Source organism: Mesorhizobium sp. STM 4661, from assembly GCF_000359125.1.
GTDB lineage: Bacteria > Pseudomonadota > Alphaproteobacteria > Rhizobiales > Rhizobiaceae > Mesorhizobium.
In genome coordinates, this window is record NZ_CAAF010000082.1 from 1 (window position 1) to 55389 (window position 55389).

Annotated in this window: 61 protein-coding genes and 1 pseudogene (1 of these 62 only partly in view); 44 read left to right on the forward strand and 18 right to left on the reverse strand. The window is 62.7% G+C overall.

Annotated elements, in window-relative coordinates:
• Nucleotides 1–167: 167 nt before the first annotated feature.
• The gene (locus MESS4_RS27340) at nucleotides 168–1130 is read right to left on the reverse strand and encodes an AraC family transcriptional regulator (RefSeq protein WP_006338424.1); all 963 of its coding nucleotides are present in this window, start codon (nucleotides 1128–1130) and stop codon (nucleotides 168–170) included.
• Between the two features lie 214 nt (nucleotides 1131–1344).
• On the opposite strand from MESS4_RS27340, the gene MESS4_RS27345 reads away from it, so the two are divergent.
• The 6 genes and pseudogenes from MESS4_RS27345 (at nucleotide 1345) to MESS4_RS27370 (ending at nucleotide 8024) form a co-directional block, all read left to right on the forward strand.
• On the forward strand, nucleotides 1345–2115 hold the full coding sequence (locus MESS4_RS27345; RefSeq protein ID WP_006338426.1) for an alpha/beta hydrolase: 771 nt from the start codon (nucleotides 1345–1347) through the stop codon (nucleotides 2113–2115).
• Between the two features lie 150 nt (nucleotides 2116–2265).
• Nucleotides 2266–3125 (forward strand): annotated as a pseudogene (locus tag MESS4_RS27350) (alpha/beta hydrolase).
• A 68-nt stretch (nucleotides 3126–3193) separates the two neighbouring features.
• On the forward strand, nucleotides 3194–3688 hold the full coding sequence (locus tag MESS4_RS27355) for a DUF302 domain-containing protein (protein ID WP_006338429.1): 495 nt from the start codon (nucleotides 3194–3196) through the stop codon (nucleotides 3686–3688).
• A gap of 597 nt (nucleotides 3689–4285) precedes the next feature.
• On the forward strand, nucleotides 4286–5902 hold the full coding sequence (locus MESS4_RS27360) for a GMC family oxidoreductase N-terminal domain-containing protein (protein WP_006338436.1): 1617 nt from the start codon (nucleotides 4286–4288) through the stop codon (nucleotides 5900–5902).
• Nucleotides 5899–7110: a mandelate racemase/muconate lactonizing enzyme family protein gene (locus MESS4_RS27365; RefSeq protein ID WP_006338437.1), complete on the forward strand. Its 1212-nt coding sequence runs from the start codon at nucleotides 5899–5901 to the stop codon at nucleotides 7108–7110. The genes MESS4_RS27360 and MESS4_RS27365 overlap by 4 nt, the downstream gene beginning before the upstream one ends.
• Nucleotides 7107–8024, forward strand: a complete 918-nt coding sequence (locus MESS4_RS27370; RefSeq protein WP_006338438.1) for an NAD(P)-dependent oxidoreductase — start codon at nucleotides 7107–7109, stop codon at nucleotides 8022–8024. Before MESS4_RS27365 ends, MESS4_RS27370 begins: the two co-directional genes overlap by 4 nt.
• Nucleotides 8025–8094: 70 nt before the next feature.
• Here MESS4_RS27370 and MESS4_RS27375 read toward each other — a convergent pair whose 3' ends face one another.
• Entirely contained in the window at nucleotides 8095–9033 is a 939-nt protein-coding gene (locus MESS4_RS27375) for a diacylglycerol kinase family protein (protein ID WP_006338440.1), read from the reverse strand.
• A gap of 720 nt (nucleotides 9034–9753) precedes the next feature.
• Between MESS4_RS27375 and MESS4_RS27380 the strand changes: the two genes are divergently transcribed.
• From MESS4_RS27380 to MESS4_RS27390, 3 genes are all read left to right on the forward strand, one after another.
• Nucleotides 9754–10188 (forward strand): hypothetical protein, encoded by a 435-nt coding sequence (locus MESS4_RS27380; protein WP_006338441.1) that lies wholly within the window; start codon nucleotides 9754–9756, stop codon nucleotides 10186–10188.
• Nucleotides 10189–10194: 6 nt separating this feature from the next.
• Complete coding sequence (locus MESS4_RS27385) at nucleotides 10195–11325, forward strand: hypothetical protein (protein WP_006338442.1); 1131 nt, start codon at nucleotides 10195–10197, stop codon at nucleotides 11323–11325.
• Between the two features lie 129 nt (nucleotides 11326–11454).
• On the forward strand, nucleotides 11455–11976 hold the full coding sequence (locus tag MESS4_RS27390) for a hypothetical protein (protein ID WP_006338444.1): 522 nt from the start codon (nucleotides 11455–11457) through the stop codon (nucleotides 11974–11976).
• Nucleotides 11977–12049: 73 nt separating this feature from the next.
• Here the strand turns inward: MESS4_RS27390 and MESS4_RS27395 are convergent, their stop codons facing one another.
• On the reverse strand, nucleotides 12050–13087 hold the full coding sequence (locus tag MESS4_RS27395) for a CapA family protein (RefSeq protein ID WP_006338446.1): 1038 nt from the start codon (nucleotides 13085–13087) through the stop codon (nucleotides 12050–12052).
• A gap of 120 nt (nucleotides 13088–13207) precedes the next feature.
• On the opposite strand from MESS4_RS27395, the gene MESS4_RS27400 reads away from it, so the two are divergent.
• From MESS4_RS27400 to MESS4_RS27425, 7 genes are all read left to right on the forward strand, one after another.
• Nucleotides 13208–14464, forward strand: coding sequence for a hypothetical protein (locus MESS4_RS27400; protein WP_006338447.1), 1257 nt, complete (start codon nucleotides 13208–13210; stop codon nucleotides 14462–14464).
• Between the two features lie 114 nt (nucleotides 14465–14578).
• Nucleotides 14579–17755 carry an excinuclease ABC subunit UvrB gene (uvrB, locus tag MESS4_RS27405; RefSeq protein WP_006338448.1) on the forward strand — a complete coding sequence of 1059 codons (3177 nt, stop codon included), beginning with the start codon at nucleotides 14579–14581 and terminating at the stop codon, nucleotides 17753–17755.
• Nucleotides 17756–18303: 548 nt separating this feature from the next.
• Complete coding sequence (locus tag MESS4_RS27410) at nucleotides 18304–19830, forward strand: ABC-F family ATP-binding cassette domain-containing protein (protein WP_006338451.1); 1527 nt, start codon at nucleotides 18304–18306, stop codon at nucleotides 19828–19830.
• A gap of 135 nt (nucleotides 19831–19965) precedes the next feature.
• The gene (locus MESS4_RS27415; protein ID WP_006338454.1) at nucleotides 19966–20355 is read left to right on the forward strand and encodes a nuclear transport factor 2 family protein; all 390 of its coding nucleotides are present in this window, start codon (nucleotides 19966–19968) and stop codon (nucleotides 20353–20355) included.
• 134 nt (nucleotides 20356–20489) lie between these two features.
• A complete protein-coding gene (locus tag MESS4_RS34140; RefSeq protein ID WP_006338456.1) occupies nucleotides 20490–20663 on the forward strand; it encodes a hypothetical protein in 174 nt (57 codons plus the stop codon).
• A gap of 126 nt (nucleotides 20664–20789) precedes the next feature.
• Nucleotides 20790–21218, forward strand: coding sequence for a glyoxalase/bleomycin resistance/extradiol dioxygenase family protein (locus MESS4_RS27420; RefSeq protein ID WP_006338458.1), 429 nt, complete (start codon nucleotides 20790–20792; stop codon nucleotides 21216–21218).
• An 82-nt stretch (nucleotides 21219–21300) separates the two neighbouring features.
• Nucleotides 21301–21654: a DUF1428 family protein gene (locus tag MESS4_RS27425; RefSeq protein WP_006338459.1), complete on the forward strand. Its 354-nt coding sequence runs from the start codon at nucleotides 21301–21303 to the stop codon at nucleotides 21652–21654.
• Between the two features lie 251 nt (nucleotides 21655–21905).
• On the opposite strand, the gene MESS4_RS27430 is transcribed toward MESS4_RS27425, so the two are convergent.
• The 4 genes from MESS4_RS27430 to MESS4_RS27445 form a co-directional block, all read right to left on the reverse strand.
• A complete protein-coding gene (locus MESS4_RS27430; protein WP_006338460.1) occupies nucleotides 21906–23540 on the reverse strand; it encodes a sulfotransferase in 1635 nt (544 codons plus the stop codon).
• A gap of 160 nt (nucleotides 23541–23700) precedes the next feature.
• Entirely contained in the window at nucleotides 23701–23967 is a 267-nt protein-coding gene (locus tag MESS4_RS27435; protein WP_006338461.1) for a DUF1488 domain-containing protein, read from the reverse strand.
• 88 nt (nucleotides 23968–24055) lie between these two features.
• Complete coding sequence (locus tag MESS4_RS27440) at nucleotides 24056–24364, reverse strand: hypothetical protein (protein WP_036242319.1); 309 nt, start codon at nucleotides 24362–24364, stop codon at nucleotides 24056–24058.
• A 79-nt stretch (nucleotides 24365–24443) separates the two neighbouring features.
• Complete coding sequence (locus MESS4_RS27445; protein WP_036242321.1) at nucleotides 24444–24626, reverse strand: hypothetical protein; 183 nt, start codon at nucleotides 24624–24626, stop codon at nucleotides 24444–24446.
• A gap of 369 nt (nucleotides 24627–24995) precedes the next feature.
• On the opposite strand from MESS4_RS27445, the gene MESS4_RS27450 reads away from it, so the two are divergent.
• From MESS4_RS27450 to MESS4_RS27465, 5 genes are all read left to right on the forward strand, one after another.
• Nucleotides 24996–25262 carry a hypothetical protein gene (locus MESS4_RS27450; RefSeq protein WP_006338465.1) on the forward strand — a complete coding sequence of 89 codons (267 nt, stop codon included), beginning with the start codon at nucleotides 24996–24998 and terminating at the stop codon, nucleotides 25260–25262.
• Nucleotides 25259–25507: a hypothetical protein gene (locus MESS4_RS27455; protein WP_006338467.1), complete on the forward strand. Its 249-nt coding sequence runs from the start codon at nucleotides 25259–25261 to the stop codon at nucleotides 25505–25507. The genes MESS4_RS27450 and MESS4_RS27455 overlap by 4 nt, the downstream gene beginning before the upstream one ends.
• Before the next feature lie 36 nt (nucleotides 25508–25543).
• Nucleotides 25544–25681 carry a hypothetical protein gene (locus MESS4_RS34145; protein ID WP_006338469.1) on the forward strand — a complete coding sequence of 46 codons (138 nt, stop codon included), beginning with the start codon at nucleotides 25544–25546 and terminating at the stop codon, nucleotides 25679–25681.
• A 107-nt stretch (nucleotides 25682–25788) separates the two neighbouring features.
• The gene (locus MESS4_RS27460; RefSeq protein WP_006338470.1) at nucleotides 25789–26013 is read left to right on the forward strand and encodes a hypothetical protein; all 225 of its coding nucleotides are present in this window, start codon (nucleotides 25789–25791) and stop codon (nucleotides 26011–26013) included.
• 156 nt (nucleotides 26014–26169) lie between these two features.
• On the forward strand, nucleotides 26170–27717 hold the full coding sequence (locus tag MESS4_RS27465; RefSeq protein ID WP_006338472.1) for an EAL domain-containing protein: 1548 nt from the start codon (nucleotides 26170–26172) through the stop codon (nucleotides 27715–27717).
• Nucleotides 27718–27868: 151 nt separating this feature from the next.
• On the opposite strand, the gene MESS4_RS27470 is transcribed toward MESS4_RS27465, so the two are convergent.
• A complete protein-coding gene (locus MESS4_RS27470; protein WP_006338474.1) occupies nucleotides 27869–28276 on the reverse strand; it encodes a Kazal-type serine protease inhibitor in 408 nt (135 codons plus the stop codon).
• Nucleotides 28277–28799: 523 nt separating this feature from the next.
• Between MESS4_RS27470 and MESS4_RS27475 the strand changes: the two genes are divergently transcribed.
• The 3 genes from MESS4_RS27475 to MESS4_RS27485 all read left to right on the forward strand — a co-directional run bounded on the left by MESS4_RS27475 (nucleotide 28800) and on the right by MESS4_RS27485 (nucleotide 30170).
• Nucleotides 28800–29012 carry a cold-shock protein gene (locus MESS4_RS27475; RefSeq protein WP_006202520.1) on the forward strand — a complete coding sequence of 71 codons (213 nt, stop codon included), beginning with the start codon at nucleotides 28800–28802 and terminating at the stop codon, nucleotides 29010–29012.
• 314 nt (nucleotides 29013–29326) lie between these two features.
• Entirely contained in the window at nucleotides 29327–29539 is a 213-nt protein-coding gene (locus tag MESS4_RS27480) for a cold-shock protein (protein WP_006202521.1), read from the forward strand.
• 202 nt (nucleotides 29540–29741) lie between these two features.
• Nucleotides 29742–30170 carry a BA14K family protein gene (locus MESS4_RS27485; RefSeq protein WP_006338480.1) on the forward strand — a complete coding sequence of 143 codons (429 nt, stop codon included), beginning with the start codon at nucleotides 29742–29744 and terminating at the stop codon, nucleotides 30168–30170.
• A gap of 248 nt (nucleotides 30171–30418) precedes the next feature.
• Here the strand turns inward: MESS4_RS27485 and MESS4_RS27490 are convergent, their stop codons facing one another.
• The 3 genes from MESS4_RS27490 to MESS4_RS27500 form a co-directional block, all read right to left on the reverse strand.
• Entirely contained in the window at nucleotides 30419–31060 is a 642-nt protein-coding gene (locus MESS4_RS27490; protein ID WP_006338482.1) for an MBL fold metallo-hydrolase, read from the reverse strand.
• A gap of 231 nt (nucleotides 31061–31291) precedes the next feature.
• Entirely contained in the window at nucleotides 31292–31612 is a 321-nt protein-coding gene (locus tag MESS4_RS27495; protein WP_006338484.1) for a hypothetical protein, read from the reverse strand.
• Between the two features lie 146 nt (nucleotides 31613–31758).
• A complete protein-coding gene (locus tag MESS4_RS27500) occupies nucleotides 31759–32652 on the reverse strand; it encodes a branched-chain amino acid aminotransferase (protein ID WP_006338488.1) in 894 nt (297 codons plus the stop codon).
• Between the two features lie 282 nt (nucleotides 32653–32934).
• Here MESS4_RS27500 and MESS4_RS27505 point away from each other — a divergent pair, with 282 nt between their 5' ends.
• The 4 genes from MESS4_RS27505 (at nucleotide 32935) to MESS4_RS27520 (ending at nucleotide 36973) form a co-directional block, all read left to right on the forward strand.
• Nucleotides 32935–33468 carry a MarR family transcriptional regulator gene (locus tag MESS4_RS27505; RefSeq protein ID WP_006338489.1) on the forward strand — a complete coding sequence of 178 codons (534 nt, stop codon included), beginning with the start codon at nucleotides 32935–32937 and terminating at the stop codon, nucleotides 33466–33468.
• Nucleotides 33455–34174, forward strand: coding sequence for a response regulator transcription factor (locus MESS4_RS27510; protein WP_006338490.1), 720 nt, complete (start codon nucleotides 33455–33457; stop codon nucleotides 34172–34174). Before MESS4_RS27505 ends, MESS4_RS27510 begins: the two co-directional genes overlap by 14 nt.
• Nucleotides 34175–34306: 132 nt before the next feature.
• On the forward strand, nucleotides 34307–35719 hold the full coding sequence (locus MESS4_RS27515; RefSeq protein WP_006338491.1) for an ATP-binding protein: 1413 nt from the start codon (nucleotides 34307–34309) through the stop codon (nucleotides 35717–35719).
• 231 nt (nucleotides 35720–35950) lie between these two features.
• Nucleotides 35951–36973 (forward strand): glycosyltransferase family 1 protein, encoded by a 1023-nt coding sequence (locus MESS4_RS27520; protein ID WP_036242418.1) that lies wholly within the window; start codon nucleotides 35951–35953, stop codon nucleotides 36971–36973.
• 9 nt (nucleotides 36974–36982) lie between these two features.
• On the opposite strand, the gene MESS4_RS27525 is transcribed toward MESS4_RS27520, so the two are convergent.
• From MESS4_RS27525 to MESS4_RS27535, 3 genes are all read right to left on the reverse strand, one after another.
• Complete coding sequence (locus MESS4_RS27525) at nucleotides 36983–37342, reverse strand: tRNA-binding protein (protein WP_006338494.1); 360 nt, start codon at nucleotides 37340–37342, stop codon at nucleotides 36983–36985.
• A 6-nt stretch (nucleotides 37343–37348) separates the two neighbouring features.
• Nucleotides 37349–37849: a YbjN domain-containing protein gene (locus MESS4_RS27530; protein WP_006338495.1), complete on the reverse strand. Its 501-nt coding sequence runs from the start codon at nucleotides 37847–37849 to the stop codon at nucleotides 37349–37351.
• A 327-nt stretch (nucleotides 37850–38176) separates the two neighbouring features.
• The gene (locus tag MESS4_RS27535; protein WP_006338497.1) at nucleotides 38177–38479 is read right to left on the reverse strand and encodes an accessory factor UbiK family protein; all 303 of its coding nucleotides are present in this window, start codon (nucleotides 38477–38479) and stop codon (nucleotides 38177–38179) included.
• A 165-nt stretch (nucleotides 38480–38644) separates the two neighbouring features.
• Between MESS4_RS27535 and MESS4_RS27540 the strand changes: the two genes are divergently transcribed.
• From MESS4_RS27540 to MESS4_RS27575, 8 genes are all read left to right on the forward strand, one after another.
• Nucleotides 38645–38905, forward strand: coding sequence for a type II toxin-antitoxin system ParD family antitoxin (locus MESS4_RS27540; RefSeq protein ID WP_006338499.1), 261 nt, complete (start codon nucleotides 38645–38647; stop codon nucleotides 38903–38905).
• A gap of 90 nt (nucleotides 38906–38995) precedes the next feature.
• A complete protein-coding gene (locus tag MESS4_RS27545; RefSeq protein WP_006338500.1) occupies nucleotides 38996–39235 on the forward strand; it encodes a BrnA antitoxin family protein in 240 nt (79 codons plus the stop codon).
• 105 nt (nucleotides 39236–39340) lie between these two features.
• Nucleotides 39341–40195 carry a prolipoprotein diacylglyceryl transferase gene (gene lgt, locus MESS4_RS27550; protein ID WP_081609879.1) on the forward strand — a complete coding sequence of 285 codons (855 nt, stop codon included), beginning with the start codon at nucleotides 39341–39343 and terminating at the stop codon, nucleotides 40193–40195.
• Entirely contained in the window at nucleotides 40192–41280 is a 1089-nt protein-coding gene (locus MESS4_RS27555; RefSeq protein ID WP_006338504.1) for a class I SAM-dependent methyltransferase, read from the forward strand. Before lgt ends, MESS4_RS27555 begins: the two co-directional genes overlap by 4 nt.
• Before the next feature lie 88 nt (nucleotides 41281–41368).
• The gene (gene pgeF / locus MESS4_RS27560; protein ID WP_006338505.1) at nucleotides 41369–42163 is read left to right on the forward strand and encodes a peptidoglycan editing factor PgeF; all 795 of its coding nucleotides are present in this window, start codon (nucleotides 41369–41371) and stop codon (nucleotides 42161–42163) included.
• Nucleotides 42163–43314 carry a Xaa-Pro peptidase family protein gene (locus tag MESS4_RS27565; protein WP_006338506.1) on the forward strand — a complete coding sequence of 384 codons (1152 nt, stop codon included), beginning with the start codon at nucleotides 42163–42165 and terminating at the stop codon, nucleotides 43312–43314. The genes pgeF and MESS4_RS27565 overlap by 1 nt, the downstream gene beginning before the upstream one ends.
• A 46-nt stretch (nucleotides 43315–43360) precedes the next feature.
• The gene (locus tag MESS4_RS27570; RefSeq protein ID WP_006338509.1) at nucleotides 43361–43984 is read left to right on the forward strand and encodes a hypothetical protein; all 624 of its coding nucleotides are present in this window, start codon (nucleotides 43361–43363) and stop codon (nucleotides 43982–43984) included.
• Nucleotides 43985–44139: 155 nt separating this feature from the next.
• A complete protein-coding gene (locus tag MESS4_RS27575) occupies nucleotides 44140–45075 on the forward strand; it encodes a ribose-phosphate pyrophosphokinase (RefSeq protein WP_006338510.1) in 936 nt (311 codons plus the stop codon).
• Here MESS4_RS27575 and MESS4_RS27580 read toward each other — a convergent pair.
• Nucleotides 45072–45956: a helix-turn-helix transcriptional regulator gene (locus tag MESS4_RS27580; RefSeq protein WP_006338517.1), complete on the reverse strand. Its 885-nt coding sequence runs from the start codon at nucleotides 45954–45956 to the stop codon at nucleotides 45072–45074. The genes MESS4_RS27575 and MESS4_RS27580 overlap by 4 nt on opposite strands.
• A 112-nt stretch (nucleotides 45957–46068) precedes the next feature.
• Between MESS4_RS27580 and MESS4_RS27585 the strand changes: the two genes are divergently transcribed.
• On the forward strand, nucleotides 46069–47319 hold the full coding sequence (locus MESS4_RS27585) for an MFS transporter (protein WP_006338519.1): 1251 nt from the start codon (nucleotides 46069–46071) through the stop codon (nucleotides 47317–47319).
• A gap of 74 nt (nucleotides 47320–47393) precedes the next feature.
• Here the strand turns inward: MESS4_RS27585 and MESS4_RS27590 are convergent, their stop codons facing one another.
• Nucleotides 47394–48257, reverse strand: a complete 864-nt coding sequence (locus tag MESS4_RS27590) for an alpha/beta hydrolase (protein ID WP_006338520.1) — start codon at nucleotides 48255–48257, stop codon at nucleotides 47394–47396.
• Between the two features lie 151 nt (nucleotides 48258–48408).
• Between MESS4_RS27590 and MESS4_RS27595 the strand changes: the two genes are divergently transcribed.
• The 7 genes from MESS4_RS27595 (at nucleotide 48409) to MESS4_RS27625 (ending at nucleotide 53993) form a co-directional block, all read left to right on the forward strand.
• Nucleotides 48409–48837 carry a MarR family transcriptional regulator gene (locus tag MESS4_RS27595; protein WP_006338521.1) on the forward strand — a complete coding sequence of 143 codons (429 nt, stop codon included), beginning with the start codon at nucleotides 48409–48411 and terminating at the stop codon, nucleotides 48835–48837.
• Between the two features lie 343 nt (nucleotides 48838–49180).
• Nucleotides 49181–49825, forward strand: a complete 645-nt coding sequence (locus MESS4_RS27600; protein WP_006338523.1) for a 50S ribosomal protein L25/general stress protein Ctc — start codon at nucleotides 49181–49183, stop codon at nucleotides 49823–49825.
• 23 nt (nucleotides 49826–49848) lie between these two features.
• The gene (pth, locus tag MESS4_RS27605) at nucleotides 49849–50568 is read left to right on the forward strand and encodes an aminoacyl-tRNA hydrolase (protein WP_006338524.1); all 720 of its coding nucleotides are present in this window, start codon (nucleotides 49849–49851) and stop codon (nucleotides 50566–50568) included.
• Nucleotides 50569–50663: 95 nt separating this feature from the next.
• The gene (ychF, locus tag MESS4_RS27610) at nucleotides 50664–51767 is read left to right on the forward strand and encodes a redox-regulated ATPase YchF (protein ID WP_006338525.1); all 1104 of its coding nucleotides are present in this window, start codon (nucleotides 50664–50666) and stop codon (nucleotides 51765–51767) included.
• Between the two features lie 223 nt (nucleotides 51768–51990).
• Nucleotides 51991–52965, forward strand: a complete 975-nt coding sequence (corA, locus tag MESS4_RS27615; protein ID WP_006338526.1) for a magnesium/cobalt transporter CorA — start codon at nucleotides 51991–51993, stop codon at nucleotides 52963–52965.
• Between the two features lie 102 nt (nucleotides 52966–53067).
• Nucleotides 53068–53529 carry a MaoC family dehydratase gene (locus tag MESS4_RS27620; protein WP_006338527.1) on the forward strand — a complete coding sequence of 154 codons (462 nt, stop codon included), beginning with the start codon at nucleotides 53068–53070 and terminating at the stop codon, nucleotides 53527–53529.
• The gene (locus MESS4_RS27625) at nucleotides 53526–53993 is read left to right on the forward strand and encodes a MaoC family dehydratase (protein WP_006338528.1); all 468 of its coding nucleotides are present in this window, start codon (nucleotides 53526–53528) and stop codon (nucleotides 53991–53993) included. Before MESS4_RS27620 ends, MESS4_RS27625 begins: the two co-directional genes overlap by 4 nt.
• A gap of 175 nt (nucleotides 53994–54168) precedes the next feature.
• On the opposite strand, the gene MESS4_RS27630 is transcribed toward MESS4_RS27625, so the two are convergent.
• Together MESS4_RS27630 and MESS4_RS27635 are read right to left on the reverse strand one after the other, a co-directional pair.
• On the reverse strand, nucleotides 54169–54714 hold the full coding sequence (locus MESS4_RS27630; protein WP_006338532.1) for an adenine phosphoribosyltransferase: 546 nt from the start codon (nucleotides 54712–54714) through the stop codon (nucleotides 54169–54171).
• A 97-nt stretch (nucleotides 54715–54811) separates the two neighbouring features.
• Nucleotides 54812–55389 carry the 3' portion of a cytochrome c1 gene (locus tag MESS4_RS27635; protein WP_036242322.1) on the reverse strand. The gene runs 277 nt beyond the window's last position, so only the last 578 of its 855 coding nucleotides appear in the window; the start codon falls outside the window, past its right edge; the stop codon is at nucleotides 54812–54814.

The following is a 55389-nucleotide window of genomic DNA, read 5'->3' on the forward strand; positions in this document are numbered from 1 at the left end:
AGATGGCAACCTCGCGAAAGCAGTCGTCGCGCTTGTGATCAAGCCAAAACTCGACGACAGTTCAAGTCTCTCCGGCGCGCCATTTGTGAACAAAACTGGGCACTCCTGCCGGAGCCGCCCCGCCGCCCGCCCATCGCCAGGCCTTCCAGAAGCCAGCTTGGTCGAGGTCAATCGGCGACTACTGCTTCCAGAACGCCCCCTTGCCTACGGCCACCGTCAGACCGGCGAACTGCTCGATAACGGCCAGGCGATAGGCCATGATGTCGATGGAACAGCTTCGAAAACGCGGCCGCGGTCTCGTAGCCGACACGGGTCGCAATCCGTGCAATCCCCTCGTCGCTTGTTTCGAGCAGAAACGCGGCCTCCGACATCCGGCGTGCGATCAGATAGCGGTACATGGACTCGCCGACGAGCTTGGTGAAGCGAGCCGAAAACGCCGAACGACCAAGTCCCACGCTTTGCCCGAGGCCGCCAAGCGTCCAGGGCCGATCCGGTCGTTCGTGGATCAACTGAAGTGCCGGTCCTATGTGCGGGTCCGCCATCGCCCCCAGCCACCCGCCTTCTCCGGGGCCGAGCGACTTGATCCAGCTTCGCAACACCTCCACGAAGAGCACTTCAGTCAGACGTGAGAGCGCGACGCCTTGTCCGGGACGCTCGAACGCCGCCTCGCTCACCATGCGTTGCAGAATCGCCTCGAGCCATCCTCCGTCTTCCGTCGGCTTCAGGAGAAGCACGGGCGGAAGCAATTCCAAAACGCTACCGCGCGAGGGCCGTGCTACAGTGAAATTACCACAGATCATCGTCGCGAGCGGCTGCTCGCCGCCTCCGTGACGAACGAGGCCAAGACGCCCGGCTAGTCGATCGATATCGAGAATCGGTAACGGCTCCGTCCGGCTATCCGAGTAGATCACATGGGGCTCGCCACGCGTGACGACAACAAAGTCGCCCTCGGTCAAGTGGAGCTCTCGTCCCTGTTCGAGCGCGAGGGTAGCCGAGCCACGGCTGAGATAGTGGAACAGGGCGTAGGGGCGCTTTGGCAACGCGAGGTTCCAGGGATGGCCGAGCTCGAAGTGGAACAGCAAGGTTCCGCCAAGGCGAACGCGATCGAGCACTTCAGCGAGGATGTCCATGCCACTGACGTTAATCCTCCGGACGGTCAGACACAACATTCGGACGATTGTGCCCTAGCGTCCGCAGCCTTCGCGGACGATCTCATGTCACAGCGGCCCGATGCGTCGTGCGGTCATCCATTTCGCAAAACGGCAGATGGAAGAACCGCGGCTTCGCACAGACGGCTGCCCATCCCCGGACGCGCGTCGTCCGTCATCCCAACAGGAGCAATCAATGCGAAATCTTCTACTTTCAGTCGCCACAGTCCTCATGGCCGGAGCAACAATTGCCGCACCAGCCCAATCGGCTCAACTGCCCAAGGGGGCGGCTCGCAATATCGTGCTCGTCCATGGCGCTTTCGTCGACCAGACAAGCTGGAAGCCTGTTGCCGATATCCTCACGAAGAAGGGCTACAACGTAACGCTCGTTGAAAATCCGCTCACCTCCCTCGAAGCGGACGTTGATGCCACCAAACAGGCGCTCGCGAAACAAAACGGCAAGACCGTTCTCGTTGGCCACTCCTGGGGCGGCGTTGTCATCACGCAAGCAGGTGACGATCCGAAGGTCTCGGCGCTCGTCTATGTCTCCGCATTCGCGCCCGACATAGGACAATCCCTGGCCACCCTGGCAAAGAGCGGTCCGGCAACCGAAGGCGGCGCGGCGATTCATCCCGACGAAAAGGGCGACCTCTACATCGATCCCAAAGTGTTTCCTTCGGCAGTCGCGGCTGACCTTCCTCCGGAGATCGCCGAATCCTTGGCAAGCCATCAGCTCCCGTTGAACCACACGGCGTTCGAGGCTCCCGTCGATAAGGCAGCTTGGTACGACAAGCCGACGTTCTATGTGATCAGCACGAAGGACAAGGTCATCGCACCCGAGGTCCAGAAGATGTTCGCCAACAGGATGAAGGCCCAGACGACGGAGGTCGCCGGCAGCCACGCTTCCCTCGTCGTCCACGCGAAGGAAGTCGCCGCGGTGATTGAAAAGGCCGCACTCGTGAAGTGACGATACCGCTCCCGGCACTTTCGTGCCGGGAGCACCACGCGTGCTCGGCGGGACTACGGAATGCCTTGGACCGCGAGCGGCTCAGACCTAGCCAAAACCGCAACAGCTACTCCCATTCGATTATTTTATGCCAAGCATCCGGAGGATGACATGACTGAACTCGACACCGCGAGCCAGGACGCCGCCACGCTAGAAACGGCGCCCACCCGTTACATCGAAGGCAGCGGAATCCGTTTCGCCTATCGCCGCCTCGGCCCATCGACCGGAACGGCTCTGGTTCTCCTACAGCATTTCTCGGGCAACATCGACGCGTGGGACCCCGCCGTCGTGAATGTTCTGGCCGCCGATCGACCGGTGATCGCTTTCGATAACGCTGGGGTCGGCCGCTCGACAGGCCAAACGCCCGACAATATCGCGGCGATGGCCCGAGACGCGGTCGCTTTTATCAAACTGCTCGGACTCTCCGAAGTCGACCTTCTGGGCTTTTCCCTCGGCGGCTGCGTCGCCCAGCAGATCGCTGCCGAGCACCGACGGCTGGTCCGCAAGCTAATCCTCGTCGGCACCGCTCCGAAAGGCGGAGAGGAACACCTGTTGACGGTTCTCCAGGACGCGTTTTCCCAAACCGAGGCGCCGGACCTCCGCCTGCCGCTATTCTTTACGAAGTCTTCCACCAGCCAGTCGGCCGGCCTGCGTTCCTGAAGCGGGCGAAGGTGCGTAAGGAAGATCGGGACACCGACAACGGCGGCGCGGTGACGGATCCGCAGGCCAAGGCGCTTATTACTTGGTGCGCCACACCTGATCCCGAGCACGCCATTCTGCGCGCCATCCGCCAGCCCGCCCTTGTGGTCAGCGGCAGCCACGACACCATGCTGCCGGCGGACAACGCCTACGCAATGTTCAAGGCTCTAAGCAACGCCCAGCTGGTCCTCTATCCCGATTCCGGCCACGGCGCCCTATTTCAGTACCACGAATTGTTCGTCAGCCACGTCCGGACCTTCCTGGAAGCGTAGTCGGCGGTTGCATAATCCCGGCGCGATCGGTCGCACCTTTATTCTTGAGAGCTGTTGCGGAGAAAGAAATGACAATCGCAAAGGTCGAGGTTGAGCGTTTCAGCCTGACGTGTTCCAAACCATTCGACGCCGTTGTGGCCGCGCTCAAGTCAGCGGTCGGGCAACCTGACATGGTCGAATTTTTCCAGGCGACGAGCGCTGCAAATTCCTTCTCGGATTTGGAGCGAGTTGTGCAAAACGGCCTAGGCCGCACAGGTCTCATGCTTTTCGCGGAATTCGACTTGGGCGCCATTCTGCGCCGCGAAACTGGACGAGACACTCCTAAGAGCATGCGGTTTTTGGTCGGCAATCCACTCATAATGAAAGAAATGGTCAAGCACGTTCCCGATGCTGGATCTTACGCCCCAGTCACAGTCCTTCTCGATCAACGGCCCGATGGCGTGCATGTCTCCTATGACAAAATGGAGAGTTATCTGCTCTCTTATGGTAGTTTGGAGGCTCTTGCTGTCGCACGCAATCTTGATGCGAAAATCACAACCTTGTTACGCGAATGCGCAAGCTAAACTCTCGTGATGACGCTTCAGACGGATGGAAGTGAGAGTCCGTCCCGAAAACGCATGACTTTTCGCGATGCGGCGGATGGGAACGATGGCAGCGACGGCGTTGAGGAAAGCGGTCGCCGAAGCGATGGTGGGCTCGGCATCCTTCCGGGTCGTGCGGAGCGGCTCGGTACGGTATCGCTTCGAGAGACGGTGACAGCCCCGCGAGCAAGCGCGTTCCGTCTGGGCGGCACCACTTGCGTCACGACGCGACCTGCGCTTTCCCCTAGCGAGCTCGCTAGCTCGGTCGAACTCACCCGCAGGCGCGGCAGCAGCCATTCTTTGGCGCATTGAATGAACGGCTGCTTTTGGGCGCGGCGACCACCACTTCGAACGACCGGCATTAGGCGCTATGCGGTCGTTCGCGGTAGGGGAACGAACGTCGCCAACGGGTCAGGGCTTACCTCCTCCGAGCGAAGGGCAGAGAAGGGTCGGAAGTTGAAATTCAAACTGAATACCGCCGGTCGCTTTTTTCACAACCGATGCCGGAAGGCACGGCGACTTGGGAAGCCCGCCGCGTTTAGGCTGCGGCCAAATTTTCCGGAGCCGCCCGCAGCCATCATGCAAAGTTTTGACTTCATCATTGTCGGCTCCGGCTCGGCCGGCTCGGTCCTGGCGGACAAACTGTCGGCCTCCGGCCGCTTCTCCGTTCTGGTGCTCGAGGCCGGCGGCACCGACCGCCGCTTCTACGTGCAGATGCCGCTCGGCTACGGCAAGACCTTCTTTGACCCGGCGGTCAACTGGAACTACAAGGCCGAGGCGGACCCCGGCCTTGGCGGCAATGCCGACCACTGGCCACGCGGCAAATTGCTTGGCGGCTCGAGCTCGATCAACGCCATGGTCTGGATCAGGGGCGCGCGCGAGGATTTCGACGCTTGGGCGGCCGCCGGCAATCCCGGCTGGGGTTACGACGATCTCCTGCCGGCTTTCAAGGCGCTGGAAGACAATGAGGCCGGCGCCGACCGCTGGCGCGGCACCGGCGGGCCGCTGCACATCACCGACTGCTCGAATTCGGTCCACCCGCTGACCAGGCGCTATCTCGCCGCCGGTCAGCAGGCAGGCCTGCCGCTCAATCCTGATTTCAACGGCGCATCGCAGGAAGGCGTCGGCATCTACCAGATCTCCACCAGGAATGGCCGCCGCATGTCGGCCGCGCGCGCCTTCCTGCGCCCGGCGATGAAGCGCAAAAACGTCCGCGTCGAGATGAATGCGCTGGTCACCAGGATCCTGTTCGAGGGCAAGCGCGCCGTCGGTGTCGAATACGTCCAGAACGGCGCAACGAAGACCGTCCGCGCCGGACGCGAAGTGATCCTGTCGGGCGGTTCGGTCAACTCGCCGCAACTGCTGCAACTGTCCGGCATCGGCCCCTCGGCGCTGCTCAAGGGGCTGGGCATTCCGATTGTTCATGCCAACGAGAATGTCGGCGCAAACCTGCAGGACCATGTCGGCATCAACTACACGTATCGGGGCAGACTGCCGACGCTCAACCAGATCCTGCGACCCTGGTGGGGCAAGCTGCTGGTCGGCATGCAATATATCCTGACGCAGTCCGGCCCGCTGTCGCTGTCGATGAACAATGCCGGCGGTTTCTTTCGCACCGACCCGGCCACGACACGCCCCAACATGCAGCTCTACTTCCAGGCCTTCTCGACGGTCATTCCGAAGAGCGGCGAGCGCCCGATCCTGACGCCCGATCCGTGGCCCGGCTTTTCCATCGGCCTGTCCAATTGCCGCCCATCCAGCCGTGGTGAGATCATGATCCGTTCCAGCAATCCGCGTGATTATCCCAAGATTACTGCCAACGCCTATTCCACCAATGCCGATGTCGATGAAATGCTCGCGGCGGTGAAGTTCGTGCGCAAGATCGCCTCGATGCCGGCCATGGCCGAGATCATCGAGGAGGAGGTTCTGCCCGGTCCATCAATCACGTCCGACGCCGACCTGATCACGGATTTCAGGAAGCGCTCGGGCACCGTTTATCACCCGGTCTCGACCTGCCGCATGGGCCCTGACCCCACACGCTCGGTCGTCGATCCGCGCCTCAAAGTGCACGGCCTTGAAGGTTTGCGCGTCATCGACGCCTCGATCTTTCCCGACAATATCACCGGCAACACCAACGCCGCCTCGATCATGACCGGATGGAAGGGCGCCGAACTGGTTCTGGAGGACCAAAAATGAAAATCACCGACGTCAAGACCTGGGTTGTCGGCAACCCGCCGCCCGGCATCGGCGGCAAATATTTCATCTTCGTCAAGCTCACCACCGATGGCGGCGTGGTCGGCTATGGCGAAGCCTACAACGCGACCTTCTCCGGCCATGTCACCGCAAAAATGATCGAGGACATGGCCGAGCGTTATCTCATCGGCCGCGACCCGCACGATATCGAGAACTTCTTCCGCCGCGCCTATTCGTCCGGTTTTACCCAGCGCCCCGATGTTTCCGGCATGGGCTGCTTTTCAGCGCTCGAAATAGCCTGCTGGGACATCATCGGCAAGGAAGCCAACAAGCCGGTCTACAAGCTGCTCGGCGGCCAGGTGCATGAAACGCTGCGCTCCTACACCTACCTCTATCCGCACACCGGAAGCGTCCACTCCGAGGACGCGCGCGGCAAGAATGTCTACAACGATCCCGACATGGCCGCCGCCTGCGCGCTCGAATATGTCGAGCAGGGCTTCAATGCGGTCAAGCTCGACCCGGCCGGCCCCTACACCGCCTTCGACGGCCATCAGCCGCGCCTTGTCGACATCGACCTTTCCGCCCGCATGATCAAGGCGATCCGCGAGGCGGTTGGCACCCGCGCCGACATCCTGTTCGGCACCCACGGCCAGTTCACCGCGTCGGGCGCGCTGCGCCTGGCGCGCGCCATCGAGCCCTACGATCCGCTGTGGTTCGAGGAACCGGTGCCGCCGGATATGCCCGAAGTGATGGCGCAGGTCGCTCGCGGGACGTCGATCCCGATCGCCACCGGCGAGCGGCTGACGACCAAATTCGAATTCGCCCGTGTCATCGAGAACCGCGCCGCGACCATTCTGCAGCCGGACCTCGGCCGCTCCGGCGGCATTCTCGAGACCAAGAAGATCGCCGCCATGGCTGAGGCCTACCACATCCAGGTCGCGCCGCACTGCTATTGCGGGCCGATCGTCGGCGCCGCCAACATCCAGCTCGCGGTGACGCTGCCCAACTTCCTCATTCTGGAATCGCTGAAGCAATGGGACGGCTTCCACGAGAAGCTATTGATGAAGAAGATCGAATGGCAGGACGGTAACGTCATTCCGTCCAAGGAGCCCGGCCTCGGCGTCGAGCTCGATGAGGCCGTCTGCGAGGCGCATCCCTGGAACGGCAAGGAATTGCATCTGCAGATGATGCAGACGCCGTTGATGCCGTGAGCGAAAGCTACGCCTTCATCGGCCTTGGCCACCTCGGCGGTCACCTCGCCGCCAGCCTGATCCGCAATGGCTTTGCCGTCACCGTCTTCGATCGCGACCCCGCCGCCGTCGAACGCCTCGTGGCGCTCGGGGCCACCGCCGCGAACAGCCCGGCCGAAGCCGGGGCGCGGGCCGGCAACGCCATAACCTGCCTGCCGTCGCCGAAGGTCAGCGAAGCGGTGCTGGCCGACGCCGACGGGCTGCTTGAAGGCCTGCCCACGGGTGGCAGTTGGATCGAAATGTCGACCAACGGCCGCGACGAGATTGTGCGGCTCGCGGCACTCGCCTCGGCGAAGAACATCGAGACATTGGAATGTCCGGTCACAGGCGGCGTGCATCTGGCGGCCGCCGGAAAAATCACCGCGCTGGTCGGTGGCGATGCGGCGCTCTACGAACGCCACCGCCCGGCCATCGAGGCGATGTGCGAAAAATCGTTCCTGATGGGTCCGGTCGGCTCGGCGGCGGTGATCAAGGTGATCACCAATATGCTGGCCTTCATCCATCTCGTCGCGGCCGGCGAGGCATTGATGCTGGCCAGGAAAGGCGGACTCGATCTCGCCCAGTCCTATCACGCAATCGTCGCCTCCTCCGGCAACAGCTTCGTCCATGAGACCGAAAGCCAGCTCGTGCTGAACGGCTCCTACGACATCGGCTTCACCATGGACCTGGCGCTGAAGGACCTCGGCTTCGCGCTCGCCATGGGCGAGGATTTCGGTGTGCCGCTCGACCTCGCCTCACGCGTCAACGCGATTTTCCAGCAAGGCAAGGAGACCTATGGCGGGGGTGCCTGGTCAAGCCAGATCGTCAAACTGCTCGAGGATGCAGTCGGCACTGAGCTGCGCGCGCCCGGTTTCCCGGCCAAGCTCGAAATGTAACCGGCAAATTTTAGCCAGCTACTTCAGCTGCTTAGCTGCTCCCGTGGAATCAGCCTCTGAGGCAGTTGATTCAACACCTCAACGTGAGCGCACCCGGGAGGATCTCGAAAGTTGCCGGTATGCGCCCCGGCGACTCGCCGTCTATGTCGACCAGAGCGCCGTTCTTTTCCACGTCGCCGAGCGGTTCGACAACCACTTTCTTGCCGCGCAGTATGGTGATCGCCGGATGGTTGCGATGCCGCCCGCCATAGAGCAGGCGGATGTCCCAGATCAGTCTAAGCTTGCCGGCCGCGCGCAGGATGACGATGTCGAACTGACCATCATCCAGCTCGGCGTCCGGCGCGATCATCATGCCCCCGCCGAAGAATTTTCCGTTGGCCACCGCCACCAGCGCCATGCGCGCCTCGACCGGGACGCCGTCGTCGACGGTGATCCTGACGTCCTGGAAACGGTAGCGGATGAATTCGACCACGGTGCGCCAAAAGAACAGCGCCTTGGCCGATACCTTGCCCTTGCGCTTGTCGGCGTTGACAGCGCGATCGGTGGCGCCAGAGAGGCCGAGGCTGGCGATGTTGATGAAATGGCGGCTGGCCAACGCGCCGTGATCGTCGATGTAGCAGATGCGCCCGGCATCGACCTTGCGGGCCTTGGCCCCGGCAATGCGCTTCAGCGTCAAGTCGACCTCGCCCGACAGGCCGAGCCCGCGGGCGAAATCGATGCCCGTGCCGCAAGGCAAGAGGCCGAGCTCGGCCGTCCGGCCGTGTTCCTGAAACGCCTGCAGCAGCCCGTCGGCCGTTTCGCTGGCCGTGCCGTCGCCGCCCGCCGCGATCACCAGTTCGAAACCGCTGGCGGCGAGGTCGAGCGCCAGCCTTTCGGCGTCGCCCTCGGCTTGCGTCTCGCGCAATTCGAAATCGCCGAAATGCTTTTTCAGCGAAGCACTGACTTCGGGCCAATGCCGTTTCAGCCGGCCGCCACCGGCAATCGGATTGAGCACCACCCCGACCTTCAACGCCGTCCTCCGCAAAGGCCTGGAGCAGACCGCCCATCCTTTGCCGGCATTGAACCCCGCACCGCCCGGCAGAGCAAGGGTCAGGTGCCCAATTGCGAGGGCCAGGCTGTCGAAGGCAGCTCGCTTCAAAATTCCGGGGCCAATGAAATCAGTCCCCGATAACCCCGCTATCCACAGGGCCGCGGGCATTCCGCAAACCCCTTACCCGGCGTACATTGAACCCATCTCAGGCGGCTACCGATCGCCACGCCGAAAGGCAAAGCGAATGGCGGATTTCCTGAGGCCCGTACGGCCCGGAACGAGAGCAGGCTTGCCTGTTTCGAGGGACGGAAGCCGAGACCTACGGGGCCGCGGAAAGCGTGCGAACGCCTACGGCGGACCGATGCTGCCATGAAGGACGGCAAAAACCTTCGATGGCGCGCTGGACGAAGCTCGCAAGAGTGAAGGCCGGCGTGGTCCCGAACGGGCACTGCCCTCGGGTGGTGACTGGCAGGACCGTCAACATCAAGGCCGGCATGGCGCGACGTCTTTGCGGAAGTTGCTGCCGCGACCGTGTCCTGATCTGACAGGGAGGCGCTGGGAGAAATCCCGGCGCCGACTGTCTTTTCGGTCGGGCATCCACGACCTGGCATCCCCACAATTTCTACGGTCTTTCCGGTTGGGGCTGCAACCGGCGCCAAGATCGGCTAACGTTCAGCGTCATCTGGAGGGGGATGCTTCATGACGTTGATCCAGAAGCTTGCCATTGCGTACGCATTCCTGTTCTTCGGCGTTGTCGCCATCGGCTACATACCGGCATTCAACGACGCCAATGGCAATCTGTTCGGCCTGTTTTCGCTGCAATGGTACGATGACCTTCTGCACGCATTTTCCGGCGTTTGGGCGCGGGCCGCCGCTTTCATCTCGCGCCACCAGGCGGTGTTCTATTTCAAGCTGCTCGGCTCGATCTATCTGTTCGACGGACTGCTCGGCCTGATCACCGGTTCAGGCTGCCTCGACGCCGGCATCTTCATCAACGGCTTCCGCTCCCTGAACGACGTTGAATTCCCGGCCCGTTTCTTCGCCAACCTGCCGCACCTCGTCATCGGCGGCTTCGCCGTCTATGTCGGCTTCGGGCTGTCGAAGCGCGTGCACGACCATTTCGCCACGGCCTGAGCGGCCATGTTCCTGCTCCGCTGGCTGAAACGCATCATCAAGACGATCCTCTGGCTGGTCGTCATCGTCGTGCTTATCCCGATCGCCGGGCTGGCCTATGGCTTTCTCACCACGTCGTCGCTGGACACCGCACTTTTGCCGGGCGTCGCCGACGGCGCTCCGCCCAAGACGCTGGCCGACAAGGTGCGCGCCGAAATCCCCGGCTACCAGCGGCCGGAGGAATCGACCTTCCTCACCTATCCGGAATGGGCGATCGTCCACGCCGCCCGCGACTATGCCGGCTTCGTCGACAAGAACCAGCCCAGCGGCTTTCCCTATTGGTCCTATGTCGGCCGCTTCTGGCAGGATTATGCGATGGTCATCCGCGCCAGCTCCGACTACAAATTCAACCTCGCCAACCATCAGATGCTGGTGATCACCGGCACCAGCCATACGATCGAGCATGCCATCCAATGGGTCTATGAGAACACGGTCGGCCGCATCACCGAGGCGACATCAGGCAAGCGGACCGCGGCCGACATCTATCAGGCCAAGGTGGCGGCCGAGTATGCAGGGTTTCTCGACCAGGTGCCGTGGTATGAGTTTCCCTATGCCGAAAAGCGCGTCGGCCTGTTTGCCGTCGAGCCGGCACCGGGCGATGGTGCCGTCCGCACCAGCGAACGCAAGCTGGCCTTCGGCCTCGCCGATACGATCAAGCAGGGCTATGCCGACCTGATCAGCCGAGCGGTCGCCGCCACCTCCGACCCGGCCATGCTCGACATTCACGTCTGGGCCAAAGGCCCGGTCGGCGAAGCGACACGCAACGAGCCGGACACCTTGCTCGAGCGCGACTACGGCGCCGACGGCACGATCTTCGTCACCAGGCGCTACCAGGTGTTCACCGACATGATCCCGCGCCTGATCGACAAGGGCGTCTCCTTCGTTGAGATCGGCGGCAATGACGAGATCATGGTCACCATGCTTTCCAATGACGAGATCGCCGTTCCCGACGGCGCCCGCACCTTGTTCAGCTATGAGATCCCGGCCGAGCCGGCCACGCGCCGCGCCGGTCTGACCGTCGCTGTACGCAAGCTGCACACCGTGCTGCCGGCGCTGATGAAGGCAGGCGCCAGGCTCGAGCACGTCTACGATTACTGAGGCTTTTCGGTCACAGCCGTCATCCCGGGAAACCTTGCGTAACGCTTCGCCACGCTCATTCCACAATCGCGGCCAAATCCCGCCTTGTTCCACGCCGATTGGTAACGTGGAACCTGAAGGGACAAGACCGTGATCAAGACCGCCCTTGTCGCCATGACCATCGTCGGCTGCGACTGCGACGCCAAGCTTTGCGAATATATCGGCGAGACGCCAGCCAAGTGGTCGACCATCGCCGATTGCGAAGCGGCGATGAAAAGCCAGATGCTGCACGAGCGCAATTTCAATTATCCGCTGGTCTCCGGCATCTGCCGCGCGAAGGGCTCGTCGTCTTCCTCGCAATTGGCCGAGACGGCGTCCCGACCGGAACTGAAGCCCGCCAGCCGGGCCGTTCAACCCGAAAGCCCGCTGCCGCCGGAATTGAGCCACCGGCCGAGCGTCCCGGTCGGCTCGCCGACGACGGCCACGGAGGCGGCCGCCGCCCGGCCCGTCGCCTATGAACAAGTGGTCGACGGCGGAACCGGCGTGCTCTATCGCACAAGGAATGGCTATGCCGTGGTCAAGACCGATCTTGGCCGTGCCGCTTCGGCAACCGCCGACATGGCGAAACGCTCCGCGAACTGGCTGGCGGCGAAAATGCCGAGCGGCTTGTAAGCCGCTTTCAGACGATCAAGGGGCAGCGCCATACTTGTGCGATAGGCAACTGCAGCTAGCCTCACTTGCGGCGCTACGGAAAAATCGCTCTCAACCGACCTTCAACCTTGCCACGCAAACGGCTCTCCAGCGCCTCGACCGCAACCAGCCGCTCGTGGTCGCCAGCCCGCAGCCGCATGAATGCGTGCAGCCGGTAGGCGGCGATCGCCCCGCGCGTACCGGCCTCAGTGCTGACATCGACGATGATAATGCCGCCGACACGGCCGGGCCAGGGCTGGCGCGAAAAGGCGGTGCCGAGAAAATCGCCGAGCCCATAGGCGACGACCGCCTTGCCGATCCGCTCGATCGGCTGCACGACATGGGCATGGTGGCCGGCGATCAGCCCGACGCCATGGTCGGCCAGCCGCCTGGCCAGCGCCCGCGTTTGCGGTCTGGGAAAATGCCGGAACTCCCAATCCCAATGCGGCACCGCGCAGATGAGATCGAGGCCGTTACTGGCTTCGCGCGACCACTGCGCCGGATCGCCTTGCATCGAGACGCGGCTCGCGAACGAAGTCGCGTCGGCGTTACGCCACAGCGTGAAGGCGGCAAAGCCGATGCGCAGTGGCCCGACCACAAGACGCTCGACCGGACCGCCGGCGGCGGTACCGATGCTACGAATGCCGAGCCGTTTCAGCGCCGCCACGGTCTCGCCGAAACCGTCGACACCCTGGTCGAGCACATGGTTGTTGGCGAGCGACAGCACGAGCTTTTCATGCGCAATGCCGACGGACGTCAACGCCTCGGCCAGAAACCGCCCGGTCATCGCATGATGGGTGCCAAGCCGCGTGCCCATCGCCGCGCTCGGTCGCTCCACCACCGGACTTTCGCAATTGCCGATCACCAGATCGGCGGAGCCAAGCAATGCGGCAATCGCCGGATCGCAGTCCGGCGCACTGCCATTGGCCACCGCCGAGATGTCGCCGACGAAGGCCAGCCGAATTGTTTGCGCCGGCGGCGGCTCGATCATCGTCGCGGCCGCCGACGCGAAACCATGAGCATGGCCGCCGAGCGAAGGCCGGAGGAAACGCGGCAGCCACGACAATTTGTAGGAAAGCGGATAGTTCGACACGCGACGCCCAATTGTTTGCCTTGTGTAGACTGTCTGCCGGACGGGTTGAAGCGTGTCCGCATTCGCAGCCAGCCAATTGCGTGTATGATTCATCGCAACGTCGCACAGCGGAGGAACGAGATGACACGAACTGCAGGCCTGCTGGCGTCAGCCCTCATCCTGTTCCTGCCACTGTCTTCCGCCTCCGCCGCTGCGCCGGAAGCGGCCACCATCATGTTCGCCGCGAAAACCGTGGCCGAGCGCAACACCGCACTGGCGACGCTGGAAGCCGCGGCACCTGCTGATCCGGCAGCCGCCTATGCCGCCGGCGCCGGCGAATTCTTCACAGCGCTGGAGATCCTGGCGAGCGGTCTGCACCGCCACGGCTTCGAGAGCCCGCAATCCCTGATGCTGCCGCTGATGCGGCTGCCCGTGCCGGACAACCCCAATCCCGAGCCGCTGACTTACGAGGAATTCCGCGCCATACTGGTCGGCTTCCGCGACAGGCTGGAGAAATCCGCCGCGACGCTCGGCTCCGTGCCCGCCGGCGCCGATATCGGCATGGAGGTCGACCTCACCCGTCTCGGTATCGATCTCAACGAGGACGGCGCGATTGCGCCTGATGAAAGCGCTGCCGCGATCATGGCGGCCCTGGCGCAGGGCAGCATCACGACAGGCGATGCCGCACCCGCGCTCACCTTCCGTTTCGACCGCGCCGACGGCTATTGGCTGCAGGGCTATGCCGAATTCCTGATGGCGCAGGCGGATTTCTGGCTGGCGCATGATTTCAGGACCATGTTCGACGGCTCCTTCCACATGCTGTTCCCGCGCGCCAGGCTGCCGCTGCAGGACATTCTCGTGCCGCCCGACGGCGGCATGAGCGGCGGCATTCTCTCCTCCGAATGGCGGATCGCCGACTTCATCTCGCTGGTCCATCTGGTCAACTGGCCGGTCGTCGAGCCGGAACGCCGGATGGCGGCGCGCCGTCATCTCATGGAGATGATCCGGCTGTCGCGCGAAGACTGGAAGGCGATCCGCGCCGAGACCGACAATGATCGGGAATGGCTGCCCGGCCCGCGGCAGAAGGGCGCCAGCCCGCTCACCGGTCTCGACGTCGGCGAGCAGCAGGTGCAGGCCTGGCTCGCGGCGCTCGATATGGCCGAGGACCTGCTCGAGGGCCGCACGCTGCTGCCGCATTTCCGCATCGCCGACAAGGGCATCAACATGAAGCGCTTCTTCGACGAGCCGAAGCCTTTCGACCTTGTGCTGTCGATCACCGGCCCGGCCATCGCGCCGTATCTCGAAAGCGGCAAGATCCTGACCGGCGAGGAGTTCGACCAGATCCAGCGCCAGTTCGGCGGCGCCGGGTTTTTGACCTTCGCGCTGTGGTTCAATTGAAGAGACGCATTTCGACATCGCTCCTGACACCCTTCTGTCAGCAGCCACGCAGAGCATCGCACCCCTCTTCACTCCGCTCTTTCCATTTTGGCCGATACCTCCCATATTTGGGTCATGGCCAAACCCTCCGACAAGAAGACGCCCTCGCCGGCGCGTGACGACCACGCTTTGCCGCCCAAGCGACGCAGCCCGCTGACCGATTTCCTCGACGCCTCGGAGCCGTTGCACAAGGGCGGCTTTGCCGAAGCGCCGCAAGCCGAATTGTCCGGCACGCCGCTGACCGGCTCGATCGCTGACTGGGCCGAGCAGATCGAGCAGGAAGCGGAGAAGGAAGGGCGTCTGTCAGGCAAGGGCGGCGGTAAATCGCCGAAGGCGGCGAAAAAGATTCCCGAACGCTCCACCTCCCCTGGCCGCACCGCGCGCGGCACCTCGATGGGCGGCGCGGCCTCGGCCAGGGAGCGCACCGCGGCCGGTCTCAATCCGGTCGCCGGCCTCGACATTTCGCTGGAAGACGCCGAGACCATGGCGTCCGGCGGCGTCACCGCGACGGTGGCCGCTTTGTCGGCGCTGATCGAGTCCGGCAATCCTCTGCACAAGGACGGCGTGCTGTGGACGCCGCACCGCCCTGCCCGGCCGGAGAAATCCGAAGGCGGCATCGCCATCAAGATGGTGTCGGATTTCGAGCCGGCCGGCGACCAGCCGACGGCGATCAAGGATCTGGTCGAAGGCGTCACCGACAACGACCGCACCCAGGTGCTGCTCGGCGTCACCGGCTCCGGCAAGACCTTCACCATGGCCAAGGTGATCGAGGAGACGCAGCGCCCTGCCTTGATCCTGGCGCCCAACAAGACGCTGGCCGCGCAGCTCTATTCCGAGTTCAAGAAATTCTTCCCGGAAAACGCCGTCGAGTATTTCGTCTCCTACTATGACTACTACCAGCCGGAGGCCTACGTCCCGCGCACCGACACCTTCATCGAGAAGGAATCCTCGATCAACGAGCAGATCGACCGCATGCGCCATTCGGCGACGCGCTCGCTGCTGGAGCGCGACGACGTCATCATCGTCGCCTCGGTGTCCTGCATCTACGGTATCGGCTCGGTCGAGACCTACACGGCGATGACGTTCCAGATGCAGATCGGCGACCGGCTCGACCAGCGCGCGCTGCTCGCCGACCTCGTCGCCCAGCAGTACAAGCGCCAGGACGTCAATTTCGTCCGGGGCTCGTTCCGCGTGCGTGGCGACACGATCGAGATCTTTCCGGCCCACTTGGAAGACCGCGCCTGGCGCATCTCGCTGTTCGGCGACGAGATCGAGGCGATCACCGAATTCGACCCGCTGACCGGGCAGAAAACCGGCGAGCTGAAAAGCGTCAAGATCTACGCCAATTCGCACTATGTGACGCCGCGACCGACCCTGAACCAGGCCATCAAGTCGATCAAGGAAGAACTCAAGCACCGTCTGGTGGAACTGGAACGGGCCGGCCGCCTGCTTGAGGCACAGCGGCTGGAGCAGCGCTGCCGCTTCGACCTGGAGATGCTGGAAGCCACCGGCTCCTGCGCCGGCATCGAGAACTATTCGCGCTATCTCACCGGCCGCCAGCCGGGCGATCCGCCGCCGACCTTGTTCGAGTACATTCCGGACAACGCGCTGGTCTTCATCGACGAGAGCCATGTCACCGTGCCGCAGATCGGCGGCATGTATCGAGGCGACTTTCGCCGCAAGGCGACGCTGGCCGAATACGGTTTCCGCCTGCCCTCCTGCATGGACAACCGGCCATTGCGCTTCGAGGAATGGGACGCCATGCGCCCGCTTTCCGTTGCCGTTTCGGCGACGCCCGGCGGCTGGGAGATGGAACAGTCCGGCGGCGTCTTCGCCGAGCAGGTCATCCGCCCGACCGGCCTGATCGACCCGCCGGTCGAGGTGCGGCCGGCCAAGACCCAGGTCGACGATGTCGTCGGCGAAATTCGTGACACGACAAAAGCCGGCTACCGCACTCTGGTCACCGTGCTGACCAAGCGCATGGCCGAGGATTTGACCGAATACCTGCATGAGCAGGGCATCCGCGTCCGCTATATGCACTCCGACATCGACACGCTGGAGCGCATCGAGATCCTGCGCGATTTGCGGCTCGGCGCCTTCGACGTGCTGGTTGGCATCAACCTTTTGCGCGAAGGTCTCGATATTCCCGAATGCGGCTTCGTCGCCATTCTCGACGCCGACAAGGAAGGTTTTTTGCGTTCGGAAACCTCGCTGATCCAGACCATCGGCCGCGCCGCCCGCAACGTCGACGGCAAGGTCATCCTCTATGCCGACCAGGTCACCGGCTCGATGGAGCGGGCGATGGCCGAAACCAGCCGCCGCCGCGAAAAGCAGATGGAGTGGAACCAGGCCAACGGCATCACGCCGGAATCGGTCAAGTCGCGCATCTCCGATATTCTTGACTCGGTCTACGAGAAGGACCACGTCCGCGCCGACATCTCGCAGTTCACCGACAGTGCCGGCGCGATGATGGGCAACAATCTGAAGGCCCATCTCGACGCGATGGAAAAGCAGATGCGCGATGCCGCCGCCAATCTGGACTTCGAGAAGGCGGCCCGCATCCGCGACGAGATCAAGCGGCTGCGCGAGATGGAACTGTCGATCTCGGAAGACCCATTGGCCAAATACGCCGACATGGAAAGCCCGGTTTCGGGCCGCGAGAAGGGCAAGCACAACAAGGGCGTGGCCAAACATCGTACATCAGAGGAACAGGAGCGTTTCCGCAAGCTCGACGAGGCACATGCCGCCGAAGAGGCGGCCAAGGCTGCCCGGCCCAACCTCTTCCGCAAGCCGGCGCTCGACGAGATGGGCGCCGACGGCGCTGTGCCGGTGAAGAAGCCGTTGTTTGCCAAGCCGTCGCTGGACGATATGGGGCCTGGCACCGACATGCCGACACCATCAGGCGCGGTGTCGCGTTCGCTGTTCAAGAAACAGTCGGCGCAGGAGGCGCACGGCTCGGATTTCGGTATACCAGGCGATCCGACCAAGCCGCTGTTCAAGAAGAACTCGCTGGACGAGATGACCGTGCGGCGGACCGAGAAGCCGGTTGAAGGAAAGGTGCCGGCCAAGCCACAGCCGATCTTCCCCCCAGTGGGGGAGATGCCCGGCAGGGCAGAGGGGGGCGCGAAAGAACGCAGCGATCCCGGCAAGCCCATTATCCGCCAGCGTGCCGGCATCGGCTCCTACGAAGACCCCGCCGACGCCCGCCGTGAAAAGCGCCGGCCCGGCAAGACCGGTCGGCCCGGACGGTAAGTTTTGGGGACATTGCGCTACGGCGCCTTTCGAAACGCTGGCGGGACAGCGCCCCCCTCTGTCCTGCCGGACATCTCCCCCACAAGGAGGGAGATTGGCCGTCATCGCGGCTTTCGCCAATCATCAGCGTTGCAGGACAAGGCGCGACAGGCGACGCAGCCAATCTCCCTCCTCGTGGGGGAGATGTCCGGCAGGACAAATGGGGGCGCGAAGGATCGCTACGGAACGTATCTCATTGCGCAAGCGCCATGGAGATCATCGCCGCCCTGGCCTTCGCCACCCCTTGCCATCGACCCCATCTCAGGTGTAGCCAGTCTCCACACTCAAACGTCTTGAAAGGAGGGCTGCGTGACTTTCGACCACCACCGTCAGCGCGGCCCTGTCTGTGCCCTGCGAGCTTGCTTGCAGGGCTGACCAGGACGGTCCGGGTTTTCCCGCTTCGATTTTTTGGTCTGCCCTTCGTGGTGTCGCAACGCCTGTTCTGATGGCCAGCACGCGCACCGTCAAAGTGCATTGAGCCGGGCTCCGGCAAGACCAGAGAAATCCAAATGGCCCTGATCAGCCTCAAATCCCTCGGCGTCACCATGAGTGCGCCGCTCTTTTCCAATCTCGACCTTACCGTCGGCGCCGGCGACCGGCTCGGCATCGTCGCCGCCAACGGCCGCGGCAAGTCGACCTTGCTCAAATGCCTGACCGGCGAGATGGAACCGACATCCGGGGACATCACCCGCACGCGCGGCCTGCGTGTCGGCCATGTCGAGCAGTCCGTTCCGCCTGCTCTCCTCGACCGCACCTTCCATCAGCTTGTTGCCGGCGCCCTGCCGGCCGAACAGGCCGAAAGCGAACTGTGGCGGGTCGACGTGGTGCTCGACTCCCTCGACGTGCCTGAGCCGATGCGCGAGCGGCCGATGCAAGCGCTAAGCGGCGGCTGGCAGAGGTTGGCACTGATCGCCCGCGTCTGGGTCACCGACCCGGACGTGCTGCTGCTCGATGAGCCGACCAACCATCTCGACCTTGCCCGCATCAGCCAGTTGGAAACCTGGCTGAACACACTGCCGCGCGAGGTGCCGGTGGTCATCGCCAGCCACGACCGCGCCTTCCTCGACGCCACGACCAACCGCACGCTATTCCTGCGCCCGGAACAGTCACCAGCGTTTTCGCTTCCCTATTCGCGCGCCAGGCAAGCATTGGATGAAGCCGACGCCTCGGCTGATCGAAAATTCCAGCGCGACATGAAGACAGCGCAGCAATTGCGCCGGCAAGCCGCCAAGCTCAACAATATCGGCATCAATTCGGGCAGCGACCTCCTGACGGTCAAGACCAAGCAGCTCAACCAGCGGGCGGAGCGGCTGGAAGAAGCGGCGGCACCGGGGCATCGCGAGAAATCGGCGGGCGCGATAAAGCTCGCCAATCGCGGTACCCACGCCAAGGTGCTGATCACGCTCGATGATGCGGCGGTCGAAACACCCGACGGCACGCTGCTGTTCCGGACCGGCAAACGCCATATCTGCCAGGGCGACCGTATCGTCCTGCTTGGCCGCAACGGCGTCGGCAAGTCGCGCTTCGTCACCCTGATCAGGAACGCCATCGCCGAACCGGAAGCCGTGCAGAGCGTCAAGGTGACGCCGTCGACGGTGCTCGGCTACAGCGACCAGGCGCTGTCCGGGATGAGCAGCGACGACACGCCACTGGCGATGGTTTCGCGAAAATTCGACGTCGGCGAACAGCGCGCCCGCTCGCTGCTCGCCGGTGCCGGCGTCAGCATCGACATGCAGGAGCGCAGGATCGGCATTCTGTCGGGCGGGCAGAAGGCACGTCTGATGATGCTGGCGCTTCGGCTCGCCAATCCAAATTTCTACCTGCTCGACGAGCCGACCAACCATCTCGACATCGACGGCCAGGAAGCGCTGGAAGCCGAACTGCTGGCGCATCAGGCAAGCTGCGTGCTCGCCTCGCATGACCGCTCCTTCATCAGAGCGATCGGCAACCGCTTCTGGCTGATCGAGAAGCGGCGGCTGACCGAGGTCGACTGTCCGGAGGATTTCTTCCGCTCGGTGGCCGAGGGGACTGGCTGAGGAAAACAATGCATCTGCCGGGCCGACATTTTGAAGTACTGTCGTCCCTGACGCCGTGTTGACCACGGAAGAAAGCTTTTCCATCGACCTAAAAAGGCGCATCCTGCCGCGGTAGAGCTTAGGGAGGGATAGGATATGCGTGCGGTAGACCTCGTTAACAACTTCTACCAAGCCTATGCAGATCGCGACATCGAGGGCGCACTGGCGCATTGCGCCGATGATGTCGTGTTTCGTTGGATCGCCGATCCGCGGCAGTCGCGTCGCGCCGGCAGCGCCCGCGGCAAGCAGGAATTCCTTGCGCGCCTGGTGGACCTGAATGAGGACTTCGAATACCGGCGCGTCATCCCGGTCGAGATCATCGATGGCGGCGACAAGGTTGCCGCCCAGGTCGAGTACCACATGACACGTCGCGCGACCGGCGACGAGTTCGTGATGCCCGTCGCCGATTTCTGGACAATACGCGACGGCCTGGCCGTCGAGGTGGTGGAATATTACGACACTGCGCTAGCCGCGGCGGTCAACTGAACCACATCCGCCTTTGCACCGGCCGATACCGATCTGACGACAAAAAAATCGTGCGGTCTGTCGGATCATGACTGCACGCCACGTCCTTGGGACGCCGACACGATGATGCCGGCTTCAACCAGGGAGAGTGCATCATGTCCATTCTGTCATCCATAGGCCGCATCGCGACCCGTTACTCGGCGACCCGCGCCCGTTACCGCAGCGAGCGCGCGCTACTTTCACTGCCGATCGAACTGCGCAAGGACATCGGCTGGCCGGAAATCATTGTCGATGCACAGAACAGCCCGCGGATTGGCCTAGCTCCTTGACAAGGGGGCCCCTTGACTGGGGCCAGCCGTCGCACGCTCGGCATTAAAAAACGCATCGGCCATGTAGGATCGCCGCTGCCTCATTCGTCCTGTGGTTCGCAACGCCCAACCAAAGAGGAGCAAGACATGAACGACCAGCCCCAAACCCAGCCCGCGGCGAAAGTCCTCGGCGGCTTGACGCCCTATCTTCAGCTGGACGGCGCCTTCAAGGCTTCAGAATTCTATCAAAAGGCCTTCGGCGCCGAGCAGGTCTTCTTCTACCCGCCGGATGAGCAGGGCCGCACCATGCACATCCACCTGCACATCAACGGTTCGACGCTGATGATTTCCGATTTCTATCCCGAGCACGGAATGGCCGCCGTGAAGCCGCAGGGCTACACCATGCAGCTCCATCTCGGCAGCGACGACATCGACGCCTGGTGGCAGCGCGCCGTCGATGCCGGCTGCGAGGTCGTCATGCCGCTGCAGGTGATGTTCTGGGGCGACCAGTGGGGCAACATGCGCGATCCGTTCGGCGTGGAGTGGGCGATGAACGCGCCGGTGAAGAAAGCCTGACCTTTCGCGAATGGCGAGGCGCCCCTCACCGGCTCGTGCCGGTGGGGCAGCCTTTTGAACGATCACCAAAAAGGAGACCAAAATGTCCTATGTCGACGGCTTCGTGCTTGCCGTACCCAAGGCAAATCTCGATGCTTACAAGAAAATGGCTCAGACAGGCGGCACTGTCTGGAAGGAGCATGGCGCGCTCGCTTATGTCGAATGCATTGGCGACGACGTGCCCTATGGCGAACTGACCTCGTTTCCGCGCGCCGTGCAGGCCAAGGACGACGAGATCGTCATCTTCTCGTGGGTCGTCTATGAATCCAGGCAGAGCCGCGATGCAGTGATGGCCAAGGTGATGGCCGATCCGCGCCTGAACGGAGAGCAGTCGGCGATGCCGTTCGACGGCAAGCGCATGATCTTCGGCGGATTCCAGCCGTTCATGGAGCTTTGAATAGGCCCTGGAGATTGGCCGAGCACCCATCGCTTCGTCATCCTGGGGCGTAGCAAGGAGCGAAGCGACGCAGCGCAGACCCCGGGATCCATGCCGTGACTTCAAGGCTTTGGAACGGTGCAGAATTCTGTTCCGCTGCGCTCTTCGGAAGGTTACGGCATGGATCCTAGGGTCTCCGCGACGGAGCTTCGCTCCTGCTTCGCCCTAGGATGACGAAGTGAGGGGGCTTCGGCTAATCTGTAACCAGCGTGCTAATCCAGCCTATCCAGCAGCGGCTTCAGCCGGTCGCCATAGCGCTTCCACAGATCGACCGAGCCCTGATACATCGGCTGGCGCACCTGCGCGGCCGAGGCCGTGCGCACGGGGCGGTCGGTCTCGTGGAACGACAGCACTTTATCGTCCCAGGGCAGGCCGAGATGGGCGATCAACGCCCGCGTCTGCCCTTCCTGGTCGGCGACGAAATCCTCATAGCGCACATCGTGCACGACGCCGGGCAAAACGCTTTGCCAATGCGTCATGATGTCGGTGTAGAGATTGTGGAAGTCGGCGAGCTCGCCGAGATCGTAGCCATAGCGGTGGCTGTCGCCGCGGAAATGCACCTTGTAGATCGACAGGCAGGTCGCGGCCGCATCGCGGGCGCAGTGGATGATCCTGGCCTTCGGCAGCATCATGTGGATGAAGCCGACCAAAAGGAAGTTACCCGGCATCTTGTCGGTAATGTGCCGGATGCCGGGATAGCGGGCGTGCAGCATGTCGAGATAGGCCTGCCCGGCCTCGACAAAATCCGCGTCGTCCACGTCCGATGCTCCCCACGGGAAGCCACCCGGCATGGTCGACGGAAACTGCTTGCCGACCACCGTCTTCAAAATACTGAGCTCGCCCGCGCCATAAACCTGAGGATGGCTGGCGATGATCTGCTCGACCAGCGTCGTGCCCGAACGCGGCATGCCGACGACGAAGATCGGCGCGTCATCGGCAATTGAGCTTGGCTTGTGTTTTTCGAAAAAGCCGGCATCGAACACCGACTTCATCGCCTCGAATTCGGCCCGCGTCCTCACCGGGTCGTAGTCGATGCCCTTGCGGCGGATGGCATTGCCTTCGGCGAAATATTCAAAGGCGCGCGGATAATCTTTCAGATCGTCATTGGCCTTGCCGAGGCCAAAGGAGAGCTGCATGCGCGCCAGGCTGTCCTGCGGCGCCTTGGCATGCTGCGCCTCCATACCGGCAAGCTCGGCGTCGCGCTCCTTCTGGCGTTTGACCTGCGTCAGCATCAGCCACGCTCGCGCCATGCCGGGATTGATTGCCAGCGCCTGGCGGAAAAGATCGGCCGCTTCATCGAGCTTGCCCTTTTCCATCAGCCCGACACCCAGCCCGTGCAGCAGGTCTGCGTCCTTCGGCCGGATCGTCAGCGCCTCGCGGAAAACCGCCAATGCCTCGTCGAGCCGCCCGGCCTCCTGCAGCGTTTCGGCAAGCCCGATACGGGCGCGGACATGGAATGGATTGCGGCCGATCGTGCCGCGATAGATCTCTTCGGCCTCCTCGAACTGGCCGAGTTGCTTCAGCGACGAGCCGAGATTGTCGCGCGCGGCGAGCTGGTCCGGCCGGATATCCACCGCGCCGCGGAAGAAATCGACGGCCGCCGCGACCCGGCCGAGATCGCGCATGACCGTGCCGAAATTGTTGAGGAAATCCGGATTCGTCGGCTGCAACTGCACCGACTGTTCGAGGAGATCCATCCCCTCGGCGCTGCGCCCGGTCTGATGCAGCAGAAGCCCGAGGAAATGCGCCGCGGCAGCATGATTGGCCTTACGCGCCAGCACCTGCCGGTAAATCGCCTCGGCTTCTTGCCGGCGCCCGGCCTGGTGCAGTTGCAGCGCCTGCTGCACATACTGGTCAAGGCCTGGCGATGGCTGGCCTCCAGTGCCAGACCTCGCTCCCGCGCCCGCCGCTCTTCTCTGATCTCTGTTGATGGGAAACCTGCCGTGTTTGTCCGCTTGTGGCGATCTAGGCCATCAGGGCGGCAGGTTCAAGGGTTTGCTGGCCAGCCTACCGGAAATCTGCCCGCGTCAGCACGTACATGTTCTTGCGGCCGTGCGAATAGGCCTCCCGCGCGACGTCCTGGATCGACGAGCGCTTCGCATCGAACGCGCTGAGATATTCGGCTTCCGCTCCGGTCGCGGCCGAACTTGCCGCCGAAAGCGCGGCAACCTCGACGAAGAAGGGCACTTCGAACATGCCATCATGGCCGGTGAAACGAATGCGCTTCGCCGCGGCGTCATAGGAGCGGCTGGGGTTGGGGAAATTGAGCGTCATGGGCGAATTCCTTGGCGCATGACCGGGAAAAATCGGATTTGATTTTCGGAAAAAGATCATGCGCAAAATCAGAGTGCTACAGCGTCCTTTACGCGTCCAGGGGACGTGTAGCGCCGCAGTGCTCGTTGAAGCCGCGGGAACGTGCATTTTGCAGGAACGATGTCCTACGCCTTTCCACATTGTGGGAATTCAGGAACAGCATCCCGGTGGTAGCATCAACTTTGCTGAGACCCACCATGGAACGCGCACCGACTTCGGCCGGAACGCCGGTAAACACATGATAGATGGTCCACGATCTGTTCATCTCCATGCGCCGCCCATAATCATGGCTCATATGGCCCAGACTGCCGTCTTTCGCATCAGCGGAGGCGGCGCAGAGGCTTCTGATACTATTCATTCGCACTACCTTCGCGAAAACATTGAAATGCTGACAAACCTGCGTCGAACCGGGACTGGTCGTTCCGAACCAACCCTCGTCAAATCAGCCGGTTGGTTTCGGCAAGCTGGCGCGCCCGCCGCAGCGTGCCGTCGGTGTCGGCGATCTTTCGCCGTGCCGCTTCATCGCTTCTTATCGTCAGGCGCGCCGACATGACTTTTGGGAACTTGACTATCGGCTTGATTGTTACGGCCGGGCCATCCGGTGTTTTCATGAGCCTCATAGATTTTTTCCTTTCTGGAAAAAATAAATCCAGGCGCCAGGATAATTATTCTGACGAGCTTAATAAGGATTTTTTCGATATTATTGGACAATAGCAGAATTTTGAAAATTTATATGGGTAAATTTCAGGGGTCAGTCAAATTCTCTCGGAATTTTCCTTGAATAAACCAAAATTTCGGATTATTGGTATGAGATCGTTTTTGGGCCAAGCTTGGCATCTTGCGGCGTCAGGGGTCCTCGACCCGCCAAACTCAATCCAAATCGCCGACACCCAATTTGCCGATACAAGGCGCGTGGCGCATTTGCTTTAGCGTGGCAAAGTGGAAACCGCTTTCCGGAACACGTCAGGATAGAGACGTCGAGACGCAAAATGTCTAGCCGCACCGCCCATTCCATCGCGCATTTCGAGGCACCTTTCGTGCTCGGCGGGCTGGAAGGAAAGTTGCCGGCCGGCGACTACGACATCGACCACGATGAAGAGCTGATTGACGGCATGTCGTGGCTTGCCTGGCGCCGTGTCGCAACCTTCATCCATCTGCCGGCGAGGACGGTGAAAAGCTCGACCAGCCAGTTGGTTGCCATCGATCTAGCCGAACTCGAAACAGCGCTGAAACACGACCGGGAGAACGCCGCATGATCCGCTTCCAGCAGAATGCGCGCCCGCGCACCGACACGCCCGCGCATCTTTTCGCTGTCGGTCAGACGGTCCGCATGAAGAGCCGTACCGGCCTTGTCCAGAAAACCGCGGAACTGTTCCAGATCCAGAGCAAGCTGCCGGTCAAGGACGGCTCACCGCAATACCGCATCCGCAACGACCAGGAGAGCCACGAGCGGGTCACCACGGAAGACAATCTCGAAGCGGCCGACAATCAGGCCACTTAAGCCAGCATCAACCGCCAACATTCGAGGGATCAGAAGATGGCCAAGGGTCAACAGCGCAGCAACCGCGAGACACGCAAGCCCAAGAAGGACAAGACGGCGGCAAAGCCTGCCTCGCCCTTCGGCTCGACCGTAAAGCAGGCGGAAGCCGGTTTGAAGCCGAAGTCCAGGGGCTAGAGCCTGCCCCATCCCGCCACGCGATCCTCTTGGAGCCTGGCGACGCGCGCACCGGAGCTGGTGCGACCGCAGGATTGCGGCGTTCCGGCCGCAACATGGAGGCGTGCTTGAACTTCGTCGTCGAGTTCTATCGTTCGCGCGACGCCGCCGAAGCGATGCTCGACAGGGTGCCGCTCGAAGCACCGAACTTGCGTGCCGCCCTGCACGGTGCCGCCGCGCTGTTCCGCACGCTGGCGATGCCGCAGACCCCCGACCGCCTGCGCATTTCCGATGCGGACGGCAGTGAACTCTATGCCGGGCCAGCGGATGGGACGTATCCAACGGCTGAATGAGCAACGCTGCACTCACCCAAGCACGGTGCGGATCGCATTAAAGGTCACGTAACGTCGAAGCCATATAAGGGCCCGCTGGAACGAGGCTCGGTGCCGCCCCGGCGGGATTGCGCGTGAAACCGGCAGGTGATCGCCGGCCGAAGGCAGGAGGCGCATATGGACAGGCCGCGCATCATCGTGACCGCGGTGGTGTTGGCCTTGCTCGGCGCCATAGTGCCCATCGTGGCGATGTTTCACTTTTCATCGGTCCTGGCAGTTCAGGAAGAACATGACCGGCTGGCGCTGTTCGCCAACCGCGCGATCGCCAGGGCCGACATATCGCTCAAGGATGCGACCGGCGCGCTGCGCGAGATCGACCGGTTCACCGGCGACCGCTGCTCGGTTGGCCATATAGCCCGCATGCGGCAACTCACCATCAACACGCGCTCGATCGAAGAGATGGGCTATTTCGAAAACGGCCTGCTCAAATGCACGTCCTGGGGGTCGACCGAAGGAAGCGTCGCGCAAACCGCTCCGGATTTCACCACGGGGGACGGCGTTGCCGTCACGGCTCGAATGTTGCCCTTGGCCAACCGGGACCATCCGCTGATGGCGCTGCGGTACAAGGACCACAATGTCCTTGTCGATCCCGTGCGCTTTGTCGACGTCATCGTCGATCCCGACATTCAGCTCGCTTTGGCGACGAAACAGGGCATCCTGCTCGGCGCGTTGAACGGGCCTGATCCCGCCCGCATCGGCAAGATCATCGCCGGCCCCGGCAAAGGCCTGGACGACGGCCATCTGTTCGCCACGGCACGCGGGGCGGACTGGATCGCCGTCGCAAGCGAACCGGAAAGCCAGATCGTGGACAGTGTGCGCAGGCAGCGATTGCTGCTGCTTCCGCTTGGCGCTTTCATCGCCGCCTTCACCATCGGCATGGTTGTCTGGCTGTCGCGACGGCGGCTGTCGCCGCTGAGAGAATTGCAGATTGCCGTACGCAAGCGCGAATTCATCGTCCACTATCAGCCGATCGTCGAACTCAGGACCGGCAAATGCATCGGGGCGGAAGCTCTGGTGCGCTGGAGGCGCCCGGACGGCTCGCTGGTCCGGCCCGATCTTTTCATCCCGCTGGCCGAAGAGAGCGGCCTGATCGCGGCGATCACCGATCAGGTGGTCGCCCATGTGGTTCTTGACCTGAACCGGCTCCTCGTCGCCAATCGTTCCCTCCACATCGCGGTCAATCTCAGCCCCGCCGACGTCGAAACGGCAAGGATCCTTCCCGTCATCGAAAAGGCCCTGCAGCACACGGGAATTCGGCCGCGACAGATCTGGCTGGAGGCGACGGAGCGCGGTTTTGTCAATATCGATTCAGCGCGCTCGACCCTCATCCGCGCCCGCGAGCTTGGCCATGCGGTCGCAATCGACGATTTCGGCACCGGCTATTCCAGCCTCTCCCATCTCGAAGGGCTGCCGCTCGATGCGCTGAAGATCGACAAGTCCTTCATCGACACGATCGCCACGAATTCAGCCACCAGTTCCGTCACGCCGCATATCATCGACATGGCCAAGACGTTGAAGCTGAAGATCGTTGCCGAGGGCGTGGAGACGCAGGCACAGGCCGATTATCTGCTGGAGCGCGATGTCGACTATGGCCAAGGCTGGCTGTTTGCCAGGCCGATGCCCGCCGCCGAGTTCATCGCCTATTGCCGCAAGATGAAGGCTTAGAGCGCGTCGGGTGTGATTGGATTCACGCGCGCTCCAAGCTTTTGTTTTTATGCATGTCGTTGCCCCAAAACCGCTGCGCACTTTTGGGCGACATGCATTAGATGCCATGCAAAACCTATCTCCCCCGCGGGGGAGATAGGGTGCGGCCCCCTCAGCAGGGGTCGTCGTCGACCACCCGATAGTCCGCGGCACGGGCCTCGCACGCATTGGGGAAGGTGCGCAGTTCGCCACGGCGGCGGGCGCAGACCGGAGCATATTCGCGCGTGCAGAATGTCTGCTCCTCGCCACCGCCACCGCCACCGCCACCGTCACGGCACTGGCCGTCGCGGATGATGCGGTATCCGGCCCGCTCTGCAAGGCAGGCATTGGCGAAGGTCTGGCGGTCGCCGCCGCGCCGGGCGCAGACCGGGTCATACTGCTTGGTGCAGAACTGCGGTCCAGGCCTTGGCGGACGCGGCCCCGGTCCTTCATCCACCACCACGGTGCAGGCGGCAAGAATTGCCGACAACAACAGAACGGCAAAACCCTGCCGCGAAAAGATTGCCGCAAGAAATCTCATGACTATATCTCCCTCGAGCCCCCGCTCCGGCGCAAAACGCGCTTCGCTCTAGCGCATGACCCCGAAAATCTATTTTTCGGAAAGGATCATGCGAAAAATCAACTGCCAACACCGATCCTCGCCATTCCATCGGCAAATGCAATCCCGTTTTTGGGCGGCTGCCGGAAACAACCGAACGCATCGCGCTCACTGGACCATGCGTGACCGGGTTCTGGCCGATGACCGCGCAAAGACCCGGGTCTATCGATGCGGTGCGTCGGGACGCCATCGGGCGGCCCGCGGCTCTATCTTGCAACCATCACGTTTCCGTGCGATAAATTTTGTGTTCGGGCATTTGCGACCCGGAGAGCGGAACGTTTTGGACGACCTTTCCCCGATACTGTGAATCTCTGACGGCCCCGTTTTTCGGCGGGGGGTTTGACCATGCGCCAATGCATGACTGCCGAAGCAACCACCGGGACTTGCCCACGGCGCCAGGCGGCGGGCAAACCACAAGACTGACACGGGTGAAGGAGTTTCCCCAATGGCCCAGACCGGCACCGTTAAATTCTTCAACGCGACCAAAGGCTTCGGCTTCATCACGCCAGACGGCGGCGCCAAGGACGTGTTCGTCCACATCTCGGCGATCGAGGCCTCGGGCCTGCGCACTCTCGTCGACGGCCAGAAGGTCACCTTCGACGTCGAGCCCGATCGCATGGGCAAGGGTCCGAAGGCGGTCAATCTTCGCGCTGCCTGAGCCGTCAGCGCGTCGCACGTTCGTTCGGACATGCGAGGGGTGGTGACGCTCCAAAGGTCTTGCGCCGGCTTCCAGGGCCGGATCCGAGTTTTCGAAGGCGCGGCGGTTTTCGTCGCGCCTTTTTCACGTCCCAATGCATGTCGTGCAAAAGTGCGCAGCGGTTTTGCGATAAATCCGTTCAAACGCGACGCGCTTTAATGCCTGCCGTCACCCGCAAAACTTTCTCTTGCCGATAGCGCTAAAATAAAGGACAAATTTCCACTCGGGCATTTGCCGGCCCGAGACTGGACTTGATGGGATCAAAGGAGCTTCCCATGCCGCAGACCGGCACCGTCAAATTCTTCAATCATGCCAAGGGCTTCGGCTTCATCACGCCGGATGATGGCGCAAAGGATGTCTTCGTCCATATTTCGGCCGTGCAGGCGTCGGGTCTTCCCGGTCTTGAGGATGGGCAGAAAGTGACATTCGACACCGAGCCGGACAAGCGCGGCAAGGGTCCGAAAGCCGTAAACCTGTCGATCGGCTGAGCCGGCTCACGACGGCCGAACGGCTCCCGCGCTAGAGGCTCGCTCTCCGTGAGCGTACAATATTTGCCGCCCGTGCCCTGGCCGATCGATTGATCCCGGCCCGCCAATTTTCGTTCAGCCCCCGTTCAGCCACGGTCGCCTACTAGTCTTCGGTAAAGCCGGACCGCATCCCCACTACCGGGCCGGCACGAAGGAGACCGATATGAATCGAATTTTCAAGACCGCCATCCTGTCCGCCGCCGTCGTCGCGACCACGCTCGCGACGTTGCCCGCGGCCAGCGCCGATGATTGGCGTAACCACCGCCACTATCGTGGCCATGGCAATGGCGACGCCGTCGCCGCCGGCGTCCTCGGCCTCGCGGCCGGCGCCCTGATCGGCGGCGCGCTCAGCAATCCGCAGCCCAGCTACTACGACCCCGGCTATGACGATTATGGTCGCTATCCGCGGCCGCGGCCGGCCCCGGTGCGCCGCTACTACGTGGAACCGCGGGTCGCCTACAATGACGGCTACGCCGAGCCCTGGACCCGTGGCTGGTACGAATACTGTTCGGATCGCTACCGGAGCTTCAATGCCCGCACGGGCACGTTCACCGACTATGACGGCGAACAGCATTTCTGCACCGCCAACTAAAGCCAAGGGCTTCCCTGGCCCCAAACAAAAAGCGCTGACCGCAAGGCCAGCGCTTTTTTGTATCTGGCTCTCTGAGCAAGTTGGCCCGCCAGGGTGTGTTGAGATTTCAGGTCAGGCCGGCCTCACCTGGATATCGGCACACCCTAAAGCGCGTCGCGCTGAAACGGATTCAGCCGACGCGCTTTAAGTCTTTGTTTTCATGCATGTCGTTGTCCCAAAACCGCTGCACACTTTTGGGCGACATGCATTTAGACCAGGAACGGATTGGTCCGCCGCTCCTCGCCGAAGCGGCCGCCGGGGCCATGGCCGCAGATGAAGCCGATGTCGTCGCCAAGCGGCAAAAGCTTGTTCTTGATCGAAGCGATCAGCGCGGCATGGTCGCCGCCCGGCAGGTCGGTGCGCCCGACGGAGCCGCGAAACAGGACGTCGCCGACATGGGCGAATTTGGCCGCGCGGTTGTAGTAGACGACATGGCCCGGCGCGTGGCCGGGGCAATGAAAGACCTCAAACGCGTGCTGGCCGAACGAGACGGTGTCGCCCTCGCCGAGAAAACGGTCGGGCACGCAATTGCGCACGGCATCGGTGATGCCGTAAAGTTTCGCCTGGCTCTCGAGATTGGCGAGCAGCGGGCGGTCAGCCTCATGCGGGCCGATGATCTCGACGCCGAGCGCCTCCTTCATCTCCATTGCGCCGCCCGCATGGTCGATATGGCCATGCGTGATCCAGATCGCGCCGGCGGTGATCGCATTGTCCTTCAGCACCGCCAGCACCTTGTCGATGTCGCCGCCCGGATCGACGACGACGCCTTGTTTGTCGTCCATGTCGAAGAGGATGGTGCAGTTTTGCTGGAAGGGCGTGACCGGCACGACACCGGCATTGAGTTGACCCATGATCGTCCTTTCGTGGTGGCGTCTCTGATCTAATGCATGTCGCGCAAAAGTGTGCAGCGGTTTTGCGATAACGACATGCATAAAAACAAGAACCTACAGCGTGTCGTGTGAATTCGTTCAAGCGGCGCGCTTTAGGGGCACATGCGAACGACGTCCACCGTCATGATGGGCCGGGCTGAAATGGAAATGGGCGGCCGAAGCCGCCCATTTGAAAGCCCGAAACCGCCAAGCTTATTTCTTCATCGCATTCATGACCGCGCCGATGATGCCGGTCAGAATGGCGCCACCACCAGCACCGCCGATGATGTTTTGCAGATTAAGCGCACTGCCCAATCCGCCCGTTGCCGCTGCTGCCGCTGCCGGGTCGACCGGTGCGCCACCGCCGAGCAGGCTACCGAGGATGGCCGCGCCGCCGACGCCGCCAACGGCGCCACCAAGGATCTTGGGAAGCTGACCCATCGCCGCCGTCTTGATCGCCGCGCCCACCGCCTGACCACCGATGACACCCGTAATCACCTGAATAATGATCGGAAGAAGCGTGTTCATGTCCATAGTACCAGTCCCTCCATAGCTGCCAGCCTCCCGGGCCGACGCCATCATGAGACGCCGAATTGGACGAAAGTCAAATGCAGAAGTGCTTAAATAAAAGGGGCGGCCCAAAAACCGCCCCTACTTGTTAAAAAAAGCTGTGACTTTCGTTATTCTGCGGCGATCGCGTGCTTGGGTTGAACGGCCGCAGAATAGTCGTTCATCAGCGTCTTGGCGATCTCGCCGACCTCGAATCGGTATGGACCGATCTCCGAAACCGGCGTCACCTCGGCTGCCGTCCCGGTAAGGAAGCACTGCTCGAAGCCTTCCAGCTCTTCCGGCATGATGGCGCGCTCGATCACCTCGAGGCCACGATCCTTGGCAAGGCCGACGACCGTACGGCGAGTAATGCCGTCGAGGAAGCAATCGGGGGTCGGCGTGTGGATCTTGCCGTCCTTGACGAAGAAGATGTTGGCGCCGGTCGCTTCCGCGACCTGGCCGCGCCAGTCGAGCATCATGGCGTCGGCATAGCCCTTGGCTTCGGCGGCATGCTTGGACATGGTGCAGATCATGTAGAGACCAGCGGCTTTCGACTTGGACGGCGCGGTGCGCGGATCGGGGCGGCGCCATTCCGCCATATCGAGACGGATGCCCTTCAGCTTCTGCGCGGGGTCGAAATAGCTCGGCCACTGCCAGATGGCGATGGCGCAGTTGATGCGGTTGTTCTGCGCCGAAACGCCCATCTGTTCGCTGCCGCGCCAGGCGATCGGCCGCACATAGGCGTCCTGGAGCCCTTGCTTCTTCAACAGCGTGCGGCAGGCATCGTCGATCTCGGCAACCGAATAGGGAATCTTGAAGCCGAGCAGGCGTGCCGATTCATGCAGGCGCTCGCTGTGCTCGGTCAGCTTGAAAATCTCGCCGCCATAGGCGCGCTCGCCCTCGAACACCGCACTGGCATAGTGCAAGCCATGGGTCAGGACGTGAATCCTGGCGTCGGCCCATTTGACGAACTCGCCGTTGATCCAGATAGAGCCATCCATTTGGTCGAAGGGAACGGATGCCATGGTAACCTCCCGCGGGCGACGGCCCGCATATCATTGTGTCGTTGCGTTTTTCGTGTCGGCCGCACCGGCGGCCCATTTCTCAAAGCGTGAAGTTTCTCAAAGCGTAGAGTGCCTCGAAGGGTAAGCGGATATTTGAGGTCTGGCAAACTCAGGAAGTTCCGGAAAAACAACCTTCCCTTGCCTTTTCGTTCGCAATCCGCCGAAAAGCTTGTCAAAAATTACCATCGTCGGAAAATTACGTCAATAGTGCTGACATAATTTCCCGTTTCCCGTGGAGAAAAGATGACGGATCGCAGCCACCCAGCCGGAAGACCGATCAGGACGGCGATTGCCGACGAGGACGGCATCGACTTCGCCATCATCGAATTGTTCTTCTTCGCCTATCGCGATTTCACCTCCGATCCGGACCAGATCCTCGCCGACTATGGTTTTGGCCGCGCCCATCACCGGGTCCTGCATTTCGTCAATCGCAGGCCGGGCCTGACGGTCGCCGAACTGCTCGATGTCCTGAAAATCACCAAGCAGAGCCTGGCGCGCGTGCTCAAGCAATTGATCGACACCGACCATGTCGTCCAGTTGCAGGGCCCGCGCGACCGCCGGCAGCGCGAACTCTACCCCACCGCCAGGGGCCGCGCCCTGGCGCTGGCTCTGGCGCGGCCACAGTCGCGCCGCATCCGTGCTGCATTGGAAGATTCCGGAGCCAGCGAACGCGCCTTGATCGAACGCTTCCTGGAAGCGATGGTCAATCCGGAACTAAGGGCGCAGATCGACATTGTGCCCGCAAAAATGTCAGGGAAAAGCCATGGAGACCATTGAAAAGGTTGATCACCCGGCAGCACCGGACGATGATGCACCGCACCTGCTGGTGGTCGATGACGACACCCGTATCCGCAATCTTCTCAAGCAGTATCTGACCGAGAACGGCTTTCGCGTCACCGTTGCCGGAAATTCCGGCGAGGCGCGGCGCAAGCTCGCCGGCCTCGATTTCGATCTGCTCGTGCTCGATGTCATGATGCCGGGCGAAACCGGCGTCGACCTCACCAAGGCGCTCAGAGCCGAAAAGAACGTGCCGATCCTCATGCTTACCGCGCTGTCGGAAACCGACAGCCGCATCACCGGGCTCGAGGCCGGCGCCGACGACTATCTGCCGAAGCCCTTCGATCCGCGCGAATTGATCCTGCGCATCAACAACATCCTGCGCCGCGGTGGCCCGGCGACGACGCCGAAGGTCGAGCAGCTGGTCTTCGGCCCCTACACCTTTCAGATCGCCCGGCGAGAGCTCAAGCGCGGCGGCGAGGCCCTCAAGCTGACCGACCGCGAGCAGGAGATCCTGGCGATCTTCGCGGCGCGGGCGGGCGAAACGATACCGCGCCATGAACTTGTCGGCGACGATTCGGAAGTCGGCGAGCGCACGATAGACGTCCAGATCAACCGGCTGCGCCGCAAGATCGAACGCGACCCGTCCAATCCGGTCTGGCTGCAGACCGTGCGCGGTATTGGGTATCGGCTCAGCGTGGAATAGACTGCTGCAATGGATGTCGCCCAAAGTGCGAAGCGGTTTTGGGACGACGACATGCATAAAGTCGAAAATTGCAAGCGCGGCACTGTGCTTGCGGGCCCCTTGTTGAGTGGCCGCGGATGAGCAAAAGGGCGAATGGCGACCACGGATCTGGAAGGGCCGGGAGATAACGGCTTGAGCGCACGCGCCACGCGGGCGCTCAAGGCCATGCCGCGCGCCTGGAACCGGTTCTGGCGTTACGTTGCGCTTTACATGCCCAAGCGGCTCTATGCCCGCTCGCTGATCATCGTCATCGCGCCGATGATCCTGCTGCAGTCTGTCGTCGCCTTTGTCTTCATGGAACGCCACTGGCAGACGGTTACCCAGCGCCTGTCGCAGGCCACTGTCCGCGACATTGCCGCGATCGTCGACCTGATCGAAACCTATCCGCGCGACGCCGACTACGCCAATGTCATCCGCATCGCCCAGGATCGCATGCAGTTGAAGGTCGACCTGCTGCCGCCCGACCCGTTGCCGCCGCCCGGTCCAAAACCTTTCTTCTCGATCCTCGATGAAATCCTCTCGTCCGAGATCACCCGCCAGATCAACCGTCCGTTCTGGATCGATACGGTCGGCAATTCCAACATTGTCGAGGTCCGCGTCCAGCTCGAGGGCAAGGTGCTGCGTGTTTTCGTGCGCCGCAGCCAGGCCTATGCGTCGAACACCCACATTTTCCTGATCTGGATGGTCGGCACCTCGCTGGTGCTGCTGATGATCGCCATCCCCTTCCTGCGCAACCAGATCCGGCCGATCCTGACGCTGGCCGAAGCCGCCGAGAGTTTCGGCAAGGGACGGCCGATGCCGCGCGATTTCCGTCCGCGCGGCGCCGAGGAGGTGCGCCGCGCCGGCTTTGCCTTCATCCAGATGCGCGAGCGCATCGAACGCCAGCTCGAGCAGCGCACCGCCATGCTGACCGGCGTCAGCCACGATCTCAGAACCATCCTCACCCGCTTCAAGCTGCAGCTCGCGCTGACCGGGACCAAGGCCGACACCGAGGCGCTTGGCCAGGACATCGACGACATGCAGTCGATGCTGGAAGGCTATCTCGCCTTTGCCCGCGGCGAGGCGACGGAGGACACCGGCCGTTTCGATCTCGAGGCCTATTTCGAGAAGCTCGGCGAGGAGGCCACGCTGCGCAAGCGCAAACTGTCGACCACGCTTGCCGGCGATCCGCACGTGCATGTGCGGCCGCGCGCCTTCGCCCGGTTGCTGTCCAACGTCGTCGGCAACGCCTTCCGCTACGCCCAGACGGTGGAGATCAAAGCCAACCATGGCCGCGGCTCGCTGCTCGTCACCATCGACGATGACGGTCCGGGCATTCCGCCCCAGAAACGCGAGGAGGTGTTCAAGCCGTTCGTGCGGCTTGACGAGGCCCGCAACCTCGACGCCAGCGGCACCGGGCTTGGCCTCGCCATAGCACGCGACATAGTCCGCAGCCACGGCGGCGACATCATGCTGGACGACAGCCCGCTCGGCGGCTTGCGTGCCGTCATCAAGGTGCCGGCCTGACCTGCCCGGCGGCATTCCAGAGCGTGCTTGCGGGTCACGCTTTCATCGGCCCGTCATGAAACCATGCTGAAGAGCGCGCATGAAGCGCGCGACCTCTATCGATTCGGCCCCTCGGCATCGATTCGACCCCGTGCCCGCCCGGGTGCGCTGGAGCGAAGCGAGAGCCGCGGCCTGGTCGCCATTCAGGCATCGCGGCAAGGCAACCGACGACTTCCTGGGCAAGGGGCCGCCATGCGCATCCTGATGGTCACCGACGCCTGGCGCCCGCAAGTCAATGGTGTCGTCCACACGCTGGAGCGGCTTTCCGAGACCCTGAAATCCTTCGACGTCGAAACGGACTTCCTGACCCCGAACATCTTCCGCACCTTGCCCTTGCCGACCTACCCCGACATCAGGCTGGCGCTGACGACGCCGGGCCATGTCGCGCGCCTGATTGCCGAGCGCAAGGCGGATCATATCCACATCGTCACCGAAGGCCCGCTCGGCATCATGGCGCGCCGCTACTGCCGCAATACGGGCCGGCCGTTCACGACGAGCTATCACACGCGCTTTCCCGAATATCTGAGCGCGCGGCTGCCCGTGCCGGAAGCCTGGGCCTACCGCTGGCTTCGCGATTTCCACAATTCCGGGCAAGGCACGCTGGTCGCCACCCAGTCGCTGGCCGACGATCTTGCCGCGCGCGGCTTCACCAAGCTGAGGCCATGGACGCGCGGCGTCGACACCGACCATTTCCGCCCGGACAAGAGGAAGGATCTGGGTCTCGAGGGACCGATCTTCCTCTGCGTCGGCCGTGTCGCGATCGAAAAGAATTTGAGCGCTTTCCTCGACCTCGAATTGCCGGGCAGCAAGGTGATCGTCGGCGAAGGCCCGGAACTGGCCAAGCTCAAGGCCAGATATCCCGATGCCCACTTCTTCGGTCACCGGCCGAACGACGAACTGGCCGAAATCTATGCCTCGGCCGATGTCTTCGTCTTCCCCAGCCGCACCGACACCTTCGGCAACGTCATCATCGAGGCGCTGGCCAGTGGCACGCCGGTCGCCGCATATCCGGTCACCGGCCCCATCGACATTGTCGGCGACGGCATTGGCGGCGCGGTAGCGGACGATTTGCGGCAGGCAGCACTTGCCGCCCTTCACGTCGACCGTGCCGAGGCACGCCAGCGCGCGATGCGCTATAGCTGGAAAGCCTGCGCGGAAATGTTTCTCGACACGGTCGAGGAAGCACTGGGCACGACGCGGAAGCTCGCTGCCTGATGGGCCTCTTTAAAACAACCTGCCGCCGTCCGGCACCTTGCGCTCTATGGCGCCGAGCACGACGGCGCCCTCTTCGTCGGGAAAGCCTAGCGTCAGCACTTCCGACATGAACGGCCCGATCTGTCGCGGCGGGAAATTGACCACCGCGAACACCTGCCGGCCGATCAGCGTCTCGGGCGCATAATATTTGGTGATCTGCGCCGACGATTTCTTCACCCCGATGTCGGCGCCGAAATCGATCTTCAGCTTGAACGCCGGCTTGCGTGCCTCTGGGAACGGCTCGGCCTCGACGATCGTGCCGGCGCGGATATCGACACGGTCGAAATCGGCGAAGCTGATCTCGGGCTTGCGCTGGCTGCTGGAACTCATCGAGGATCAGGCGTTTCCGTAGGTCTCGAACAGGACGCCGGCCAGCGCGTCCTTGGCCGAGGTTCCCGACCAGACGACGAATTGGAAGGACTGGAAATAGCATTCGCAGGCCTCTAGCGCCGACGACAGCAGCACCTCGACCTGCTGGCTCGACGGCTCGACCCCACCCGCAAGCAGCAGCGACTGGCGGAACATGATCGCGCCTTCCTGCTCCCAGAGGTCGAAATGGCCGAACAGCATCTGCTCGTTGATCAGCGACAAGAGCCGCATCACTTCGAGCGCGCGGGCCTCCGGCACCTTGATGTCGAAGGCGCAGGCCAGATGCAGCGCCTCGAAATCCTCCATCCAGGAAAATGAGACGTGGTAATCGGTCCAGCTTCCCGCAACCGAGATCGAAATCTCGTCGTCGCCGGCCCGTTCGAAGGACCAGTCATTGTTGTGGGCCACCTGCTCGATGACATCCACCGGGTGGATTTCGCGCGAGAATTCGAGTTCGAGAAGTTCCATGGAATGCTTCCTGTCGTTCAGGGGAGCGCCACACGCTCCGCGGGGCACACTCGACGAACAATTCTGTCTAGAACTCGGACGGCCAGGACTTCTCAACGCAAAGACCCCTGACCGGACCCCACCGCCCGGCGCATGACCCTGCTCCGAATCATGCAACAAATTCAGTCTATTGATCGGGAGTCGCCTGACCAGCCCAATTTTTCGCACTGCGTTATCAGCATGTGGAAAGGCACTGTCACAAAGATTCACGCAATGCCGGTAAGCGATTCACGACAAAGCGCTTTTTGCGATTGCGCTTTGTGGAAAAGTTTAACGAATATTTTTTGATTATTTTTTTGGACGCGGCTTGGCCGCGGTCGCAGGCGCGGCCTGTCCGGTCAATTCGGCCAGTTTGGCTTCGAGCGCTTCGATGCGGGCAGCGAGGCGGGTGTTTTCTTCCCTGGCCTTCGCCGCCATGTCGCGGGCAGCCTCGAACTCCTCGCGCTGCACCACCTCCATGGAGTTGAGAATGCGCTCGGCCTGCCCCTTGAAGGCGGTCTCCACTTCGCGCCGCACCCCCTGCGCGGCACCCGCGGCGTCGGTCATCAGCTTGGCGAATTCATCGAGAATGCGGTTCGGTCCGGTCGACATGGCAAATCCTCGCTTGCTGGAATTGACGTAGTGGCGCGCGGCGCCGAATGCAAGAACGTTGAAACCCGGTGGCATCGGCCGTCCATGCAATTTTGGCGCGTTGAGCTACCGGCGCGCCAGATCAATAACTATTATTGTAACGGAAGAGACATCAGGAGCATTGTCATGGCCATCAGCGCGGATTTGGGCAACCGTTTGGAGGATGTCGTAAACCAGCTTGTCAGCACGGGCCGCTACAATTCGAAGAGCGAAGTGCTGCGCGAGGGCGTGCGCCTTGTGGAAGAGCGTGAGAAGCGCCTCGCCGTCCTCGATGCGGCCCTCGCCAAAGGCATTTCGGATGCCGATGCCGGCCGGGTCAAGCCCGGCGACGAGGTTCTGGACAGGCTTGAGGTCAAATACAACGCAATGGCAGAGAGGACCAAGTGAAGCGGCTGGTCTTCACAGACCAGTCGCCTATTGTGGTGCTTTCGTCGCGACTTGCGTCAAGCACGAGTCGCTCTCAGTCAGGGTCAACCAATGGCAACGCCCCCGCGCCGACCGACAAATCCGATGGCAGCTGCCGAAGCTGCCTTTAAGCCGATCAAGAAACCGGCAGCCCCAATTCGCGAACCCTCGGCCGCGCCCAATGTCAGAGAGCTCGTTTCGATTAGGATCGATCGAGCCGTGCTGGACCACTTCCAGGAAGATGGTCCGGGCTGGCAGGACAGGATCAACGACGCTCTAAGGCAAATGGTCGACGGCAAGCGTCAGGGTTGAGCCCCTCCGTCTGTGGCGATGAAGGCAACCACCAACTTGCCTTGACCCTGCCAAAACCCTGCCGCATGGTCCGCGCCCGAACGCGATCGCAACCGGAGATCCCTGTTGAGCCAAAATCTTATGCTGCCGCTGGCTGCCCTGCCTTTCCCCAATATCGACCCGGTCATCGTCCAGATCGGCCCGCTGGCGGTGCATTGGTATGGCGTTGGCTACATCGTCGGCATTCTTTTCGCCTGGTGGTACGCCAAGCGGCTCGTCACCAACAAAAGGCTCTGGCCCGACGGCACCTTGCCGATGAAGCCCGAGGATCTCGACGACTTCATCGTCTGGGCGGCCATCGGCGTCGTGCTTGGCGGCCGCACCGGCTACGTGCTGTTTTACGACCTGCCGCGCTACATCGCCCAACCGCTGGATATCTTTGCCGTCTGGCAGGGCGGCATGTCGTTTCATGGCGGCCTGCTCGGCGTCATTCTCGCCATGACGCTGTTCTCCCGGTCGCGCGGCATCAGCACATGGTCGCTGTTCGACGTGGTGGCGGCCGGCGTCCCGGTCGGCCTCGGCCTTGTCCGCGTCGCGAATTTCATCAATTCCGAACTGTGGGGCAGACCGACCGACGTTCCATGGGCGGTCGAATTCCCCAATGGCGGGCCATTTTCGCGCCATCCGAGCCAGATCTATGAGGCGTTGCTCGAAGGCCTGGTGCTGTTCCTGGTCCTGCGCGTCCTCACCCATTCCAGGCTCAAGCTGAAGACGCCGCGCTTTGTCGGCGGCGCCTTCATTTGCGGCTACGGTCTCTCGCGCATCTTCGTCGAATTCTTCCGCGAGCCCGATCGGCAGCTTGGCTATCTCCTCGGCACCGGATGGCTGACCATGGGCATGGTGCTGTCGCTGCCGATGGTCCTTGCCGGCATCTGGGCGATGGCCACCGCTAAACCGGTGACACAGCCGCAGCCTGCATGACACGGCTGAAAACCCGCATTGCCGAGCTCATCGATGCGGTAGGTCCCATTCCCGTCAGCGAGTATATGGCGCTTTGCCTGTTCGACCCCGAGGATGGCTATTACACGACCCGCGAGCCGTTCGGCGCCGCCGGCGACTTCATCACCGCGCCGGAGATCAGCCAGATGTTCGGCGAGCTGGTCGCCATCTGGCTCTACGAGGCCTGGCGGGCGACGGGCCGGCCGCTGCCGGTCACCATCGCCGAGATCGGCCCCGGCCGCGGCACGCTGATGAAGGACATGCTGCGCACCCTTTCGCGGCTCGACACGGCGCTGACCGCCGGCGCCGCCTTCGCCATGATCGAGACCAGCCCGCGGCTGACGGGAATCCAGCAGCAGACGCTTGCCGGCACATCGGCCACTATTCGTTGGCATGAAACCATCGACACGCTGCCGCGGACGCCGCTTCTCATCGTCGGCAACGAATTGTTCGACGCGGTGCCCATACGCCAGTTCGTCCGCGCCGGCGCAGGCTGGCGCGAACGGATGATCGGGCTCGACGACGCGGGCGGGTTGCGCCTCTTCGCCGGCGCCGGCTCGGTCGATCCGACGCTGCTGCCGGATGATGCTGAAAAGGCCCCGCAAGGCGCGATCGTGGAAGTGGCACCGGCCCGCTCTGCCCTGATGGCGGCCATCGCCGGGCGCATATCCAGTCATGGCGGCGCCGGGCTATTCCCTGACTATGGCCATCTCCAGCCAGGGATCGGCGACACGTTGCAGGCCCTGCGCAAGCATGATCACGAAGATGTGCTGGCCAACCCGGGCGAGGCCGATCTCACCGCCCATGTCGATTTCGCTGCCCTCGCCGCCATTGTCCGGGCGCATGGCCTCGGTGCCCACCTCGCCACGCAAGGCGAATTCCTGGTGAGGATGGGGCTTCTCGAACGCGCCGGCCGGCTCGGCGCCAATGCCAATGAGGCGGCCCGCGAAAAGATCGCCGGCGAGGTCGAACGCCTCGCCGGCACGCAAGCCATGGGCGAGCTCTTCAAGGTGCTGGCCATCCTGCCCGCCGGCGTAGCAGTTCCACCCTTTCCAACGGCGGATTGACTTTTCGCTGTCGCCTCTCCCACTCTCCGACGACCGTCCACCTTCACTGCCGCTTGACGAAATCGCCCGCACGGACAACAACGCCCGCATGTTGAATCAGAGCAAACCGGATCCTGTTCGGTCACCCTTGCTGGAAAAGGCGCGGGCGCAAGGCATTCGCCATGGCTATTTCACGCGCGTTGGCGGCGTCTCCGGCGGCATCTATCAGGGTCTCAACATTGGCACCGGCTCGAGCGACGACCAGACATTGGTCGCGGAGAACCGTCGCCGCGTCGCCGACTGGATGGGCGTGCCGGCCAGCCATCTTTTGACCGCCCACCAGATCCATTCACCCGACGTCGTCGTCGCCAGGGAGCCTTTTTCCGGCGAGCGGCCCAGGGCCGACGCCATCGTCACCGACCGGCCGGGCATCGCCGTTGGCGCCTCGACCGCCGATTGCGGACCGGTCCTGTTCGCGGATGCCGAGGCGCGCATCATCGGCGCCGCGCACGCCGGCTGGAAAGGCGCCTTGTCAGGCGTATTGGAAAATACCATTGCCGCGATGGAAGGCCTCGGCGCCCGGCGCGAGCGTATTGTCGCGGTTCTCGGCCCTTCCATCGGGCCCGAAAATTACGAGGTCGGACCGGAATTCATCGCCCGCTTCGTCGAGGCCGATGTCGATAATGCCAGCTATTTCGCGCCCTCGGCGAAATCGGGACATGCAATGTTCGACCTCAATCGCTACACGGTCGATCGGCTAACCAAGGCCGGCGTGACCGCCGAGGGGCTCGGCCGCTGCACCTACGCCGAGGAGCACCTGTTCTATTCCTACCGGCGCACCACGCATCGCAGGGAGCCGGATTACGGGCGGCAGATTTCGGCAATTGTTTTGGAGAATGAGTAATGGCGTTGCATTTCGAACGCTCGGAATTTGACGCGCGGCGCGACCGGCTGATGATCGAACTCGCCGAGAAGAAGCTTGACGCCGTGCTGCTGTTTGCGCAGGAGAGCATGTACTGGCTAACCGGTTACGACACGTTCGGTTTCTGCTTCTTCCAGTGCCTGGTGGTGAAGGCCGACGGCTCGATGGTCCTGCTCACCCGCTCGGCCGATCTGCACCAGGCGCGCCACACCTCCATCATCGACAATATCGTCCTGTGGACAGACCGCGACGGCGCCAATCCGGCGATCGACCTGCGCAATCTGCTCAACGATCTCGACCTGCTCGGCGCCCGCATCGGCGTCGAATACGACACCCACGGCCTGACCGCCTACAATGGCCGGCGTCTGGACGAGCAATTGCAGACCTTTGGCCAGATCGCCGACGCGTCCGGCATCGTCAGCCGGCTGCGCCTGTTCAAGAGCCCGGCCGAAATCGCCAAGGCGGAAAAGGCGGCAACTCTCGCCGACGATGCGCTGGATGCGGCCCTGCCGCTGATCAAGCAGGGCGGCGACGAAGCCTTGATCCTTGCCGCCATGCAGGGCGCGGTCTTCGCCGGCGGTGGTGATTATCCGGCCAACGAGTTCATCATCGGTTCCGGCGCGGACGCGCTGCTTTGCCGCTACAAGGCCGGACGCCGCAAACTGACCAAGAACGACCAGTTGACGCTCGAATGGGCCGGCGTTTTCCATCACTACCATGCGGCGATGATGCGCACCGTGCTGACCGGCAAAGTATCGAAGCGTCACCAGGAGCTTTTCGACGCCGCGCGCGCGGCACTTTTAGCCGTCGAAAAGGCGATGACGCCGGGCAACAGCTTCGGCGACGTCTTTGACGCGCATGCCCGCACGCTGGAGGCGCACAATCTGACCAAGCACCGGCTCAACGCCTGCGGCTATTCGCTGGGCGCCCGCTTCACCCCGTCCTGGATGGACATGCCGATGTTCTATCAAGGCAATCCCGAACCGATCGCGCCCAATATGACGCTGTTCGCCCATATGATCATCATGGATTCGGAAACGGAGACCGCGATGACGCTTGGCCGCACCTACCTGACCACCGAATCCCAGCCGAAGCCGCTTTCACGCCATGATCTCGACTTGATCGTGCAGTGAATCCATAATGCGAAGGGGCGTTCATCGCCAAGGAGTTATCAGGCAAATGAGACGATCGCATGTGACGACCGTGTCATTGCTCGCAGCACTCGTGCTGGCCGCTTGCACGAACGCGAAGGACGTCCTCGAACCTTCCGCGATCACTCCGCCATCGACGTCGACACAGGCGTTGCCGGCCCAGTCACCAGCGGCAAGCCCGGGCAACGCGGCGGCCACCACTGCTGCCGCGCCGACGCCATCGTCGCCTGCTCCTGCCGCCCCGATACCTGCCACGTCCGCCCAGACCGCCGCCACCCTGTCGAAGACGCGGCTGCAGGTGGCGCCGATCGTCGGCGCTTCTGTGGAAGCGGCGACGCCGCTGACCGCGGAGCTCCAGACGCGCGCCAAGCAGCGCGGCATCACGCTTGCCGGCAGCACCGACCAGACCGCCACCCACGTTCTGAAGGGCTACTTCTCGACGATGTCGGAAGGCAAGGACACCACCGTCATCTATGTCTGGGACGTTTATGACCCGTCGGGCAACCGGCTGCACCGCATCAACGGCCAGCAGAAGGCGCCTTCGGCCAATGGCGCCGAAGGCTGGCCGGCGGTCGCGCCGGCGACCATGCAGGCGATCGCCGACCAGACGATCGACCAGTTCGCCGCTTGGCTCGGTGGCCAGGCCGGCTGACGGCATGCCGGCTTTCAGCACTGTAAACGTTTATTGAGATTAGCCGGCGGATTCCCGATCACGACGCTTGCAATACCGGCACGGGCCGCTAAAAGCCCGACTAAGAGGCTTAGCGAGTCTGTTAGGGTCTCTCCATCCTTCGCCAGGAACGGTGCATGAAGCTCTTCGCGGGCAATTCCAACAGAGTGCTGGCCGAGGCGGTCGCCCGCTATCTCAACATTCCTCTGGGCAAGGCCAGCGTCAGGCGCTTCGCCGATCAGGAAATCTTCGTCGAGATCCAGGAGAATGTGCGCGGCGAGGATGTCTTCATCCTGCAGTCCACCTCGTTCCCGACCAACGATCACCTGATGGAACTGCTCATCATGATCGATGCCTTCATGCGCTCCTCGGCCAGACGCATCACGGCGGTCATTCCCTATTTCGGCTATGCCAGGCAGGACCGCCGCGCCTCCGGCCGCACGCCGATCTCGGCCAAGCTGGTCGCCAACATGATCACCCGGGCGGGCGTCGATCGCGTATTGACGCTGGATCTCCATGCCGGCCAGATCCAGGGCTTTTTCGACATCCCGACCGACAATCTGTTCTCCGTGCCGGTCATGGCTCGCGATGTGAAGGCGAAATACAAGCAGCTTGCCAATGTCGTCGTCGTCTCGCCCGATATCGGCGGCGTGGTGCGGGCCCGCGCGCTGGCCAAGCGCTTCGATGCGCAACTCGCCATCGTCGACAAGCGCCGCGAGCGCCCGGGCGAATCGGAAGTCATGAACATCATCGGCGCGGTCGGCGGCAAGGATTGCCTGTTGATCGACGATATCGTCGATTCCGGCGGCACGCTGTGCAACGCCGCCGATGCGCTGCTTGCCAACGGTGCCACCAGCGTCACCGCCTATATCACCCATGGTGTTTTATCGGGCGGCGCCGTTGCCCGCATCAGCGGCTCGAAGCTGCAGGAACTGATCATCACCGATTCCATCCAGCCGACGCAAGGCGTGCTCGACGCTCACAACATCCGCGTCATCTCGATCGCCGACCTGATGGGTGAGGCGATCTCGCGCACGGCGACCGAGGAATCGGTGTCGAGCCTGTTCGACTAAACCGTCGCACTCCCCTGCCTGGTCGGACCGCTTAGTCGCTTCATGCCCTCGCCAGTATCACGCGCGCCGCGCATATAGCCGCGCGGTGAGGCTCCCAGCATGCGCTTGAACATGGTGATGAAGGCCGGCACGCTGTCATAGCCGAGATCGAGCGCCACCCTTGTGATCGGCTCGCCATCGGCCAGCCTGGGCAGTGCCGCGAACAGGCAGGCCTGCTGGCGCCATGTAGACAGCGACAGCCCTGTCTGCCGATGGAAGGCACGGGTAAACGAGCGCCGGCTCATGCCGACGGCGTCGGCCCATTCGTCGATCGTCGCATGCGGCGAAGGCGCCGCGACGAAGCGCCGGCACAGCGCCGCAAGCCTTGGATCCGAAGGAAAAGGCAGGCCAAGCGGCCGTTCCGGCAGGTTCGGGATCTCATGCAGCAGAAGATTCATGATCAGCCCGCCGCGCCCTTCCAGCTCGGCGCCCTGCGGCAGCTTTTCCGATTCCACGATCAGGCTATGCATCAGATCGGTTATGCCGACGACACGCAAGCCGTCCGGCAGCCCGGCAATGGCGTCCGGCATGACATAGACCGAGCGCATGCTGACATCGCCCAGCATCTCGACCGAATGTTCGGTGCCGGCGGGGATCCACATCGCGTGATCGGGAGGCACCATCCAGCGTCCGTGCCGCGTCGTCACCAGCACGACACCGACAAGCGCATGCAGCAACTGGCTGCGGCTGTGACGGTGCTGCGGCACATGGTAGCCGTCGGGATATTCGGTCGGCAAAGCCACCGCCGGCCCGACGGCCTCCTCCAGCCACTGCCAGCGGGTCTGATGCAGACGTCCGAGTTCGGCGGCGTCACCTCTAAAAATTTCCCTGCCATGTGGCATTGGATGTGGCCCACTTGCGAAACTATTGGACCAAACCACGAAAGAAGTCGCTTAGCAACCGTCCTATAAGGCTGCCTGCGGTTCGCCGCCAGCGAGACCTCGGAGCATTGCCTTGACCGACACGACAGCCACCACCGTCGCCACATCAGCGGCGGCCAGCCACACTTCGGCGCAAGCGACGGCCTTCACCGTCATCCTTGCGGTGAGCTTCGGCCATTTCATCAACGACATCATGCAGTCGCTGCTGTCGGCCATCTATCCCTTGCTGAAGGACAATTATCGTCTCGATTTCTGGCAGATCGGGCTCTTGACCTTCACCTTTCAAGTGACGGCCTCATTGCTGCAGCCGCTGATCGGCATGGCCACGGACAAGCGGCCGATGCCCTATTCGCTGCCCTACGGCATGGCGTCCTCGTTGATCGGCCTGGTCGTTCTGGCCTATGCCGGACATTATTTTCTGCTGTTGATCGGCGCCTCGCTGATCGGCATCGGCTCGGCGATCTTCCATCCGGAATCCTCGCGCATCGCCCGTTTCGCTTCGGGCGGCCGCTTCGGCCTGGCACAGTCGCTGTTTCAGGTCGGCGGCAATTTCGGCCAGGCCATGGGACCGCTGCTCGCGGCCTTCATCGTCGTGCCCTTCGGTCAGACCAGCATATCCTGGTTCGCCGTCGGCTCGCTGATCGGCATCGTCGTTCTATGGCGAGTCGGCGGCTGGTACAGCCGGCTGCGCGCATCGCAGGCAAACCGCAAGGCAGCGAGCTTCGTCTCGCCCTTCCCGCGCCGCAAAGTCATGTGGGCATTGGCGGTGCTGACCCTGCTGGTGCTGACCAAGAACGCCTACATCGCCAGCCTCTCCAGCTACTACACCTTCTACGCAATCCACAAATTCGGCGTTTCGGTGCAGATGTCGCAGGTCATGCTGTTCCTGTTCCTCGGCGCGTCGGCGCTGGGCATCCTGCTCGGCGGCCCGTTCGGCGACCGCTACGGGCAAAAGGCGATGATCTGGTTCTCGATCGTCGGCGTGCTGCCCTTCACGCTGGCCCTGCCCTACGCCAATTTCGAATGGACGATGGTGCTGACGGTGCTGATCGGCCTGATCCTGTCCTCGGCCTTCTCCAACATCGTCGTCTTTGCCCAGGAACTGGTGCCCGGCCGTGTCGGCATGATCGCCGGCATCTTCTTCGGCTTCGCCTTCGGCATGGGCGGCATCGCGGCGGCCGTGCTCGGCGTCGTCGCGGATATGAAAGGCATCGATTACGTCTTCCAGATCTGCTCGTATCTGCCGCTGCTCGGCCTGCTGACGGTGTTCCTGCCGAACATGCGGGAAGCCAGGAAGCTGGAGGCCGGTGCCGCGACCAGGTGAACCCGAGCTTGGCTGCGGCATGAGAAAAGCACCCGCCTCAGGCGGGTGCTTTTGTATTCCGTTCCGAAAACGTCCTACGCCTTGAAGAAGGTCAGCAGGTCGGCGTTGATGGTATCGGCCTCGGTCGTGGCCATGCCATGCGGGAAGCCCTTGTAGACCTTGAGCTCGCCCTTCTTCAGCAGCTTGATTGCCAGCAGTGCCGAGTCCGCTATGGGGACGATCTGGTCGTCGTCTCCATGCATGACCAGCACCGGCACGTCGATCTTCTTCAGATCCTCGGTAAAATCGGTTTCCGAGAAGGCCTTGATGCAGTCATAGTGCGCCTTGGTGCCGCCCATCATGCCCTGGCGCCACCAATTGTCGATGACACCTTGCGATACTGTCGCGCCTGGACGGTTGAAACCGTAGAACGGACCGGCCGGAACGTCGCGGAAGAACTGGGCGCGATTGGCCGCCAAAGCGGAGCGGAAGCCGTCGAAGACCTCGATCGGCAGACCGCCGGGATTGGCCGGGGTTTTGAGCATGATCGGCGGCACCGCTCCGATCAGCACCGCCTTGGCGACACGGCGCTCGGCGCCATACTGGGCGACATAGCGCGCCACTTCGCCGCCACCGGTGGAATGGCCGACATGGATGGCGTCCTTGAGGTCCAGATGCGCGGCAAGCGCCGCGACATCGGCCGCATAGGTGTCCATCTCATTGCCGGTGTCCGTCTGGCTCGACCGGCCATGCCCGCGCCGGTCATGGGCAATGACACGGTAGCCCTTGGACAGGAAGAACAGCATCTGGGCGTCCCAGTCGTCGCTGCTCAAAGGCCACCCGTGATGAAAGACGACCGGCTGACCGGTCCCCCAGTCCTTGTAGTAGATCTGCGTTCCGTCCTTGGTGGTGAATGTGCCGCTGCCGGAGGCGGGCCTGGATTGCGAGGCTTGGTTCATCTCAATCTCCATTAAATTGATATCGCAATAAACAATATCGCGATATCAATATATTTAGCGCAGATCAAAACGCTTGTCCATGGAAATATGTATCGCGATATCATTTTTCGTGGTATACAATGCCTGCATATGCCGGCAAAAGGAATTCGTCGTGCCTCTCCCGTTGGACAATCAGCTCTGTTTCACGCTCTACGCCACGAGCATGGCGATCAATCGCACCTACAAGCCCATGCTTGACGAAATGGGGATCACCTATCCACAGTATCTCGTGCTGAACGCGCTGGCAGAGGCTGATGGCATGTCGGTTGGCACCGTCGCCCATAGGCTCGCTTTGGAATCGAGCACCATCACGCCGCTGGTGAAGCGATTGGAACAGGCGGGGCTGGTGACTCGCCAGCGCAGCCAGGTCGACGAGCGCCAGGTGCAGGTCGATCTGACCACCGCCGGGCGCGCGCTGCTTGTCCAGTGCAATTGCTTGAACTCGACTCTGATCGAGCGCTCGGGCATGACGCCGGCACAGCTTGATACGCTGAACCGGCAGATCCAGGCGCTGCGCGATGCATTGAGCGATGACCTGTAATCAGGCCACCGCGTGCCCGTTCGGCCCTGTCCTCAGGCGAGTCGTGGTGCAGTTCGAACGGCGCCTCGCTGCCGCAAAACCGAAATTCAAAGTGAGCGCTGCCCTTCCCCGCCATGGCCTGCCCGCCATGCCTTGCGCCACATGCCGCCTTCCGCTATAGAGCCGCCACCCGCGTAGACACCCTTGGAGGCAACGCGGCGGAAGGCTGCCTTCCCTTGTGATCCGAACAAAGGTCCGCTTATGCGGCCTCCGGCGTTCGGATATCCAGGCCCGGCGGCTTTCGACGTTTACGGCTCAGCCATGCTGACCGTGAGCGCTCCAGAACAACGCGAAAGGAAATGCCATGAGCCACGATGCTTACGAGCTCAAGGCCGAAGCGCGCGAACAGGTCGGTAAGGGGTCCGCCCGTGCAGTTCGCCGCAACGGTAAAGTGCCTGCAGTGATTTACGGCGACAAGCAGCCTCCCCTGGCGATTGCGCTGACCTACAAGGACATCTACTACAAGATCCATGGCGGCGGGTTCCTGACCACGATCGCCACGATCGATGTCGACGGCAAGAAGATCCAGGTCCTGCCCAAGGACTTCCAGCTTGACCCGGTCAAGGATTTCCCTGTCCATGTCGACTTCCTGCGGATCGGCAAGGACACCCAAGTCAATGTCGACGTGCCTGTACACTTCATCAATGAGGACAAGTCGCCCGGCATCAAGCGCGGCGGCGTGCTCAACATCGTGCGTCACGATGTCGAGTTCCACTGCCCGGCCAATGCGATCCCGGAATTCATCACCGTCGATCTCACCGGCACCGATATCGGCGACTCGATCCACATCTCGGCGATCACGTTGCCGGCCGGCGTCAAGCCTGTCATCTCCGACCGCGACTTCACCATCGCGACCATTGCCGGCTCGTCGGCGATGAAGCCGGAGGCCGAAGAGACGGTCGAGGTGGCTGAACCTGAAGCGGCGGCCCCAACCGCCGAAGAGAAGTAATTTCTTCCCGCCCGGAGGTGACGATGCTGCTGTTTGCAGGCCTCGGCAATCCGGGCGCGAAATACGCTGACAACCGGCACAATGTCGGTTTCATGGCGGCGGACGCGATTGCCCGCCGCCATTCCTTTTCGCCCTGGTCGAAGAAATTCCAGGGCCTGATTTCCGAAGGCACGCTTGGCGGCGAAAAGATCCTCCTGATCAAGCCGCAGACCTTCATGAACCTGTCCGGCCAGGCGGTCGGCGAAGCGCTGCGCTTCTACAAGCTAGCCCCGTCGGCACTTACCGTCTTCTACGACGAGATCGACCTTGCCGATGGCAGGCTCCGCGTCAAGACCGGCGGCGGCGCGGGCGGCCACAACGGCATCCGTTCGATCGACGAGCATGTCGGCAACGCCTATCGCCGCGTGCGCATCGGCGTCGGCCATCCCGGCGTCAAGGACCTCGTCCACAATCATGTGCTGGGCGATTTCGCCAAGGCCGACCGCGAGTGGCTGGAGCCGCTGCTCGACGCCGTTGCCGACAATGCAGAGATGATCGTCAGGGGTGACGAGCCCGGCTTCATGAACAAGATCAGCGTTGCCGTCCAGGGCAAGACAGCGCCCGAAAAAGCCGGACCGAAGCAGGAAGGCCCGAAACAGCAGAGCCACATCCGCCAGGCGAGGCCGCAGCAGCCGGCGGTCAAGCCGCCGCAAACCGGCCCGATGGCCGCCATGCTGAAGAAGCTCTTCGGCGGCAAGGACTGAGCTTTGGCACGATCAAGTCCGAAGGGCTTGACGTTCGTCACCCCTATCGCCCATAGCCCTCATCAAATTTCGATTTCCCGATAGGACCGGACAAAATGGGTTTCAAATGCGGCATCGTTGGCTTGCCCAACGTTGGCAAGTCGACGCTTTTCAACGCGCTGACCAGGACGGCGGCGGCGCAGGCGGCCAATTATCCGTTCTGCACCATCGAACCGAACACCGGCGAGGTGGCGGTGCCCGATCCGCGCCTGCAGAAGATCGCCTCAATCGCCAAGTCGAAGGAGATCATCCCGACCCGCATCTCCTTCGTCGACATCGCAGGCCTGGTGCGCGGCGCCTCCAAGGGCGAAGGACTGGGCAACCAGTTCCTCGCCAACATCCGCGAGGTCGACGCCATCGTCCATGTGCTGCGCTGCTTCGAGGATGACGACATCACCCATGTCGAGGGCCGCATCGACCCGGTCGCCGACGCCGAGACGGTCGAAACCGAACTGATGCTCGCCGACCTCGACAGCCTCGAACGCCGCATCGTGCAATTCCGCAAGCGCGCGTCCGGCAAGGACAAGGAAGCGACCACCGTGCTGCCGATGATGGAGGCAGCGCTCGAACTGCTGCAGGCCGGCAAGCCGACCCGCATCCTGCTCAACGGCATCTCGGCGGAAGACCTGCGCATCCTGCAGGGGCTGAACCTCTTGACGTCGCACCCCGTGCTCTATGTCTGCAATGTCGCCGAGGCCGATGCCGCCACCGGCAACGAGCACACCAGGGCCGTGGAAAAGATGGCTGCGGCACAAGGCGCCCGCACGGTCATCATCTCGGCCGCGATCGAGGCCGAGGTTGCCCAACTGAGCGACGAGGAGGAGATGGAATTCCTCTCCTCGCTCGGGCTCGATGAGCCAGGCCTGAACAAGGTCATCCGCGCCGGCTACGAGCTGTTGCAGCTGATCACCTATTTCACCGCCGGGCCGAAGGAGACGCGCGCCTGGACCGTGCACAAGGGCGCCAAGGCGCCGCAGGCGGCCGGCGTCATCCACACCGATTTCGAACGCGGCTTCATCCGCGCCCAGACCATCGCCTACAACGACTTCGTCACGCTGGGCGGCGAAGTGGCGGCCAAGGAAGCCGGCAAGGCCCGCGACGAAGGCAAGGAGTATGTCGTCCAGGACGGCGACGTGCTGCTGTTCAAGTTCAACACCTGAGCCGGCAAACGGTCTCGCGGCTACTGGCCCGACGGCGGCCGATCACGGCTTCGTGCAGGTTGGAGAGAAGCCGTTTCGCGCCGCTTGACTACCCCTGGCACCCGGTCTAAGGGGCGTCTGCATGCGGCCCGCGCTCCCCATCGGAGTGCCCGTGCCGGGCAATCAGAAATGACGCGTCGCTATCGAACGAAACCTCTTTGGCTTGAGCAAGGGAGACCCCGCGATGATCAAGGCATTCGTCGTCGACAATGATCGCCTGCGCGTCATCGACGATCTGCTGGCAAACGGCGACAGGGTCGTCTGGGCCGATCTTCTGAACCCGACAAAGGAAGAAGAGGCGACGATCGATACCTGGCTCGGCGTTGCCATTCCGACGCGCGAGGAGATGGAGGAGATCGAGATTTCGAGCCGCCTCTATATCGAGGACGGCGCCTATTTCATGACCGCCACGCTGCCCGCCCAGACCGAGGCCGACGATCCCCTGATGTCGCCGGTCACCTTCGTGCTGGCCGGCAGCAGGCTGGTCACCGTGCGCTATCACGAACCGAAGGCCTTCACGACCTTTCCGCTGCGCGCCGAGAAGGTGGCGACCGGCTGCAACAGCAGCGACACCATCCTGATCGGCCTGCTGGAGGCGATCGTCGACCGCCTCGCCGACATTCTGGAGCGAGCCGGCCGCGACATCGAGGCGATCTCGCGCGACATCTTCGAGGCAAGGTCCACCAAGGTTTCCAAGCGCAACCGCGACTTCCAGGAGTTGCTGAAGGCCATCGGCCGCAAGGAGGACATCGCCTCCTCGGTCCGCGACAGCCTGATCTCGCTGCAGCGCCTCGCCGGCTTCCTCGCCCATGCCTCGACGCAGACCAGGATGAGCAAGGACATCCGCGCGCGCATCAAGACCTTGTCGCGCGACGTGCTTTCGCTGGCCGACCACGCCACCTTCCTGTCGCAGAAGATCAGCTTCCTGCTCGACGCGACGCTCGGCATGATCTCGATCGAGCAGAACGCCATCATCAAGATCTTCTCCGTCGCCGCCGTCATCTTCCTGCCGCCGACGCTGGTCGCTTCGATCTACGGCATGAATTTCAATGTCATGCCCGAACTGGCCTGGAACTTCGGCTATCCCTTCGCCATCGGCTTGATGACCCTGTCGGCGATCCTGCCCTTCTGGTATTTCCGCCGCCGCGGCTGGCTCTGAGCAAGGCGTGGCTCACTAGAAATCACTTGACCAAAATCCGTCCGGCCTGCATCCGGGAACGCCGATCCGTGGATCGTACAATCTTGAACCGGACTTCAGACCATGACCGGAAAGACCTGGGCCTATGAGGATTTCACCGAGGGCGCGTCGCTCGACCTCGGCACCAAGCTGGTAAGCGCTGCCGAGATCATCGAATTCGCCACCGAATTCGATGCGCAGCCGATGCATCTCGACGAGGCGGCGGGCAAGGCCAGCATCCTCGGCGGCCTGGCGGCCTCCGGCTGGCACACCTGCGCGATGTTCATGCGCATGTTGTGTGACGCCTTCCTGCTCGATTCGACCTGCCAGGGCGCTCCCGGGGTGGACCAGGTCCGGTGGAAGAAGCCGGTGCTGGCCGGCGACATTTTGAGCGGCAGCACCACCGTCCTTGCCAAGCGCCTGTCCAGGTCAAAACCACAACTCGGCTTCGTCACCATGCGTTCCGAACTGTTCAACCAGCGCGGCGAAAGCGTCTTCGATCTCGAGAACACCGCTATGTTCCTCACCCGTGAGGCCGTCGCGTGACCCTCGACGAGTTTTTCTGCATCGGCACCACCGTCAAGCTCGGCTCGCACAAGTTCGAGGCAGATGCGATCAAGGCCTTCGCCCGGAAATACGATCCGCAAATTTTCCATCTCGACGAGGAGGCGGCAAGGAACAGCGTGCTTGGCGGGCTGTGCGCATCGGGTTGGCACACCGCCGCCACCTGGATGAAACTGAACCTCGAAACCCTGATGGTGACCGAGGGTGATTGGACCGGCCCCGGGCCCTTACCCGAATTCGGCCCCTCGCCCGGCTTCAAGAACCTCAAATGGCTGAAGCCCGTCCATGCCGGCGAAACCGTGACCTTCACCCGCACGGCGCTCGGCCATCGTCCGATGGTCTCGCGGCCGGGCTGGCGGCTGCTCTCGCTGCGTTCGGAGGCCTTCGATTCGACCGGCGACAAGGTCCTCGAGTTCGACAGCGCGGTGCTGGTGAAGGTGGGGTGAGCAGAGTTCTTTCCTTCTCCCCTCGTGGGAGAAGGTGGCCGAGCGAAGCTCGGTCGGATGAGGGGTGCTGGACGGATCGCCAACGTCGAATTTCTTCCAACACCCCTCTTCCGTCTCGGCGCTACGCGCCGATCCACCTTCTCCCACAAGGGGGAGAAGGAAAGAGCTGCCGCCCTCAATGCCCCTCAAACCCGATCAGCGTTCTGACCGGCACGCCGAGCGCTTCGAGCTTCTGGCGGCCGCCGAGGTCCGGCAGGTCGATGACGAAGCAGGCGGCGAGAATGTCGGCGCCGATCTGCCTGAGCAGCTTGACCGCCGCTTCCGCCGTGCCGCCGGTGGCGATCAGGTCGTCGACGAGGATCACCTTCTCGCCTGGCGACACACCGTCCCTGTGCATCTCCATCTCGTCCAGCCCGTATTCGAGGCTGTAGGCGACGCGCACCGTCTCGAAAGGCAGCTTGCCCTTCTTGCGGATCGGCACGAAGCCGGCCGAGAGCTGATGGGCGACCGCCCCACCCAGGATGAAGCCGCGCGCCTCGATGCCGGCGATCTTGTCGATCTTCTGGCCGGCATAGGGATGTACAAGCTCGTCGATGGCGCGGCGGAAGGCGCGCGCATTGCCGAGCAGCGTGGTGATGTCACGAAACAATATGCCCGGCTTGGGATAGTCGGGAATGGTGCGGATGGCAGAGAGCAGCGTCTCTTCGAGCGAAGGTCTCATGAGGCGGAGGTTCCGTTGCCGTACAGTTTTGCCGGTAAGCAGCCGAAAAGGAAAGGGCGCCTTGTTGGCGCCCTCGTATTTTCGATGCCTGCACCGCTCAGTGCGCCACGCCGGCCCACACCTTGCGCTTGGTCAGGTAGACCAGCGCGCCAAACAGCAGCAGGAAAACCAGCACGCGAAAGCCCATCTTCTTGCGGTCTTCCAGATGCGGCTCGGCCGCCCACATCAGGAAGGCCGAAACGTCGCGGGAATACTGATCGACCGTCTGCGGCGAGCCGTCATCATAGGTCACCTGGTCGTCGGAGAGCGGCTTGGGCATCTTCAGCGACACGCCGGACAAGAAGTACGGATTGTAGTGCGTGCCTTCCGGTATCACCATGCCTGCCGGCGGCTGCTCGTCATAGCCGGTCAGCAGCGAGTGGATGTAGTCGGGACCGCCCTGGGCATATTGCGTGAAGATGTCGAAGACGAACTGCGGAAAACCGCGCACGACGCCGCGCGCCTTGGCCAGCAGCGACATGTCGGGCGGGGCAGCGCCGCCATTGGCTGCGGCGGCGGCTTCCTCGTTGGGGAACGGCGACGGAAAATAGTCGGACGGCTTGCCGGGGCGATCGAACATGTCGCCGGCATCGTTGGGACCGTCATTGATCGTGTATCCGGCCGACAGCGTCTTGA

Coding starts and splice junctions, on each gene's coding strand:
- MESS4_RS27340 (WP_006338424.1), bottom strand. CDS start 1,130: ATGGACATCCTCGCTGAAGTGCTCGATCGCGTTCGCCTTGGCGGAACC.
- MESS4_RS27345 (WP_006338426.1), top strand. CDS start 1,345: ATGCGAAATCTTCTACTTTCAGTCGCCACAGTCCTCATGGCCGGAGCA.
- MESS4_RS27355 (WP_006338429.1), top strand. CDS start 3,194: ATGACAATCGCAAAGGTCGAGGTTGAGCGTTTCAGCCTGACGTGTTCC.
- MESS4_RS27360 (WP_006338436.1), top strand. CDS start 4,286: ATGCAAAGTTTTGACTTCATCATTGTCGGCTCCGGCTCGGCCGGCTCG.
- MESS4_RS27365 (WP_006338437.1), top strand. CDS start 5,899: ATGAAAATCACCGACGTCAAGACCTGGGTTGTCGGCAACCCGCCGCCC.
- MESS4_RS27380 (WP_006338441.1), top strand. CDS start 9,754: ATGACGTTGATCCAGAAGCTTGCCATTGCGTACGCATTCCTGTTCTTC.
- MESS4_RS27385 (WP_006338442.1), top strand. CDS start 10,195: ATGTTCCTGCTCCGCTGGCTGAAACGCATCATCAAGACGATCCTCTGG.
- MESS4_RS27400 (WP_006338447.1), top strand. CDS start 13,208: ATGACACGAACTGCAGGCCTGCTGGCGTCAGCCCTCATCCTGTTCCTG.
- uvrB (WP_006338448.1), top strand. CDS start 14,579: ATGGCCAAACCCTCCGACAAGAAGACGCCCTCGCCGGCGCGTGACGAC.
- MESS4_RS27410 (WP_006338451.1), top strand. CDS start 18,304: ATGGCCCTGATCAGCCTCAAATCCCTCGGCGTCACCATGAGTGCGCCG.
- MESS4_RS27415 (WP_006338454.1), top strand. CDS start 19,966: ATGCGTGCGGTAGACCTCGTTAACAACTTCTACCAAGCCTATGCAGAT.
- MESS4_RS34140 (WP_006338456.1), top strand. CDS start 20,490: ATGTCCATTCTGTCATCCATAGGCCGCATCGCGACCCGTTACTCGGCG.
- MESS4_RS27420 (WP_006338458.1), top strand. CDS start 20,790: ATGAACGACCAGCCCCAAACCCAGCCCGCGGCGAAAGTCCTCGGCGGC.
- MESS4_RS27425 (WP_006338459.1), top strand. CDS start 21,301: ATGTCCTATGTCGACGGCTTCGTGCTTGCCGTACCCAAGGCAAATCTC.
- MESS4_RS27435 (WP_006338461.1), bottom strand. CDS start 23,967: ATGACGCTCAATTTCCCCAACCCCAGCCGCTCCTATGACGCCGCGGCG.
- MESS4_RS27440 (WP_036242319.1), bottom strand. CDS start 24,364: ATGAATAGTATCAGAAGCCTCTGCGCCGCCTCCGCTGATGCGAAAGAC.
- MESS4_RS27445 (WP_036242321.1), bottom strand. CDS start 24,626: ATGAGGCTCATGAAAACACCGGATGGCCCGGCCGTAACAATCAAGCCG.
- MESS4_RS27450 (WP_006338465.1), top strand. CDS start 24,996: ATGTCTAGCCGCACCGCCCATTCCATCGCGCATTTCGAGGCACCTTTC.
- MESS4_RS27455 (WP_006338467.1), top strand. CDS start 25,259: ATGATCCGCTTCCAGCAGAATGCGCGCCCGCGCACCGACACGCCCGCG.
- MESS4_RS34145 (WP_006338469.1), top strand. CDS start 25,544: ATGGCCAAGGGTCAACAGCGCAGCAACCGCGAGACACGCAAGCCCAAG.
- MESS4_RS27465 (WP_006338472.1), top strand. CDS start 26,170: ATGGACAGGCCGCGCATCATCGTGACCGCGGTGGTGTTGGCCTTGCTC.
- MESS4_RS27470 (WP_006338474.1), bottom strand. CDS start 28,276: ATGAGATTTCTTGCGGCAATCTTTTCGCGGCAGGGTTTTGCCGTTCTG.
- MESS4_RS27475 (WP_006202520.1), top strand. CDS start 28,800: ATGGCCCAGACCGGCACCGTTAAATTCTTCAACGCGACCAAAGGCTTC.
- MESS4_RS27480 (WP_006202521.1), top strand. CDS start 29,327: ATGCCGCAGACCGGCACCGTCAAATTCTTCAATCATGCCAAGGGCTTC.
- MESS4_RS27485 (WP_006338480.1), top strand. CDS start 29,742: ATGAATCGAATTTTCAAGACCGCCATCCTGTCCGCCGCCGTCGTCGCG.
- MESS4_RS27490 (WP_006338482.1), bottom strand. CDS start 31,060: ATGGGTCAACTCAATGCCGGTGTCGTGCCGGTCACGCCCTTCCAGCAA.
- MESS4_RS27495 (WP_006338484.1), bottom strand. CDS start 31,612: ATGGACATGAACACGCTTCTTCCGATCATTATTCAGGTGATTACGGGT.
- MESS4_RS27500 (WP_006338488.1), bottom strand. CDS start 32,652: ATGGCATCCGTTCCCTTCGACCAAATGGATGGCTCTATCTGGATCAAC.
- MESS4_RS27505 (WP_006338489.1), top strand. CDS start 32,935: ATGACGGATCGCAGCCACCCAGCCGGAAGACCGATCAGGACGGCGATT.
- MESS4_RS27510 (WP_006338490.1), top strand. CDS start 33,455: ATGGAGACCATTGAAAAGGTTGATCACCCGGCAGCACCGGACGATGAT.
- MESS4_RS27515 (WP_006338491.1), top strand. CDS start 34,307: ATGGCGACCACGGATCTGGAAGGGCCGGGAGATAACGGCTTGAGCGCA.
- MESS4_RS27520 (WP_036242418.1), top strand. CDS start 35,951: ATGCGCATCCTGATGGTCACCGACGCCTGGCGCCCGCAAGTCAATGGT.
- MESS4_RS27525 (WP_006338494.1), bottom strand. CDS start 37,342: ATGAGTTCCAGCAGCCAGCGCAAGCCCGAGATCAGCTTCGCCGATTTC.
- MESS4_RS27530 (WP_006338495.1), bottom strand. CDS start 37,849: ATGGAACTTCTCGAACTCGAATTCTCGCGCGAAATCCACCCGGTGGAT.
- MESS4_RS27535 (WP_006338497.1), bottom strand. CDS start 38,479: ATGTCGACCGGACCGAACCGCATTCTCGATGAATTCGCCAAGCTGATG.
- MESS4_RS27540 (WP_006338499.1), top strand. CDS start 38,645: ATGGCCATCAGCGCGGATTTGGGCAACCGTTTGGAGGATGTCGTAAAC.
- MESS4_RS27545 (WP_006338500.1), top strand. CDS start 38,996: ATGGCAACGCCCCCGCGCCGACCGACAAATCCGATGGCAGCTGCCGAA.
- MESS4_RS27555 (WP_006338504.1), top strand. CDS start 40,192: ATGACACGGCTGAAAACCCGCATTGCCGAGCTCATCGATGCGGTAGGT.
- pgeF (WP_006338505.1), top strand. CDS start 41,369: ATGTTGAATCAGAGCAAACCGGATCCTGTTCGGTCACCCTTGCTGGAA.
- MESS4_RS27565 (WP_006338506.1), top strand. CDS start 42,163: ATGGCGTTGCATTTCGAACGCTCGGAATTTGACGCGCGGCGCGACCGG.
- MESS4_RS27570 (WP_006338509.1), top strand. CDS start 43,361: ATGAGACGATCGCATGTGACGACCGTGTCATTGCTCGCAGCACTCGTG.
- MESS4_RS27575 (WP_006338510.1), top strand. CDS start 44,140: ATGAAGCTCTTCGCGGGCAATTCCAACAGAGTGCTGGCCGAGGCGGTC.
- MESS4_RS27580 (WP_006338517.1), bottom strand. CDS start 45,956: ATGCCACATGGCAGGGAAATTTTTAGAGGTGACGCCGCCGAACTCGGA.
- MESS4_RS27590 (WP_006338520.1), bottom strand. CDS start 48,257: ATGAACCAAGCCTCGCAATCCAGGCCCGCCTCCGGCAGCGGCACATTC.
- MESS4_RS27600 (WP_006338523.1), top strand. CDS start 49,181: ATGAGCCACGATGCTTACGAGCTCAAGGCCGAAGCGCGCGAACAGGTC.
- pth (WP_006338524.1), top strand. CDS start 49,849: ATGCTGCTGTTTGCAGGCCTCGGCAATCCGGGCGCGAAATACGCTGAC.
- ychF (WP_006338525.1), top strand. CDS start 50,664: ATGGGTTTCAAATGCGGCATCGTTGGCTTGCCCAACGTTGGCAAGTCG.
- corA (WP_006338526.1), top strand. CDS start 51,991: ATGATCAAGGCATTCGTCGTCGACAATGATCGCCTGCGCGTCATCGAC.
- MESS4_RS27620 (WP_006338527.1), top strand. CDS start 53,068: ATGACCGGAAAGACCTGGGCCTATGAGGATTTCACCGAGGGCGCGTCG.
- MESS4_RS27630 (WP_006338532.1), bottom strand. CDS start 54,714: ATGAGACCTTCGCTCGAAGAGACGCTGCTCTCTGCCATCCGCACCATT.